Raw genomic sequence first — 57,671 nt, forward strand, 5'->3', positions numbered from 1 at the left:
ATCGTAGGATAAGCCATTTTTCAGCTGAAACAGGATGAAAAACAGGCAGTCCGGGTAAGTAGCTAGCTTGAGTTCTACCTCAATATTATCGGCTAACTCGTTGATGGAGAGTCCATGAATAAACTCATAGGATTCGCCAAAATGGTAAGCCAGCAAGTGAAACTGCTGACTGGTCAAGCCGGTAGTCGCTTTCCACTGGCGGTCATTACAAATATGTTGGTAGCTAAGCATGAATGAGTAACTTAGGTTCAAATCGGCGGGNTCCCTAAAAGACCCTAACTGACTGAAAGTCAACTTACACCAACTCTATTGTATTATTTCAATAGAGAGAATTTTTTGGACTATAAAGAGGTGGTTGGCATGAGGAGCACTTTTCTTACTAAAAGTGAGTGGATTTTTATCGTTTAAACGAAATTTGTTTAAACAAATATTGGTTTTACCTTTGCCAGCCAACAACGACATGGAACAGCCACTCATCAATGAATATCATCGGTTGATTAAGAATATCCATAGGACGGATGGGTACATCTTCAACTATTTTGGACAAAAGCTAGCCCCGTTCGATTTGTCGGTGCAGCAGTATATACTGCTGCGTCGTCTGTCTGAAGCGTATCCGGGCAGCCTTACTGCCGGGGAGTTGAAAGAGAAAATGACCGATATAAACTCCGATATAACCCGGCTGACCGACCGGCTGGTAGCCAAAAATCTATTGGTCCGGGAAGTAGATCCGCAGAATCGCCGGAAGGTCAACCTGCGACTGACGGAGGAGTCCTATACGTTCGTGGAAACGGTGGCGGCTGACTTCAAAAATTTTGAATCCATCGTCAGTCATCTGACCGACGATGAAGTAAGCATCCTGAATACACTCCTTGAAAAAATTAGAAATCAGTGAAAATGAAAAAGTATGTGATAGGAGCCAGCGTATGGCTGTTGGGTCTGGCGGTTGGAATCGCTCAGCCCGCTCCAGCCCCGCTACCGCTGAACCAGGCCATTCAACTGGCTTTGCAGAATAATAAGGGAATTAAACTGGCCGACTCCCGTACGCAGGCGGCTGAATCGCGTTTGCAGGAAACCAAAGACCGGAGTCTTCCGCAGGCCAGTGCCTCGCTTGCCTATTCCCGCTATAGCCTGACCGGCCCGTTTTCCCTGGGCCAGAATAGTGATGGTAAACCACTGCTCTCGATTTCGGCGGGTGCCTTTAATGCCACCATCGGAGGAGCTACCATCAGCAAAGAAATATTTGGTGGGTTTGCCGAAAAGTCGGCGGAATTATCGGCTGATTTACTGGCTAAAGCGAGCCATCTGGACGCCCAGCGGAACCGGTCGGAGTTGGTCTATACGGTTACTGACGCCTACTACAACATCGTTAAACTGCTGCGTTCTACCCGTGTTATCGACCAGAGTATTACTCAGTTCGACGAGAAAGAACGGGAAGCGCAGAATCTGCTGAAAGAAGGCGTTGTGACCGCGAACGAAGTACTGAAGATTCAGTTGCAGAAAAATAACCTTAAACTGAGTCGTCTCCAGGTGGAGAAAGCGCGTCAGACAGCGCTGTATAACTTTAACCTGCTGATTGGTCTTCCGGAAGGGCAGGAAGTAGCGGTTGATACCGTGCTGGCGAATCCGGTTACCGTGGCCGAACCGCTCAGCAGCTTTATGACGCAGGCCATTCAAGGTCGCCCCGAAGTGCAGGCGAACGCCCTGCGCGAGCAATCGGCGGTGGCTATGTTGCGGAATACCAAAAGTGTGATGTATCCGCACCTGGGGGTAACACTGGGCTACAACTACATCAATCCATCCGCCCACCTGATTCCCGAAGCTAATTCGTTCGTGAGTGCCTGGAATCTGGGTGCCGGACTGTCCTACAATATCGGCTCGCTCTACAACATGAAGGGAAAGTTGCACAGTGCCCAGAACGCTATCGATCAGGCAAGTTTGCAAAGCCAGCAACAAACCGACCAGATTCGGAGCGAGGTGGTAACGGCTTACAACAATTACCAACTGGCCCTGGAGCAGCAAAATGTGATTGGTACCGCTGTGGGGCAGGCACAGGAAAACTACCGCCTGACAGAATCCCGCTTTCGGAATGGCCTGGTTGGATCGACCGATCTGCTGGAAGCCAACAGCTTTCTGCTACAGGCGCAACTCAATGTAATCAACGCAACCGTCAATGCGCAACTGGCCTACCAGCGCCTGTTGAAAGCGACTGGAAATAACCTGTAATTCATTGTCATTTCTGGTCATTAGTTGTCACTTGGTTGTCATTTACTGGCTCTACCAGTGGTAATAAATAACAACTCAATGACCGCGAAGCAATGACTAAAAATGACTAGCAATAACTTCTTTTAAAAAATGGATAAGAAAATAGTATTTCGGGTAGGGGGCGTCGTTGTGCTGGCTATGGCGCTCTTTTTTGGCTACAGCGAGTTTCGTTACCTGCAACGGCACGAAACCACCGACGATGCACAGATTGACGGCGATGTGAACCCGGTTATTCCAAAAGCCGGTGGGTATGTGAAGGCGATTCGCTTCAAAGACAATCAGTTCGTGAAGGCGGGTGATACGCTAGTAGTGCTGGATGATGCGGATTACCGCATTCGGGTAGCGCAGGCCGAAGCCGCTCTGCAAAGTGCCATGGCTGCTGCCGGGGTATCCCGGTCGCAGGTGAACGTGGCCGATGCTACCATTCAAAGTTCACAGGCCAGCGTACAAACGGCTCGTAACCAGGTGGCTACGGCGCAGGCGAACGTAGCCGCTGCCCAGGCCCGCGCCCGCAAGGCTACGCAGGATTTTGAACGCTATGGTCGGTTACTGGCCGAAAAAACTGTTCCTCAGCAGCAGTTCGATGCCGCACAGGCCGAGCGTGATGCAGCTCAGGCGCAGCTACAGGCCGCCCAGGCGCAACTGCAAACGGCGCAGTCGCAGGTGAGTGCCGCCGGTACGCAAACGGGGGTGACCAGTTCGCAACGCCGGGCAACCGAAGGCCAGATTTCCGTAGCGCAGGCCGCCATCAAACAGCGTCAGGCCGACCTGGATATGGCCGAACTGCAACTGTCCTACACGGTGGTGAAGGCACCGATTTCTGGTGTTGTTTCCAAGCGGGCCGTGCAGATTGGTCAACTGGTTCAGCCGGGTCAGGCACTGTGCTCGGTAGTGGGCAACTCAACCCTGTGGGTGACGGCTAACTTTAAAGAAACGCAGTTGCAGCAGATGAAACCCGGCCAGATGGTTGATGTGGATGTAGACGCGTTTGAAGGCGAGAAACTGGTTGGACACGTGGGGTCATTTGCCGGTGCAACGGGTGCCAAATTCACCCTGTTGCCCCCCGATAACGCCACGGGTAACTACGTGAAAGTAGTGCAGCGGATTCCGGTTCGGATTGACCTGGACAAAAGCAGTCCGCTCTACGCCAGACTTCGCCCCGGCATGAGCGCGACGGTAGCAGTAGATTTGCAGAAAAATTAAAGAGTCATTAGTCGTCATTAGCTTGTCATTTACCAGCCATTGGTCGCTCCTGTGCACAATGACCAGAAATGACAACGAGTGACTATAAATGACAACGAATGACTATAAATGACTAGTTAGTTATGAAGTTAGGTTTTGATAAGTGGGTCGTCGTGATAACCGTCACGACGGCCGCTCTGCTGCAAACCATCGACTCGTCCATCGTGAACGTGACGCTGAACCAGATGATGGGAAATCTGGGAGCATCGCTGGGCGATATTAGCTGGGTCGTTACGGGCTACGCAGCCGCCAGTGCCGTAATGATTACGATGTCGGGCTGGCTGACGGCCAAACTGGGTCGCCGGAATTATTTTGCCGCATCCATCATCCTGTTCACCATCTCGTCGATATTCTGCGGTACATCTACCAATGTGTGGGAACTGGTATTTTTCAGGGTGGTGCAGGGTATTGGTGGGGGAGGGTTGTTAACCACAGCCCAATCCATTCTTATTCAGACGTTTCCGAAGGAAGATCTGGGTATTGCCAATGCTATTTTCGGGATGGGTGTTATCATCGGGCCTTCCATCGGACCTACCCTCGGCGGGTACATCACCGATAATCTGTCGTGGAATTGGGTGTTTTATATCAACATTCCCTTCGGCATTCTGGCTACGTTCCTGACGTATACGTACATTAAGGAGCCTGCCGAAAAAGTGATGGCCGGTAAGATGGACTGGCTCGCGCTGATACTCCTGATCATGGGTATTGGGGGGTTGCAGATTATTCTGGAGAAAGGGCACGAAGAGGACTGGTTCGATTCTACCTTCATCGTCGGCATGTCTATTGCGGCCGTTGTTGGTCTGATCGGTTTTATCTGGCGACAACTGGCTGTCAAAATGCCCATTCTGGATTTGCGTTTATTGAAACAACGTCGGTTTTCGGTTGGTACGCTGTTCAATTTTATTCTGGGCTTTGGGCTGTTTGCATCTGTTTTCATTATCCCCGTTTTCTGTCAGACAATTCTGGGCTTTACGGCCAGCCAGACGGGCTTGCTGCTGATGCCCGGTTCCCTCGCTACGGGCATGATGATGCCCATTGTGGGGGGGCTGCTCAGTAAGAATTATATTTCGCCCATCTGGTATGCCGCCATTGGGTTTCTGATGTTCTTCGGCTTCTGTTTCGATCTGTCGGCCATTAGTCTCGTGGCTGGGCCAGACTATTTCTTCTGGCCACTCATCATCCGGGGCATTGGTATGGGATTGATTTTTATTCCGTTGACAACCATTACGTTATCGGATTTGAAGACCGTCGAGATTCCGCAGGGTTCGGCGCTTACCAACATGATCCGTCAGTTAGGCGGTACGTTCGGAACGGCTATTATGACGACGTATATCTCCACCCGTACCATGTTTCATGCTTCTCGGTTGGGAGACAACATCTCACTATACAACCCGCTCTCGGCCGAACGGATTCGCCAGTATACCAGTCTGTTTTTGTCGAAAGGGGATGCCCTGGTGACGGCTACCAGCAAAGCGTACGGCGTGATGCAGGGAGCCGTTATCAAACAGGCACTGGTCATGACCTATGCCGATGCGTTCCTGGTTATTGGAGCGTTTTTCCTGGTCTGTGTACCGCTTCTATTACTATTTATCGGTAAGAAGATTGAAGCGCCAGCTCATACCGAAATGGTAATGGAATAAATGAGCACCAGCCAGCAGTGCCTGAAAAAGCTGATCCGAACAAGATCAGCTTTTTTTGTGCCGTTTTGATTAAGATTACGCCTTCGTCAGCTTTACCAGTTACTATGCAATCCATTTACCTGTCTGTCTATCTTGTTTTATCATTTATCTCCCTGTCAGCCTTCGGGGCTAAAGTCGACACGATTGACGTACCGAGCACCCGTATGAACCGCACGCTGCGGGTGGCTGTCGTGCTGCCGGAAACTTACCGAAAAGTACGAAAAAGGTCGTTTCCCGTGCTTTACCTGCTGCACGGCGGTTCTGGTAGTTTCCGGGACTGGCTGACCAAAACACCCGATAAAACCCTATTGCAGGGGCTGGCCGACCAGTATAATATCATTATCGTGACACCCGACGGCGACCCGACCAGCTACTACTTCGACAGTCCCCAGAGTAAAACCAGCCAGTTTGAAACGTTCATCGCTAAGGAACTCATCGATAAAATCGATAACGTATATCGGACCGTCCGCGACCGTAAAGGCCGAATCATTGCGGGTCTATCAATGGGTGGGCATGGGGCGATGTTTATCTCCTCCCGCCACCCCGACCTGTACGCGGCTGCTGGCAGCATGAGCGGGGTCATGAACATTAACACCGCCACCTGGAAAGTGCCTGCCGATTTTGCCAAATCACGCGCGGAGAATTTTGCTAAATTGCTGGGGCCAGCCGCTCCCGGCAATGCACCCTATCCCGGCTATACGATGGTTACCCTTGCTGATAAACTCAAGGCCAATGGCCTGCCGTTGATTTTTGATATTGGTGTGGATGACTTTCTGATTGACGGAAACCGGGATTTGCACCGGCAACTGGTGGAAAACAAAACCCCGCACGACTACACCGAACGGCCCGGTGCCCACACCTGGGAGTACTGGCAAAACGCATTGCCGTATCAGATGCTGTTTTTCAGCAAAATCCTGAAAGCAAACGGCATAACGATTCCTTAATCAGTCTATCTATGAAAAAAGCAAGGGTATTTGTGGGCCTCGTGGCCATTGGGTTGACTGGCTTTATGGCCTTTGTCCCCGTTAGTGACGAGCCGACTGTGGTTACCGTGACCGGCGGGCAAATAGCGGGTACTGTCAGCAAAGACGGTGCTGTACGGAGTTTTAAGGGTATTCCTTTCGCGGCACCGCCCGTTGGTACTTTACGCTGGAAAGCACCACAGCCGGTCAAACCCTGGCAGGGCGTTCGGAAAGGCGACCAGTTTGGGCCAAGTCCCATGCAGGGCACCCCCGCTCCGTTCGGGCCATGGAGTGCCGAGTATCTGATTCCTAAAGAGCCAATTAGCGAAGACTGCCTGTACCTGAACGTGTGGACCGGGGCAAAATCGGCTAATGAAAAACGGCCGCAGGAGCGCCTGCCACAGGAGCGCCTGCCGGTACTCGTCTGGATATACGGCGGAGGGTTCAACAGCGGGGGCAGTGGTGTCCCGCTGTACGACGGCGAAGCCACGGCAAAAAAGGGAGTTGTGTTTGTCAGTGCGAACTACCGCGTGGGGCCATTCGGCTTCCTGGCACTCCCGGAACTGACGAAGGAATCGGGTCACAACGCATCGGGAAATTATGGCCTCATGGACCAGATAGCCGCCCTGCAATGGGTGAAGCAAAATATTGCCCAGTTCGGTGGCGACCCCAACAACGTAACTATTGCCGGGCAGTCGGCGGGGTCGATGGCGGTGAACTGCCTGGTGGCATCGCCATTAGCTAAAAACCTGTTCGGAAAAGCCATTGCCGAAAGCGGAGCCGGTTTTGCCCGTCCGTACCCAACCTTACAGCAGGCGGAGGAAGCCGGTCTGAAAACCATGCAGTCGATAGGGGCCTCATCGCTGGCGGACTTACGCGCCCTGCCTGCCGACGAAATTCTGAAAAAAGGGCAGGGGGGGCGGGGCCCTATCATTGATGGCTACGTGCTGCCGCAGTCCATTGCCGCTATTTTTGCCGCTGACAAACAGAACGATGTAGCCTTACTGACCGGCTGGAACGAAGACGAAGGCATGTCGTTTGGTCCGGCGAAAAAGGCGGACGAGTACCGCAAACAGATGGAGCAGCAGTACGGAGCCAATGCGCCGGATTTCCTGACCCATTACCCCGGCACGACGGATACCGAAGCGGCCCGGTCGCAGCTAAACCTGTCGCGGGACATGATTTTTGGGGTTCAGAACTACGCCTGGGCTAACGTCCAGAGTAAGCAGGGCAAGCCGGTGTACGTGTACCGCTTTACCCGCAAGTTACCCGCTACCGGCGAATACGCCCGCTACGGGGCTTTCCACACGGGCGAGGTGGCCTACGCCTACGACAACCTGACGTTTATTGACCGCAAGCTCCGGCCACTGGAACCGAAAGACGACCAGCTGGCTAAAACCATTTCGACATATTGGGTTAACTTTATGAAAGGCGGTAACCCCAACGGCAAAGGCTTACCCCCGTGGCCTGCCTATTCCACCAAAGACAAACGGGTGATGATGCTGGGCGATGACGTGCAGGCCCAATCCCTCCCCGATGCCGCTTCGCTTGATTTTCTTTATGGACAGATGAGCAGAAGCCAGTCCGCCCGAACGAACTAAGACGCTGTTTGAGTTAATCGCTTTGGCCTGAAAACTCGTCTTTTTCCTTTTGATTTGACCGAAACGGAGTAATTTCTATAAGTCAAGCAAGCACATTGATCTATTTTTCGTCATAATTCCGGTATTCCCGAGCACAAATGAAAATGCGTAAGACCAGTTTGTTGCGACGTATTCCCGAATAGGCTAGCAAAGAGTTGAAGGTTACCCGGTAAACATTTATATTACACACCCTAGTCTAAACGCTTACATTCATGAACCGCAAAATAGTAATCGTCACCGGTGATGGTGGCGAAAGTTACGAAACCCTCTATGCCGTTCACCGCTTTCAGGAAGAAGGTGATACGGCTGTGATTGCTGCCCCCAGCAAACGCCGGCTCAATCTGGTGATGCATGATTTTGAGCCTGGCTGGGATACATACATAGAACGCCCCGGTTACTGTCTGACCTCGGACCTGACGATACAGGACGTGGTGGCAGACGAGTACGATGCTATTCTGTTGCTGGGCGGTCGTGCCCCCGAGTACCTGCGAAACCACGCTGCCTTGCTGGAGGTAGTCCGCGAGTTCGACCGGCAGGGTAAGTGGGTTTTTGCCATTTGCCACGGCATCCAGATTCTGGTCACTGCTGGTTTGGCCAACGGTCGCAACCTGACGGCCTACGAACACGTGCGCACTGAAATTGAAATGGGCGGTGGCACGTATTCTACCCAGGAAGCTATCCGAGATCGGAATATAGTGACGGGCCAGACCTGGCAATCGCATCCCGAATTTTATCGGGAAGTGTTTGCCTGCCTCAGAGAAGCGGAACTGGTGGAGAACAGGTAAATAGTAGAAGCAGCCCTACGGGTTCATGCGGGCTTTACATGGTCCGGATGAACTCTTCCAGGGCACTCAGATGGTCGGTGAAGGCCTGCTGACCCGGTTGGGTGGCCGAGTAGGTCGTGTTGGGTTTTCGCCCGATAAACTGCTTCTGCACCGCTACATAGCCCGACTCTTCCAATGCCCGCAGGTGCGTGGCCAGGTTACCGTCGGTCAGGCCAAGCAGTTCTTTCAGGGCGTTGAAACTCATAGAGTCGTTGACCACCAGAACCGACATGATACCGAGCCGTGCCTTACTCTCAAAGGCTTTGTTGAACTGCGCCAGCAAATCGTTCTTCATGCCGTAGTCCGTTCGTATTTGTAGTACATGGTTAGCCCATAAACGATGTGTAGCACACCAAATCCAATAGCCCAGGTGAGAAGGTTATAACCCGGCCAGAATAAAGAAATCAGCCCCAGCACAATTTCGCAATAGGCCAGTGACTCCACGTCGCGCAGGGTATATTTACTCCCGTTGAGCAGGGCCAGTCCATAAAAAATAAGCGTGGCCGGAAAGGCGAGCCAAATCAGGTTGTAATGTAGCAGCGCTAGGCAAAATACGCCCCCCGTGGCCAGCGGAACGGTCATAGCCCACAGGAGCCGTCTGGATGATTGGTTCCAGACGCCAAGTCCTTGCCGCCGGGCTTTACGTACCGTGAAATAGGTGCCGGCCAGCAGGGCCAGAACGAGTACAATTACGGCCACAGTGACCAGAAACGGCTGTATGTCCTGCTGATTTGTTCCTCTGTAAATAGCTTCTGGATCAGCATGCAGAATCGTAAACAAACCGGTTCGGAGTCGCGTGTACACAACGGCAGCTCCGCCCAGCGCAATCAGGCCCGCCGATACGCCGGATAAGCCACTCAGTGACAGGAATTTTGAAGAGCGCTCCATCAGGCTGCGGATTTCCGTCAGCGTTTGCAGGTGTTCGCGGGATTCGTACATAATCTACTGGGGAATGAGCGAATGAGTGAATGAGTGAATAAAGGGAAAATCGAGCAGGTGTCCGCCGAGGATAATCAGGCCGACCATGACCGCAACGATAGCCAGTATCAATACGGCCCCCGATGCCATATCCTTGATGGCTTTAATTTGCGGGTGAATGCCCGGCGAAACAAAATCGCATAGTTTTTCCAGGGCGGTATTGAACGCTTCGGCGGCCCAGACCAGCCCAACCTGCGTTAGAATAATGGCCCATTCCAACCGACTGATCTGTAAATAGAAACCAGCTACTAGTACCAGAACTGCTATTAGCAGATGGACTCTGGCGTTATTCTCGAAACGGAACAAATCCAGAATACCCTGCCCGGCAAACCGGAAACTACGCCCTACTTTTCGGAAATCAATCATCTGGCAAACATACTATGGACCTGCTTATGGTTTATTTTTGAAACCTTATTTTGTATCCCGGACGTGGACGTCCAGGATAGAGGCAACTGATTTACAGGGGCGATTTTGTATCGGGCGTGCGTTCATTTTCGACGTACCAGTAAAATGCCACATACAGTACCAGCAGCACAAAGCCGTAGGCCAGGGTTAGTTTTATGCTCAAATGGTCGTGGTAAGTACGCGCAATGGCCGATGCCAGCGCGGAAGGACTGGTAATGATATCCCAGCTGTTCCAGCGGCCCATGCGCCCCAGATAAATTCCAAACCCTGACAAAAACTGACTGATAACCAGCAAACCCCAGGTACGCCACCGGCCAACCAGTGGTCGAATCATCCGGTGTACAATCAGAATAGAATACAGGCCGGTTAGCAGCCCCGTCAGCGCAAACAGGAAGATGGTCATGGTATCAAACCACAGCAACGGACTGTCAACGTGCCTGATGTGATATAAATCGGTGATGATATAAGGGGCGTTGGGCAGAAATACGAGCCAGAGGAGCAGCCCGGCACCCAGCAGCCATCGGTTCTGTAAACCGGCCGGTGCATTGCTGGCTGCCCGTAAGTCGCGGAGTACCAGCACAACACCCAAAGGGAACCACGCCAGCGTCAGGTTCCAGGTCAACATAATGAAAAACCACCAGTTTCCCGTCAACAGCCCCCGCGTGGTTACTAACGTTAATCCGGCAACGGTCAACAGAATCAGCGCGTGTAGCCCTCGGCCAGACTGACCACCACGGGGTACTGTATAAGCGGGCTTTATAAATAATTCCATGATTAAAAGTACTTTGTTTTGCAAAGTAAGCACACGAATAGGATACCAGTCAATAGACAGGCAAAACTATTTTTTTCCGACTTCGGTATTGGTCGGTTAGCCGGGTTTCAGTTCAACACGGGTTTCGTCATTACCGGCTGATGGTCGGAGGGGTACCGCTGGTCTTTGGCGTCGGTCAGTATACCGTATTTCAGCATGTTGAATGGCTTGCTGAGAAAAATGTAGTCGATGCGCTTATCCATCGGGGCATCAAATTTAAACGAATTGAACGTGCCTTGCGGGCCGTGGGGTGGTGTTTTGGTGACGGTGTGGGCATCCCGAAACAGCGTTTGGATGGGCTGGATTTGCCCGGTTTCGGGGGTAGAGTTGAAACCGCCGGTGAGAATGGCAGGCGCATCGTCGGCGATTTCCTTACTCTTTGCCACCATCACCCTTATTTAGCGAAGATTGTCGCTACCGACAATCATGGGGGTGGCAGTTTGGGCAATGCTGGTTTGGGTTATGAGCAGGTTGCCCGGCAAAGGAGTCAGCAGAAAGCGCAAAGGATCGGGTGGTATAAGGTCAGGATACGGTCATCTAGCCAAAACAGACGATGGCAGCACCGTTGGGCATTCTTACCGTTTTGGCAATTGCCTGGGGCTATTTTCTCATACGCTGCAACTATAATGAATGCAATAAAATAGATGACTTATTGAACTTGATAAAGTTCAAATAATTAGAGTTCGTGCCTTTTTTAGTAGGAAAAAATTATAAAAAGTTCCTAAAAATAGTACTTTTTATATAAGATGCTTGAATGATTAGTTGAAATTTACTTAGTTTAGTTATATTTCTGTAGCTCGCTCAAACTAATTGATTGCTTCGGCCGTTTTCTTATCAAACAGCCAATGACCGGGCAACGGAATCAACCGATAGCGCGTAGTTGGCAGAGACTGTTTCAGCGTTATCCTGCTCTTTATGAAGGAATGCGCTGAAGCACGGATAACAAACAACTTGAAAGCAATGAAACGTACAAACACATATATAAACCAGTTCACTTCATTGAATCAGCGGACCTCACTCCGCGAACGGGTTTCTTCATTTGTCGAACAGCACGCCGGGGTATTTCACGCCCTAACTCGTCATGGACTTCCTTATGGCGGCAACTGGATGCCTGCCGCTCAGCCGGATTCGTTCCAACCAGTGGAACTAACCGCCGAAACAATGATTAAGGTCGAACAGGAACTGGATGACATTATCCTGCGACTCTCCCAGCTAAGCAACAACCTTGGCCAGTCTGCGGGCTCAACGCAAAGTCAGGCCGGTAACCGGTTGGCCGGTCGAACCAACGAAATCGGTATCGACCGGTTTCGTGCGCTACAGTTTGAGGCATAACGCTTCACTTAACGTACATCAGTACAGGCCAGCTTTTAGCGGACGAACGCTTTGTTCCGCTGGTCGCACACACCCGAAAAAAAGAGAGCACAGTCATACTCACTTACTCATTATCACCATGAATCGTTTTTCAGTTTTATACCTGCTCAAAGAGCGGCATCAGCATATTAGTTGTCAAACCCTTGCTGAGGCCCAGTCTGTTTTGCAAACTATTTCAACCAGTAAAGGGCGGATTTCCGTTGGTATTTACGATGCCAAAACGGAGTTGTTTGACTGGGAGCCAGACCGTAAACAGGGACATTATACGGAAACTGGCATCAGTGAGCCGGGCAATGTCGATGAGCAGATCATTACCATTGCTCAGGCTCTTCGTCGGCGGGATGCCAGTTGGCAAGCGCAGAAGAGTTTACCCAGGCCCAGTTTTTTTGCCTGATGTAAGGCCTTGATTAACCGGTTTTGTATTTGCCCTGTCAATTCGACCAAAGGAGAAATTCGCAATGAGGCCCTATCAAGCTTGACAAATGCGCATTATTGGGATTTTTCCTTTGGTCAAAAGGACAGAAATTTGGGAATTTTCACTGGAGTAACGTGAATACGGAGTTAGTTTTTGCCCTATGTGGGGCTAAACAGCTTACGTAACCACTGGCCGATCCCGGCGTGTCAGGCTGTGTATGAGTAGCCAGGCCGTTAGGTAGGTGCAGCCGCAGATGGTGAACAGCACGTTGTAGCCACCGGTCAGATTGCCGACAGCCTTGTAGTTATCGAGTAATGTTCCAACCAACAAGGGAAAGAAAATACCGCCAACAGAGCCCGCCATGCCGGCAATTCCTACTACCGAACTGACCGTTTGCCGGGGAAACAAATCGGAGGCTAGGGTGAAAATATTCGTGGCCCACGCCTGGTGCAGGGCTACGGCCAGGCTAATCAGGCCCACGGCTACCCATACGTCCGTGACAAATTGAATGCTGATGACCGAAATTTCCAGCAGGGCAATGCCGAGCAATACCGTTTTGCGGGCTCGCAGCACCCGCCAGCCCCGCCGGATCAATTGCGAGGATAGGTAACCCCCGCCAATACTGCCTACGGTGGTGGCCAGGTAGATCAGCATTAGTTCCAGACTCGGCTTTTTCAGGTCAAGGTTAAAGGTCGACGAAAAATACGAGGGTAACCAGAACAGAAAAAACCAGTAAATGGGGTCGATAAGGCCCTTGCCCACGATTAACGCCCAGGTTTGCGGGTACCGAAAGAGATGGGTCCAGCGAACGGTGGCCCCCGATTCAACCAGATCACGACCAGCGGTAATGTACGCGCGTTCGGCGGCACTAAGCCGCTTTTGGCGGGCCGGGACATCGTAAAAGATGATCCAGAAAATAAGCCATACGAAGCCGAGCGCCCCCGTAATCCAGAACACTTCCTGCCACCCGTAATGGCTTAAAATCCAGGGCACAATGAGCAGAGCGACCACCACGCCCACACTGGTACCGGCGTTGAACAGCCCCGTTGCCAGCGCCCGCTCTTTTTGCGGAAACCATTCGGCCACGGTTTTTACCGCTGCCGGGTAGTTACCGGCCTCCCCCAAACCCAGCCCCACGCGGGCTACGGCAAACCCAAAAGCCGACCGGGCCAGCGCGTGCAGCATACCCGCCACACTCCACCAGACAATCGTGACGGCGTACCCAATCTTGGTGCCTACTTTATCCACAAACCAGCCCATGGCCAGCAAGCCCACGGCGTAAGCCGCCGTAAAGGCAATAACGATCCGGGCAAAGTCGCTTTCCGTCCAGCTAAACTCAATTTCCAGCAGGGGTTTGAGCAACCCGATAATCTGCCGGTCGAGGTAGTTGATGGTGGTGGCGGTAAACAAGAGCACCACAATACCCCAGCGGTAGATGCCGGTGGTGGTGGTTTTAGGGGGCCGTGAGGTGGTCATGCAGCGGTTAGGGTTTAGGGTCGTTTTGTCTGTTTTTCTATCATCCCAGGCCGTCCGGCCCGGAAGGAAAAGAGTACTGCATGGTAAATGAATTACCTGGCAGGTATTTTTTTTACAAAGGCTGAAAAATGATGTGTCAATGCATCCCAGTTTTTTTCATCAATCAACGTTTTATTAAACAGATGGCTTCCTATCCCGAAACCACTGGCACCAGCTTCTAAAAAATCGCCCATGTTTTGTAGCGTAATACCACCAGTTGGGAGTAGTTTAATCTGATTCAGGGGCGCTTTTATATCCCGAATATAGCCGGGACCGAGCTGAGTAGTTGGGAATACTTTTACCATACTCGCTCCCAGCGACCAGGCTTTGTAAATTTCGGAAGGAGTAAAGGCACCGGGGAAAATAGGGATGCCTTTTTTTACGCAGGTTTTTAGTACTTTTTTGTTGATAACCGGCGTAACAATAAACTGCGCCCCGGCAGTTAAGGCCAGTTCTAAATCGGCTTCGGAGCAGACGGTGCCCGCGCCAACGTTCAGCGTGTCGGGGTACTGCTTGCGGGCCTCCCTGATCATGGTTTCGGCATCGGGAGTGTTCATGGTTATCTCAACGGTGGTTAGCCCCGCTGCCTGATAAACTGGTAGTATCTGGCTAACAGCTACTACCGAAATATGCCGGATTATGCCCACAATGGGGATTTTGTTAAATAAAGGCCATGAGAAGGCAGAATCACTCATTCTGTAGGTTGTTTGATAAGTTGGTACTGAAACAGGAGTAGTTGCCCCATACTGGCCGCCCGGTCAACCAGGTCGGCGGGGGCGGTGTAGGTACGGTGCGCAAGCTGCAATTCGCTAATGGCGAGTTCGTACAGGGATGACAAATTACTGCCCCCGCACAAAATGAGCGGGGCTTCGCTGGTCGATTGAAGCTGGTTTAGCTCAGTGCCAATCAACAGGCCACTCAGGTAAAAGGAATTTTCTTCCTTGCTGATTTTATCAAATAACTGATTGGTTCTGACGCTGAACAACGTATTCAGGATATTCGATGATATTGATTGATGAACTCCTTTTTGAAATGCTTTAATAGCTGTATCCGGTAAATCAGCATAAGCGAAATAATCAACTGAATCTTTCAAAATACTATGCCGACGCATTACATCGAAAATCTCACCAGTCATGTACGTGTCAAAATGGATTAACTTTTCATGCTGAATGTATAAATGTTTGGAGTGCGTTCCCGGAAAAATGCAGAGCGCATCCTGACTAGTATGACCCGATAACGCAAGCAATTTCATCAGACCGATAAGCTGCGTCTCCTCGCCCCGCATCACGTCCTGTTCACTGCGAACGCCCGAAATAAGAAATAAATCGTGTCGAAAATCGGGGTTGCTTTCGAATCGTTGAATACTGGCATGACTTCCGTCGGTGGGGAACGGCAGGGTGGCATACGGCACTTCGGCCATGCCGATAGACGACGAAGCCATGCCCGATACCATCACCGGCACATCCGTCAGGGTGACCGATAACTGCGTTTCCAGGCGGCTGATATGCTTTTGCAATACCTGCCTGAAAAAATCTTCCCGTGAAAGACCCTGCTCCCGGGCCGCACTTTTCCAGTCATCGAACATAGCCGATATACCCGTATCTGCCCGTACTTCGCCCGTGCAGACGTGCGTGGTTATGTTCATAAGCTGCAACCGGAACGATGACGTTCCCCAGTCGCAGCACAGCAGGTGGTTTTTCATCCGGTTTTCAGGGGATTGCATTGTTTTAACTGTCAGTTGATGGATGATGAAGGAAGCGCGAACGCTACATACGAGCCCCCGGATTTTAGCCCGTATCGGGTGCCTCCGCAGGCAATAGCTACATACTGTTTTCCGGCAACGCTGTATGTAATGGGCGTAGCAAAGCCTCCGGCAGGCAGTTTTTGTTCCCAGATTACTTTACCCGTTTTCCGGTCGAACGCGCGCAGTTTCTGATCGTAAGTAGCAGCAATGAACAGAAGCCCGCCCGCCGTAACAAGCGGCCCGCCGTGATTTTCGGTACCGGTCTGGGTTAAGCCTTGTTTCACCAATTCCGGGTATTCACCCAGGGGTACTTGCCAGCGGTACTCGCCCGTATTGAGGTCGATGGCGTTGAGCGTGCCCCAGGGCGGTTTTATGGCTGGATAGCCGTCCTGATCCCGAAACTGGATATTGCCGTTGTTCAGGTATGGCGAAACATACGGAAAATCGGCGTTTGGTGCGGTGGCAAGGGCATTTGTTGCCTGGTGCATATCGGCAGATGATGGGGTGGCAGGTTCAGTATGCAACAGGAAATTGACGATGGCTTCGCGGTCATCTTTAGGAAGATGGCTAAAGGAAGGCATCCGTCCCCGTCCCGTCGTCAGCAGGGCGTTAATCTGGCTTCGGTCCAGGCGGTTGCCCACATTGGCCAGATTCGGATACGCCTGATTGGTGCTGGCAACGGTAGTCTCTTTCGTGTTGATGGCGTGGCAGGCTGCACAGTTTGTGTTGAACAGTGCAGCGCCCCGGGTGAGGGTTACGCCACCGGGCGATGCCTGCGTGTTCCGCATTTTGAGCCACCACAGCATGTTGTTGCCGTTGACGTAGAAAACCCCCTCCGGGTCGGCAGCGGTGCCACCCCATTCGGCTCCGCCCCCTACGCCAAAAATAAGGGAGCCTTCTTCGCTGGGCGGCAGCCATTTATTGCCCTGTTTACTGTTTTTAAACCGTTCCAGCACATACGCCCGTGCTTCGGGCGTGCGGTTGGTGATGGTTCCCTCGTCGAGGTGCTGCAAGGCGAACGGGGCCGGTTTGGTCGGTACGGGTTGCGTGGGCCAGGGCTTTTCGCCGGGCAGGGCAGGGGAGGTGGGCGCAGCCATTTCGCGAATTGGAAACAGCGGTTTGCCCGTCTCGCGCTCGAAGACAAACACGTATCCATCTTTGGTGGCCTGGGCTACGGCATCGACTTTACGGGGCCGACCGTCGGGACCCTGATGCGTTACGGTCAGCAGGTTGGGCGGGCAGGGAATATCCCGGTCCCAGAGGTCGTGGTGAACGGTCTGAAAATGCCAGATGCGTTTGCCCGTTTTGGCATCGAGGGCTAAAATACAGTTGGCAAACAGGTTTTTGCCCGCCCGGTCTCCGCCATAAAAATCGACCGAAGGCGAGCCGGTTCCGGTAAAGACGATACCCCGTTTTTCGTCGACCACCATACCGGCCCAGCAGTTGGCTCCGCCAATTTTTTTGTAGGAGTCTTTCATCCAGGTTTCGTAACCGTACTCGCCCGGTAGTGGAATGGTGTGAAAGGTCCAGGCCAGTTTGCCCGTGCGCACGCTGAACGCCCGAATGTTGCCCGGTGGCGCGTCGCCCCCTTCGCTCATGCTGGAACCAACGATAATCAGGTCCTTGTAAATGACGCCCGGTGTCGTATTGCGGATGGATAGGTTACTCACGTCATGACCGAGGGTTTTTGCATCGCCCAGTCCTTCGTGCAAATCCACTTCGCCGTTTTGACCAAAGCTGTTTATCAATTTACCCGTTTGGGCATTCACGGCGTAGAGCGAAGCCCCGGACGAGTACAGAATACGTTTATCCGTGCCGCTGCTCCGGGAGCCGCTGCTCCAGTACGTTACCCCCCGTAGTGGGTGAAAACGGGGTTGTTTGTCCGGATTGGCATACGGGTCAAATGTCCAGCGTTGCCTGCCCGTAGCGGCATCAACGGCAAAGAGTTTATGGCGGGGCGTAGTGCCATATAGTACGCCATCGACCACAATGGGCTGGCACTGAATATCCATACCCCGTTTGGTGGAATCGTTATTCTCGCCCGTGTCAAACGTCCAGGCCAATTGTAAATTTTTAACGGTTTGGGTATTAACCTGCGTTAGGGGTGAATAACGGTTTCCAGCCGCATTACCGCCATAGGTTGGCCAGTCCTGCCGGGCCGGGTCCGGTTTGTGACTTGAAACCAGACCCAAACCACCAATCAATAGGGTAATAGCAACGGAAAATTGGTAAGCAGTACGGTTCATGGAGCAGTAGTCTGGTAAAATTCGTATTTGATTGTCCAGGTCACTTCTTCACCGGGTTTGGCTCTCAGGTGAATGTATGGCTCCGGGCAGGAGGTAGTAGCGCAGGCCCAATACACTAATTTCTCCAGGGGACGGTTGCTGGTGGCGTGTACCCCGGCTCCGGTTTTCAGGTTTTCGATGCGCATGTCATACGAGTCGGCCGTTAGGCCGAAGCCCTGTAATCCCGCGCTGTACACCTGCTCCCGTTCATTCAGGTTGCGGGTGTAGATCAGGGTTTTATCCTGGGTAACAATGGTCGTGCCAAAGCCTTTACCCTGGCCCGTTACGGCAAACGGAAACCGGATGGCTACGGTGGGCCCGGTGGGTTGCTGGTCGATTATCCAGAAGTTATGGTTATAAACACTGGTTTCGATTAGCTTCTGCCCCGTGTTTTTTAGTCGGTGTTCCAGCACGAGTTCGGGCTTGCCCTTCACCAATTTTACGGTTTTGCTGTAGCGGTACCCGTAGCCGCTGGCATCGGTCAGCTCATGCGTAAATGTTACCGCGTCGGTGAACCGTGCCTGCTTCTGCGTTTTCACTGTTCGTTTCCCATAGTCGGCCACGGTATGCACGGTAGCAAAAGCATACGGCTTCTCATCGACTCTCCGCAAAGCCCCCACGCCGATTTTTACGAACGTATCACCGGGTTTGGCTTCGGTAAAGCCCAGCGGGGTAAACTCTTCGGCGGGGCCGTTGATCGCGTCGTGGAAATAAGGGTCGTAGTGTTGAAACCATTGCTCAATGTAACTATGCCCGTTCCAGTCAAGGTTTTTAAACGCCCCGGCCCAGTCGAAGCGGGTACCCCGGTAATACCCCTGCGCGGTATCGGGCAGGTACAGCGTGGTGGTAATCAGGCCGTTGGAAAGCGTGATCTGGGGCGGTTCGGCGGTCGGTTTTTGGCTGGTTAGCAAAAGCAGCCAGATAAGAAGCATTGGAGCCATAACAGTTGTTTTTTCCTTCCAGCGCAGGCCCGGGCCTGCGCTGGAAGGCTGCAGAAATTAATTCAAATTCGGGTTGATCGATGTATCTGTGTAGGGCAGCGGGAACCAGTAATTAGCCTTGGTGATGGGTTTGATGGGCTGTAAATCGTCGGGACTTTTGGCGGCATTGGCGGCTTCAACGCGCTCCAGCCGGATCAAATCGAACCAGCGGGTGCGCTCGCAGGCAAACTCCCAGGCCCGCTCCTGTACCACCGCATCGGCAAACTGCGTGGCTGTCAAGCCGTCGCCCGGCGTTAGTGCCTTCGTTCCGGCGGGCAAGCCCCGCAGCCGGATCTGATTCAGCGCGTCGTAAGCGGCCTGGTCGGGGCCGCCCGTTCCCCGTGCTTTGGCTTCGGCATAAACAGTCAGCACGTGGGCGTAGCGCATCATGACCGACGGTAGCGAACTACTGGAGGTCACTACGTTTCCTTTGATGTACCATTTCTTGTAGTATGGGTGCCGGGTAAGGCTTTGCTGCCAGGGAATCTTAGTAGCTCCCAGCCCAAACTCCGTGCGGAACGTGGCGTCTTTGCGGGGGCCTTCGGGGAAATTTTTAAAGAAATTCAGTTCCGAGAACATATCGTCCCAGCCGCCTTCTTCGCCGGGCATGGCTGTATTGCCATAGGTGGCGTTGGCCGTACCGCTACCGCCCGCAAACCCACTAATCTGAAAAACGGCTTCGGGCGTGCCCAATACGGTTGGGTCATTTTCGAAAACAGCCGCAAAGGTGGGTAGCAACTGAAACCCGTATCTGGCACTGTTCTCAATGACCTCTTTGGCTTTGGCCGCTGCCAGGTCGTACTTGTCGGTTTGTTTGAGGGGCCAGCCCGCCATTGTCAGGTAAACATCAGCCAGAAACGCTTTAGCGGCTCCGGCGTTGGGACGGCCTGGGTCGCGCTTGGTATTGGGCAGCATGGTTTCGGCCTTTTTCAGATCAGCCACGATCAGGTTATAGACCTGTTCGGGTGATGATTTTTTGATGGTCAGCAAACTGTCCGAATACTCGCCCGACATCACTAACGGAATATTCCCGTAAAAACGGGTCAGCCAGTAGTACGAAAAGCCCCGGATAAAATAGGCTTCGCCCGCAATGATGTCGATGGTAGCTTTGGTGCCAACGGTTTTTGAATAGTTGTTGATCACGTTATTGGCCCCCTGAATAGCTTTGTAGCAGCCATTATACACCGCCCCCGACCGCTGATTGGTGGTCGATACGTTGAACTGGTCGAACTCGCGCCAGTCGGCTTTGTTGCTGGCGGGGTGTGTCGTTACATCGTCGGCACCCAGTACGGCACCATTGGCCGAGGGGTGAATGAATCCCATCGACCACTGCGAGGCCAGCCCTTTATAGGAGCCCGTCAGGGCCGATTCCAGCCCGGCCTGCGTGGACAGGACGTTGGGGCCGTATAGCAGCCCGGTGGTGTCTTCTTCGAGGTATCCTTTGCAGCCTGCTACCAGCATAACAGCCAGGAAAATGATCGCTATCTTTTTCATGTCTTTGATGTTTTGAGAGTTAGAAGCCTAGGTTCAGGCCAAGGGTATAGTTTTTGGCGTTTGGATACGAGCCGTAGTCGATGCCAATAGCCGTATCCAGGTTTGAACCAACGTTGCTCGACTCCGGATCGGGACCTTTATAGGTGGTAAACGTCAGCAGGTTGGTCGCGCTGAAAAACACCCGGATGGTGCCCTTGTTTTTGGTAAACGCCGTTGGAAGATTATACGACAGGCTCACGTTTTTCAGCCGGACAAAACTACCGTCTTCGATGAAGCGGCTGGATTGGGTAAAGGGCTGGTAGGTTCTGGTAAACGCGGGTATATCCGACGTTTCGTTGCCGGGCCGGTAATAATCCCGGATTTCGGACAGGATAAACTGCCGCGCATCGCCCGAACCCGACAAGGCAGCCGCCCGCGTGTAGTTTAGCTTGTCGACCCCAAATACGGCGTTGAAGAATACATTCAGCGTCAGCCCTTTATACGTAAACGTGTTGTTCCAGCCCCCGGTTAGTTTAGGAAATGCCCGGCCAATAATCTGGAAATCGTCGGTTGTAATCGAGTTGTCGCCGTTGCGGTCCTCGTAGCGCGGGTCGCCCGGTACGCGGCCAAATTTGGCGGCCAGGTCGGCTTCGTTGGGTTTAAACGTACCGAGATAATTCAGGCCCCAGTACGAGCCGAGTGGTTCGCCGGGCATGAGCATGAACTCGTTGGTCGTTGACATACCCGCCCCCACGCCCGTACCCGTACCTAACCGGGCCAGACCGCCCAGACTGATGACCCTGTTTTTCAGCGTGGACAGGTTCAGATTGGTTTCCCACTGGAAATCAGTACTACGAACCGGCGTGCCGCCCAGGGTAAACTCGAATCCTTTGTTTTCAACCTCGCCGATGTTTCGGGTTTGCGTGCCGCCACCGGCATAACTCGGCAGGGCCGCATTAAGCAGCAGGTCGGTGGTGTTTTTGTGGAAGTAATCGGCTTCAATGTGAATCCGGCCGTTCATGAATTCCATTTCTACCCCCACGTCCGTTTGGCGGGTGGTTTCCCATTTCAGGTTTTGGTTGCCCTGGTTGCCCTGATTCACACCGGCCACAGCCGCCGTATTGTTAAAGGCGACGAACACCGTGTTGTAGGGCGACAGCGTGGCGTACGGGTTGATGGCCTGACTGCCGGTCATACCCCAGCTACCCCGAAGCTTGAGGTTGCTGAATACGTTTAGGTCTTTAATGAACTTCTCCTCCGAAAGCCGCCAGCCCAGGGCCACCGACGGGAACACGCTGTACTTGTTATCCGGTCCGAACTTGGACGACCCATCCCGCCGGACGGCAGCCGTAACCAGGTATCGGTCTTTGTAGGCGTAATTGACCCGGCCCAGCAGTGAGAATAGCGTCCATTTCTGATAGCCCGATGCGACCGAAGCCGCCGAGTTTCCGCCGATATTGTCGAACCCCAACTGCGGAAACCGCAGGCCGGTGGCTGTAGCGGTGAAGTTTCGGTTGGTGAATTGCTGCGTTTCCAGCACGCCCACCGCCGTAATGGAATGATTGCCGACGTTCAGATTGTAGGTCAGGTTGTTAGTGTTTTGTAGCGTTACTAAATCTGCCGAATAGCGGTTGGCGTTGGGGTTATTGTTCGAGAGCCGCTGGCCGGTAAAGTTCAGGTTCTGGGCGTTCAGGTAATTGACGGCATACTGGACATCAAAAGACAACCCTTTTATGGGCAGCCTGTAATTCAGTCCCCCAATCACGTTAAACGTAGCCCGGTCGGCATTGATGGACTGGTCGTAGAGGTGATCCAGCGGATTACGGGCTACTGAACCAATGGGGTCCGTAAAGGTGGGCTGTCCGTCGGTTCCGTAGGCGGGGGTAGTGGGGGCCCAGGCCAGTACCTGAATCAGGGCACCGCCCCCGTTGGTGTTATGATTCTGGGTTTTTGTGCCCGACAGATTCAGTCTCAGGCTCAGTTTGTCGTTGAGCTGCGTTGTCAGATTGGTCCGGAGAATATACCGTTTGAAGTCGCTGTTCTCCACGATGCCTTTCTGCCCCACGTAGTTCCCCGAAATCAGGAATGTCGATTTATCACTACCGCCCGAAACCGTTACCTGATGCTGCTGTCCGCTTCCTCTCCGAAAAATTAAACTCTGCCAGTCGGTGCCGCCGTTCTGCTTGTAATCCGCTACCTGAGCCGCCGAAAAGGGTGGGGTGGAGCCGGTAGCCGTAGCGCGGGTGTTTACTATCTCCGCAAACTCCCCAGCGGGCAGCACATCGTAGCGTTTGATCACGTTCGATACGCTCGCCTGTCCTTCATACATCACTTTGATGCCTTTTGCGCCCCGTTTGGTCGTGATAATGACCACGCCATTGGCACCCCGACTGCCGTAAATAGAGGTCGAGGCCGCATCTTTCAGCACCTGAATCGTGGCAATGTCACTGGGGTTTATGAAGTTGAAATCGGCGCCCACGTAGCCATCAATCACGTAAAGTGGGTTGTTGTCGCCTAAAACGGAGTTGGCGCCCCGAACCCGGATGCGGGCATCGCCCCCCGGTGCGCCGTTGGCCTGGGTTACCTGCACACCAGCCGCCCGACCCTGTAGTACCTGATCCAGGCGCGTGATGGGCTGCTGGGCAAATTCTTTCGTAGAAATGGCCGTCAGCGCGCCCGTCACGTCGGTTTTTTTCTGGGTTCCGTAACCGACTACGACTACTTCATTGAGCGTTTTCAGGTCCTCCGACAGTTGCACATTCACATCCGTTCGTCCATTGACCGGCACGGTTTGACTGGTATAGCCAATATTCGAGAAGATAAGCGAAGCCGTACCCGGAGCATTCAGTACGAAGTTTCCGGCGGCATCGGTGGCGGTTCCGGTGGTGGTGCCTGCCACCTGCACATTTACGCCGGGTAGCCCTTCGTTGTCAGGGCCGGTTACCTTTCCGGTAATGCGACTGGTTTGCGCAAAAGCGTAGCTCTGGCCGAGCAGCAGCAGCAGAACAACGAGTTTTACAGGGTTTTTCATTAGAGTTGGGGGTTTTCTGGTTTAGTAAGGAATAGAGATTGGGATGCGTTATCGGGGGTTGGTCATAGAATGCCGGGAATACCGGTGATGCTTAACCGCTGGCAGGGGTTCATTTACCAGTCCACCACCGAGCCATCCAGTTCGTTGTACGACTCCGGGTTTTTCCAGTCGTGGCCGATTTTGTCTTTCATCAGGGCCTCGTCCAGTTCAACGCCCAGTCCGGGTCCCTTCGGAATCATAACGGTGCCGTCTTTCTGGAGCTGGAACGGCTTTTTCAGGTAGCCTTCGCCCAGCGTCACCTGCTCCTGCACCAGGAAGTTAGGAATGCTGGCGGCCAGATTCAGGCCCACGGCCAGCGAGATTGGTCCCATCGGGTTGTGCGGAGCGATGGGCACATAATAGGCTTCGGCCATGCCTGCTATCAGGCGCCCTTCGGTGATGCCGCCCGCGTGGCACAGGTCGGGCTGGATGATGCTGGCGGCTCCTTTTTCGAGGATTTCGCGGAAGCCCCATTTGGTAAAAATACGTTCGCCGGTGGCAATGGGAAGGTGGGTGCCCCGGGCAATGTCCACCATCGTGTCTACGTTCTGCGCCTGGCAGGGCTCCTCCACAAACATGGGCTTGTACGGCTCCAGCTCTTTAATCAGCACCTTTGCCAACTGGGGCGAAACAGCCCCGTGAAAGTCAATGGCGATGTCCATATCGTCGCCCCCGGCATCGCGCAGGGACGCGAAATTGTCCACCGCGTATTTAATGAATTTCGGATTCTCGACAATATTGGCCGGGTGCTGTTTGGCTATGCCGGTTTTGATAACGGTGAATCCGAGCGCTTTTTGCTGCTTGATCTGTTCCGCATTACTGGCCCGGCCGTACACGCGTACCCGGTCGCGGGTGGGGCCGCCGAGGAGTTCATAGACGGGTACGTTGAGTAGTTTGCCTTTGATGTCCCAGAGGGCGTGGTCGATGCCGCTGAGAGCCGAGGTCAGGATGGGGCCACCCCGGTAAAAGGCGTGGCGGTAAATGGCCTGCCAGTGATGTACTACCGCCCGCGGGTCTTTGCCAATCAAATACGGCTCCACTTCTTTAATGGCCGCCTGAATAGTCAGCGCGCGGCCTTCGAGCAGCGGTTCGCCCAAGCCGTACACACCCGCGTCGGTGTGGATTTTGAGGAAAATCCAGCGGGGTTTCACCAGAAACGTTTCGAGCTTCGTGATTTTCACCTTGCCATACTCCCGAAACGGTTCGGGTTTGGCGGCATAGACTGATTCGGGCAAAACGGTGGCGATGCCAGCCACCCCCAGGACAGATTGAATGGCATTACGCCGGGAAATTCGGGTTGATTTCATGAGGAAGTTGGGTTTGTAAGTGCATGGTTTATCGCTTATGGCGGTGCGGCTGGAGCCAGCAAGTGCGTCAGCGTTAAGACCGAACCACCATAAACCATAAATCAGAAACCATTCTAAGGCCTTATCAGCGTGCCATCCATTTTTCGCACCTGCCAGTTGGATTTGGTGCCGATGGGGTACTTGGCGGCTTCTTTTTCATTGATGTCCACACCCAGGCCCGGTACTTCGTTTACCGACATATAGCCTTTGTTCATGGTGGGGCAACCGCTGAAAACTTCCTGCATTTTGTCGGAAAAACTGACTGCTTCCTGAATGCCGAAGTTCCAGATGGCCAGGTCGATGTGGGCGTGGGCCGAGTGCCCCACCGGCGATACGTCGCCGGGGCCATGCCAGGCGGTGCGGACGTTGAAGAACTCACCCAGCCGGGCTATTTTCATGGCGGGAGTAATGCCGCCAATCTGCGAGACGTGGCACCGGATGAAATCGAACAGTCGGTTCACCATTGGTTCTTTAAACTCGTTGATGTTGTTGAACAGCTCACCCATGGCAATGGGCACCGTGGTCGACTGGCGCAACTGTTGGAACCACTCCATGTTTTCGGGCGAGAAGGGGTCTTCGATGAAGAAAGGCCGGTAGTCTTCCAGTTTCTTGATCATGTTGATGGCTTCCATTGGCTGCACCCGCTCGTGGATGTCGTGGAGCAGTTCAATTTCGTCGCCACACGCTTTCCTGACCACCTCGAACATCTTCGGTACCGATTTCAGGTAGAGCGGTACGTTCATGTAGTTGTCGGTTTCGCCCCCGAAGTTGGCTGCTTTGAAGTCGGGTTTATCGGCGGTGGCGCCAACGGCTCCGTAGCCGCCCTGCTGAATGCGGATGTGCCGGAAACCGCGCTCCATAATCTTCTTCACATCCTCGGCCACGGCTTCGGGTGTGTTGCCGTTGGCATGGGTGTAGCACGGAATGGCAAAGCGGGATTTCCCCCCCAGCAGCTGATAAACTGGCATGTTGGCCCGTTTGCCTTTAATGTCCCACAAGGCCTGGTCCAGTCCGCTGAGGGCATTGTTGAGCACGGGGCCGTTGCGCCAGTAGGAACTGACGTACACGCCATTCCACATGTCTTCGATATTATCCACGTCTTTTCCGACGCAGAAGTCGTTGAGGTATGCGTTGATGGCCGTAACAACGGCCACTGCCCGCTGGGTAAACGTAGCGCAGCCTAAGCCGTACAGGCCCGGCTCTGTGGTTTCCACTTTCACCACAATCAGGTTGGAGCCCTGCGGGGCGGTGGCAATGGCTTTCACGCTCTTGATTTTGACAGGCGCCAGCCCTTTGGCGTATTGGGGCGTACTTCGCTGTTCGCGCGCTTCGGCGGTAGAGAGGCCGCCAAACAGGTTCAACGCTCCGGCTGAGGAGCCCAGGCCAAGCAGTTTGAGGGTATTACGACGGGAGAGTTCGGGGTTATTCATGGTTTGTTTAGGGTTTATACTGTACGGTTTATGGGTGCGTGGTGCGGCTTTACAGCCGATGAACTTGTATACACTGACCGCACCACGCACCCACAAACTTTTTACTTATTTATCCCACCACACGCGGGTATCCAGATCATTGGGTCCCTGCCGCTTGACGGCCTCGTTTAGCTGGGCTGAGTTGACCACAATCTCACTATCGGGATAGGGCAGCCGACGGATGAAATCACCTTTGATCTCGGAGCCGGGGTAGGGGTTTTTCGTCAACGCCGGGAAGCCACTGCGCCGGAAGTTAGCCCAGGCTTCGGAGCCATCCAGGAAGGACGCTACCCAGTACTGCGTGTTGATTTGCTCCAGCGCTTTGCCCATATCCAGCGGATGGGTGTCCAGGTAAGCTTTGATGGCGGCTTCCGGAACCGGGCTTTTGTACGACGCCATCTGCTCCATATTGGCCCGAATGCCCTTCGCAAAATAGTCGGCTGCCATACCGGTTACCCAGCCGCGCACGGCAGCTTCGGCCAGCAGCAACTGCACCTGGGCGTAGGTGATGTGAAATTCGGGCGCGTCCAGGGCCAGTACCGTGGCCAGGTTGACCTGCGAGTAATCCCATAAACTCGCCACGCCGTTTGCTGCGAAGGTGGACGTTATCGTTACGTCATTATAGCCCACGGGCATCCCTATCTGCACCGCAGGGTCCGACGATGCGCGTGCCGCTACCTGTTCGGGCCCGCCCTTGGCCCCCACATAGCGCACCGCAAACACGGGCAAGCGGGGGTCGTTGTTATTTTTCAGGTAATTCACAAACGGCGCCGTGAGGTAGAAATTGGTTTTCTCCCGGGCGGCCAGGTGGTTGGCAATGTAGTTGTTGTAAATGGCCGTGTGCCGGATAATGGAGTTGTCGGCGTTGGACTGGAACACCCCGCCCGCAACGGCTTTCTTGACATAGGCCTGCCCCGTTGTGCCATCCACTTTGGTCAGGCGCATGGCGGCCCGGAGCATGAACGAATAGCCGAGTTTTTTCCAGTTGGCCACATTCCCCCCGTACAGGATATCCGTCACAACCGCAGGCTGCTTCGGGTCGAGGGCGGCCGATGCTTCTTCCAGTTCCTTCAGGATGTCTTTATAAATGTCCTGCTGCGGGTCGTATTTGGGCGTGATAATCTCCGTAGTGTACCCCTGCCCGGCCTCTGTATACGGAATGTCCCCGTAGGTATCGGTCAGAATCATGAAGGCGTATGCTTTCCAGATACGGGCCGCGTTGTAGGTGTTTACCTGGAGCGGGTCGCCTTTGGTCTGGTCCAGCACGGCAATCAACTGCTTCACGACGTTGCGGTAGAAATTAGTCCAGACCAGGGGCGTGTTGCCGTTGTTATTCTGGTTGTAATTTCCGCCCGACAGCGAACTGCCGTAGGGCGTAATAATCTGCTGCACAATGGGAAGCGTGTAGGTCAGCATGCCCAGCGTAGAACCACCGTCGAGGTAGGTAGTGCTCACGATCGCTTTGTTCAACACTAATGATGGAGCCAGGGAAGTAGGGTCCACTTTGTTCGTATTGAGTTCGGTAAAGCCGTCGTCGCAGGCTGTCAGCAGACTCAGCGACAGGACGAGACCAAACAGGTATTTGAGGTTTGTTTTCATGATTTTTACTGGCTGGGTCAGTAGGTAGTGACTGGTTGTCATGCCTGGTCTACGGCTGGTAATGTCCACAAATGACGATTTATGACAAGCAATAACTACCTACTGACGATTTTTTAAAACTTCACATTCAGATTAAATCCGATACTCCGCGTGGGCGGCAGACCCGGCCAGAAATCCAGGCCGACGCCGTTGTCCGACGATACCAGGGCTTCTTCGGGGTCCATGTTCTCGGTCCATTTCTTGATGATCAGGACGTTGTTGGCTACGGCGTTCAGGCGTAATCCCTTCACGAAGAAACCGCCGGGTAGTAGTTTGGTGAAATCGTAGCCGAGCGAAATCTGCCGCAGTTTCCAGAAGCCGGCGCTGGTCACAAAATCTTCGTGAATACCCAGCGGGTTGATGGATTCGTAGAAGGGCTGCACCGCCGTCTGGGTTTTGTTGACTTCCCCGTTCGCGTTTACCCCGTCGCCAATCACAAAGCCCACATCGCGGCCCGGCAGAGTTCGCTTCGAAAGACCGTGCCGCATGTAGTTGATATTTCGACCCGCAATCATGTTGAAGCCCAGTTTGAAGTCGATCAGAACTGACAACGACAGGCCCTTGTAGGCGAACGTGTTGGTGATACCGCCGAAATATTTGGGCAGGGCATTCCCCACGTTCTGGAGGGTGTTGTTCCGCAGGGGTAACCCACTCCGGGCATCGAATACCTGACGGCCCTGGGCATCGCGCAGGTATTTAAACGTATATAACTGGCCGAGTGGTTTGCCCACCACCATGTTCAGCGTCCGGCCCCCGCCCCCGCCAACAGTAATGACCGAATCGCCCGGCGACAGCCCCAACTGCAGTACTTTAGAAGTGTTATAGGAGGCATTGGCACTCACATCCCAGCGGAACGAACCGGTGGTAACGGGCGAAAACGTCAGCAACACCTCCAGCCCCTGGTTCATGCTCCGGCCCACATTGATGAGTTTGCTGGTGTAGGACGAGGCATCCGAAATCTGGGCCGCCAGAATCTGGTCGTCCGTGGTTTTGTGGTAATAGGTAAAATCAAAACCTACCTTGTTCTGGAACAGCTTCAGCTCAAGGCCCACTTCGGCTTCCTGAATGCGGAGCGGACGCAGGTTTTTGTTGGGCACCACGCTGGCATTGATTCCCCCCAGCGGCACAAGCGCACCCGACGGGTTAGGAAACGGGTTGTTGTCAACGGCATAATACAGAGCATTGGAATAGGGGTTCACGTTGTCTGAACCCACCTGCGCGTAAGCCGCCCGCAACTTTCCGAATGTCAGCCACGATGGCATGTTGTCGAAGGCCTGTGAGAACACAAAACTACCCGTAACGGATGGGTACAGAATGCTGCGATTTTCGGGAGCCAGCGTCGAAAACCAATCGTTTCGGGCCGTGGCGCTCAGGTACAGAAACTCTTTGTAGGAGATGGTAGCGGCCCCAAAGAGCGAGTTAATTTTCTTCTCGGCCAACTGGTAGATGGGATTTTTAATCCGCCCATTGGCTACCGTATACAAGCCCGGCTGCACAAAATCCTGCACCGTCACGCTGTTGTAATCATTGCGGGCGTAGCGGGCATTGCCACCTAGGGTCACATCCACGCCAATCTTTCCGAACGTTTTGTTGAAGCCCAGAATAAAGTCGAGGTTTCGCTCCAGATTCTGGCGCACATCCTGCGTATAAGACCCGTTCACGTAGCCAACGGGGGCTCTCGGGATGGGGGCGTAGCCGTTGGGGATGTTGTAGTCCTGATTCCGTATGTAGGAGTCTTGGGCCAGGCGTCCCTGCAGGTAAAGCCAGTCGGTAAACTGGTATTTTAGGGCAATATTGCCAAAAAGCCGGTCGCGGTTGATGGTCTCGAAGTGCCGGTTCATGGAATAGTACGGATTGTTGCGCACCAGAAAGCGGGAAAATACAAACTCATCGCCGTTGGCTTCGGTCTGATTGTCGCGCAGGGCCTCGAAGGGCATGGAGTTGGCCAGCGTGAAGACGACGGTCGAGACCGAAAAATCCTGGGTGTTCAGCTGGGGCGGGTTAATGTTATTCTCCTTCGAGTAATTGATGTTGCCCGACGCGGTCAGCCGGCTGGTGATGTTCTGGGTGAAGCCGAGGTTAATCACCTTCCGGTTAAAGGTGTTGTTCTCCATGATTCCCTTGCTGTCGGTATTGCCGAAGGAAAGGCTAAACCCGCCGTTTTGCCCGTTATTGGACACCGTAACGGTATTGGTGAAGTTGGTGCCCACGCGGTAAAACTTTTTCACGCGGTTGTAAACCGGCTCATAAGGGTACGTCTTGTTATCGAACAGCACCTGCGTCATGCCCGGCTGAAACTTCTCGCCAAAACTCCAGACCCCCGATGTGGGTCTGGTCGTTGTGGGTCGTTTGCCCCCTTCGCCCTGCCCGTATTCGTACTGAAAATCGGTGAAATCCAAAGGCGTGTCGGTGGTGAAGTTTGCGTTGTAGGTAACACCAAACCCTTTGCCGCTTCCCCGGTTTTTGGTCGTAATCATCACCACGCCGTCTTTGGCGCGGGAGCCATACAGAGCGGCAGCCGTGGCTCCTTTCAGCACGGTCATGGTTTCGATATCGTCGGGGTTGATGCTGCTCAGGCCATCGCCCCCGTCGGAACTGTTGGCAGCCCGCGAGCCGAAATCCCCGCCCAGGGCGTAGTTGGAGTTATCGATCGGTACGCCGTTTACCACAATCAGCGGGGAGTTGTTGCCGCTAAACGACGACTGCCCCCGAATACGAATTTTAGCCGTTCCGGCGGGGCCGGTTCCCATTGTGGTAATGTTCACGCCCGCCATTTTACCCTGCAACCCGCTCACAAAGTTAGGCGTGCGGTTCACGTTGATCTGTTCGGCGTTGACCGTTGCCGTGGCGTAGCCCAGCGTTTTGGATTCGCGTTTGATACCCAGGGCGGTAACGATTACCTCGTCGATCGCCTGGGCATCTTCCACTAATTTTACGTCGATAATGGAGCGGTTGTTGACCGGCACCGTTTGACTGAGGTAGCTGATGTACGAAAAAACCAGCGACGCATTGCCGGGCGCGTTGATGGTGTACTTCCCATCGGCATCGGTCGTGGTACCGGTGGTGGTGCCTCCCACCAGTACGTTTACGCCCGGCAATCCCTGGTTATCGGCTCCGGTAACCATGCCGGTAACGCGGTTTGTCTGGGCGTATCCAAAGCCCACACATAGCAGCAACAAGACTAGTAATCCAGTAAACTTTTTCATGGGTACAGGGTATTTGGTTTAACGGTTAAACGTGTTTGGTTTACGGTGGCGCGGGGCGCTTCCTGCCTGATGCGTACCTTCAGCCCGCTCTGTGATACCGAAGTTTACCAGTTATGAATGGCTCCGTCGGGGCTCTTCAGAATGGGGTGCGGGTACTTTGTATTCTCGCTTACTTCCAGTACGAGCGTGGCTTTCTTCGGGTCGAATTTTACGCCCAGGCCCGGTTCGGGATTAAGGTAGAGTTTGCCGTTTTTGAACTGGATAAAATCTTCATTGAAGTAAGCCGGGCGTTCGGGTTCGCCCCCGCCCAGTTCCATCAGGCAACGCATGGGGCTGCTGGATCCCAACGTGTGCACCAGGGCAGCCGTTGACAGCGGGCCGGTAAAGTGCGGAATCATACCTACATAGTGCGTTTCGCACAGAGAAGCCAGCTTCTTGAACTCCGAGATGCCGCCCGTGTTGGGCAGCGTAAAGCGGGTGTAGTCAATAAGCCGGTTCTCGATCAGCTCATTCGAGTCCCACCGGTCACCGAATTGCTCACCCACGGCGATTGGGACGGTGGTCATACTGCGCACGGTTTTGTAAACCGCCGGGTTCTCCGAACGGATAATGTCTTCCACGAAATACGGCTCCAGGTTTTCGAGGGCGCGGCATATTTTTACCCCTTCGGTGGTATCAAAGCGGGTGTGGAGGTCAACGGCCCAGTTGCCGCCCCCGCCCACAGCCGCGTCGATGCGTTTGCATAAGTCGATGGTCTTTTTGGCATTTTCGTAGTAATCAAAGGGTTCGGTACCGTTGCCACCGGTGGGGCCAATGCGGTAGGCCCGCAGGCCGGCTTTGATGCAGTCCTGCGCCCGACCTTCTTCGGTGGTGGCTTTCGAAGCCCGGAACCCGGTGGCGTAGCACTCGATGTAATCCCGCGTGGCTCCGCCGAGGAGTTCATAGACTGGCACACCGAGGGCTTTTCCTTTCAAATCCCACAGCGCCATATCGATAGCTCCCTGGGCGTGAATTTTCTCGCGGCCCGGCGGGTAAAACATGCCCCGGTAGAGCCGCTGCCAGATGTCTTCGATGCGAAATGGATTCTCGCCGATAATCATCTGCGCCAGTTGTTCCACCATGTCTCTGGAGCCGCCCTCGCCAATGCCCACAATGCCCCCATCGGTCTGAATCTCGACAATGCCACGCGCCTGGTTGAAAAGCGGCTTGTTGTAACCGGGGGCAGCATAGTACCGGATTTTAGTGATTTTAAGTTTGGGCGGTGCAGTCGCGGCCGATAGTAGCGGAAGACCGGTTAGAGCCGCCGTTGAGCCAAGCAGGGCTGATTGTAAAAAACGTCTTCGTTGCATAGATGTTAGGGTAAGGAATAGTCAGCTTAATCGTTTAAGCAAATAGGTAAAATCTAGATTTGACGGATAAGTTTTGGTTTCGACGAGTTTCGGGCCACCAATTCGGCGTTCATCAGTATCTGTGCGGGTTCTTTGGGAGACTCTTTCAGCTTTTTTACCAGCAGGCTAACAGATGTTTGGCCCAGCAGGTCAATGGGTTGTTTCAGATAGGTAATAGGGCAGTAATAGAGATCAAAAGCTTCAGCCTGCCCAAAACTGACAATGGCTACATCATCGGGTACGTTCAACTTTTGTTCGTTCAGGTAAATCAGTCCATTTATAGCTAAACCGTAGGTGGCAAAAATCAGGGCATCAACGGGTTTATCGGTCTTCGTTAATTCATCAATAGCCACCTTTGCTTCCTGTTCGATGTGAGTAAATCTGATTTTTTTCAGATACCCTTTCTGAAACGGCAGCCCTCCATCCTTCAGCGCGTCCTGATACCCCCGTATCCGCTCCTGCATGTGAAACATGGCCGATTTGTAGGCAATCATACCAATGCGCCGGTAGCCGTTGGTAATCAGGTGACTGGCTCCATCGTAAGCAGCCCGGTAATGATCGGTCGAAACAAAATCAGTTTGCATATCCGGAAAATACCGATCCAGCAGTACAAACGGAATGTTCTTTTCTTTCAGTAACTGCACCTGTTCTGCCGAGTCTTCGGCCGATACAATAATAAATCCATCCACCTGCCTGTTTATCAATACATTCAGCAAATCCCGCGACTTGTCGGCGTTCTCGTCCGAACTGCCAATAATAACCGTATAGCCGTTTCGTTTGGCTTCGTCTTCTACAATCCGGGCAATATTAGCGAAAAAGGGATTCGATATATCGGCGATAATCAGGCCGATGGTCTGCGTTTTTCCGCTTCGTAAACTCTTCGCTACGTGATTGGGCTGGTAATTCAGGGCAATGGCTATCGCCCTGATTTTAGCGGCAATTTCCGGCCCTACCCGACTCTCTTTCTCTTTGCCGTTCAGCACATACGATACCAGAGCCGTAGAAACGCCCGCTTCCTGAGCTATATCCTTTAACGACGTCCTTTTTGCACTCATCACATATTAATTATGGACAAACTTATGCTTAATCGGTTAAACAAAAAAAACTTTTTACATTTTTTTACAGGTTATTAAAAGAAAGACAGGTATTCCTTACCCGTAGCCCGACAAATTCTCCCTGGCCGGGCGGGGCAACTACTTATTTAACGCAAACCGTGAATTCAACTTTTGATTGTCAGATGATTACCCTACTGTAGGTGCGTACTGTTCGTAGAAATAGCAGTCATCATACGAATTCATCACATCATAAGTATGTGAATTTTTTGGCAACTGGGCAGTAATCTCTAAGCCCGTGTTAGCTTATAAAAGACATTTAGTTCAGCATTAACTTCACCAATACCGGCTGATGGTCGGAGGGGTATCGCTGCTCTTTGGCATCGGTCAATACGCCGTATTTGAGCACATCGAACTGCTTGCTGACAAAAATGTAGTCGATGCGTTTGTCCATCGGGGCATCAAATTTAAACGAATTGAAGGTGCCTTCCGGGCCATAGGGGGGCGTGGCTGTTGCGGCATGGGTATCCCGCAACAGCGTTTGGATGGTTAAGATTTGTTCCGTTTCGGGGGTTGAGTTAAAATCACCCGTCAGAATAACCGGCTCATTCTTCGCAATCTCTTTTATTTTTTCGACCATCAGTTTTCCCGATTGCCGACGGGCTTCAATTCCCTGGTGGTCGAAGTGAACACTGAAAAAGAAAAAATCTTTTTGGGTTTTTGTATCCCTGAATTTCGCCCAGGAGCAAATTCGGTTGCAGCAGGTAGCGTCCCAGCCTTTGCCCGGTTTGTCAGGCGTTTCGCTGAGCCAGAAATTCCCTGATGTCAATACCCTGAATCGATCTTTTCGGTAGAAAATGGCCGAGTGTTCACCCGCTTCTTTGCCGTCATCGCGCCCGGCCCCCAAAAAAGAGTATTCTTTTAATTCAGCAATATCATTCAACTGATCCCGCAAACCTTCCTGCGTACCAAACAGGTCAAATTCGTGAAAGGCAATCAGGGCCTTTACATTCTCTTTCCGGTTCGGCCAGGCATTGATACCATCCCCTTTGTTGTTGTAGCGCAGATTATAGGTAGCTACCGTAAGTGAAGCCGATGACTGGGCAAATGTGGGCTGACCAATAAGCACAGTACCCAGCAAGAAAAGAATCAGACGTGGCATTTGTAGTGGGTTTAAGCGTGTATCAGAAACTTACTTCGGACGAATAATTAAAAAACGAACTATTCCGGTCACTGCCTTGCCGAGACTTAAATTGTCCTGCCAGGCAGTGATCGGAATAGGGTAAAGGTAAAATTTAATATTCTACTTACGGAGAACGTTCGCCAGTTAGGTCAATTCGCCAGACGTATCTTTTTTCAACCGTTTCGATACCATTCAACCTGGCTACCCCAGGCAGGTAACTTTTGCGAATCAAACAGCACGCAGTTGGTAGCGTACCTAATCTACAATGGCATAAGGAACAGATAGGTTGTTCAGGAAAGATTTTCTGCCCGAAAGCCAATGCCCGGTTTACCAGCCCGGGTTTTGACCGAGCTTGGGATTGGTAATAACATCCGCTGCCGGAATGGGGTAATAATAGTTCTTATCTTCCCACTTTCTGGGGATATTATTCAGCAAGGTCAGTTCTCCGGAAGTATCGCCGGTCAACAGCTGCGAATTGGGTTTACCCGCTATCAGGGGGGATACTTCCACGTACGTAACGCCGGCAACCTTGGCTGGTAATTTTTTGTAAAACGCTACGTCCAGAATACCGTCCTCGTTTAAATCCAGTGGCGTATCCAGTGCGGGAACATACATACCGTTCCACTCCATTTGCATGAGCTCACCCCGTTTCCATCGAACGATGTCGTCAAAGCGGAACCCTTCGAGGCATAGTTCGATGCCGCGTTCCCGGCGAACTTCCAGCAGGGAAGGGTCAGTGATACCCGGAAAATAGTTTGCCTGTAAATAGGGGTCGGCAACCGTTGGTTTGGCCGTTGTCCCTCCCGTTATACCGGCTCTTTTTCGTAACGCTCCCACACTCAGGGCCCAGTCCGCATCCGTAAGCGTACCCAGTTCAGCTTTGGCTTCGGCATAGGCCAACAGTACTTCGGCATAGCGAATTATAGTAACGGAGTTGATATTCAAATCACGGGTATCCTAGTACATGTCATCCAAGGCCCATTTTATGGGCATATAACCCGTATACGTATAGGAAAATAAAGGGGGAGCCGGTACTAAAACGCCCGAATTTATGCGTTTATAATCGCCGGTACGAATGGTTTGCTGGAGCCGTTTGTCGCGCCCCTTTACTTCGTCTTTAAACAGCGTTGTTTTATAAGCCGGGTCGTTGGTAAAGGGTGTACCATCAATTTTTAGGTACGTGTTGATGAAGGTTCTGATAAAGCTCGCTTTGTCGCCGTAGGTGCCGCTGGTCCAGTACCAGTTGCCATCGTTGAGGTTGTTCAGCGCCAGGTCGCAAACGGCAGACAGCATAATTTCTGTGCCAATTGGGGCAGGGTTGATGAACACCTGACGGTATGATCTATCGATACCGGCTCCGTCATACAGTTTATATCCCCCTTCGTCAATCACTTTCTTTGCGGCTACGGCCGCCTGATTCAGCAAACCCGCTGACGAATTACCAAGATTCAATTTCGTATGGTATTTCCTGAAGGTTCCTTCATCAGGCTTACCCGTGCCTTGAAGGCATAAGCCACGTATTTGGTAATTAAGCTGCGGGTTGGTTCACTTGGTGTTGTAATATTCTGGCAGGCATAATCCAGGTCGGCCAGTACTGAATCCATCACCATAACCCGCGAATCGCGCTCTTTATACAGTATTTCGGTATCCGATACATCGAGTGGTTTGTTAATCCAGGGCACATCTCCAAATCGTTTTACTTTATCGAAGTAAAACCAGGCTCTAAAAAACCGGGCAATGCCCAGATAGTTCTTTCTGACCGTTACCGGAACGTTGGGGCTATTGCAGTTGTGAATGAAATAGTTGATGTTTCTCAAATCAGACCACGACCAGCCCGTGCTTACCTGCGCGCTGTAGTTTCCGGGTGTAATAAAAGCCGGACTATCTTTCCGCGCCAGGTAGTCGGACATGGCATCGGCCCGGTGCAGGTTTTTCCCGTTCAGGATGTTATAGAATGAGTTGGTGTAGAGCACCAGGCCATTTTCGCTGCTGAAAATGGGGCCTTTGGTCGTGGTCGCTTCCGGGAGTTCCTCCAGGCTGCACCCCGTAAGCAAAAGGGTAAACAGAAGGATGAGGGTATATTTTGCGTTCATGATTGTACGTTGTTTGGACGGTTAGAATGTGATGGACAAACCGCAGGTTACACTTTTCAAAATGGGGTAGTTGTAGCCATCGCCGGAGTTGCCGCCCGGATTGAACACCTGGTCAGACGCTACCGCGCTCTCTACGTCTATATCGCGGGTGATCTTATAGAGGGGTGAGAAGGACAGTATGTTCTCCGCCGACAGGTAGACCCGGGCCGCCGAAGAGCTAATTTTTGACACCAGGGCTCGGGGTAAGTTGTAGCCGAACTGAATGTTTTTCAGGCGCATGTACGCTACGTTTTGCAGGTATTTTGTTTGTGGGGCTGCCAGCGTTCCGTTGGCGTTGCTGGCAATACGGGACACGTACCGGGGGAAATAGGCGTTCACGTTGTCTTCGGTCCAGATGTTACCAAGCTGGCTTTTGGGAATGTCGCCGTACGGTCTGTTATACTGCCCCCAGAACAGGCTGGCTTCCCGGCTGGGGTACCAGTCCTGTTTGCCAACGCCCTGCACAAAGGCCGAAAAGAAAAAGTTGTTCCAGTCCGCCCCCAGCATAACCCCGTAGGTATAGCGGGGCGTTGAGTTGCCGATAATGGAGCGGTCGCCGGGGTACAAGCAGGAAATCGCCCTCATCCCGCACACGTTCCGGACTCCTGTAATCGAAATTGCCACCGGTAAAGGAAGGAACCATCGCCTGCGTCACAGGTTGCCCGTTAAGCATTGATTTGGCCACTCTGATTTCTACCTCGATCACACCCTTTTTGCTGCCATAACCTAATGAACGGGGTTCATTCCAGGCAAACCAGGCTCCTGCCAGACTCTATCCGGCCAGCATCAGTCCAGTCACCGTCTGGACGGGCCTTAGATACCCTTGCCCTGCCAGAAACCAGGCGACTCCACCCACCAGTAAACTCTCCGACAGGCCGGGGCTTTGTCCGGGATTGGCACTGTTAAGATGGTCGATGACGATCAGGGTCATGATAAAGACCAATGGGGCGGTGCAAAGGCCCAGAACGAAGGCAGTTAAAAAACGCTCCATAAATAATGGGGGTATTGATTGGAGAATGACGTCTCCGCGCTATTCTGACTCTTTTTTTTTGTTCGTACGGCGACCGTATTGGTAGGAATGTCGCTTATCCGCAGCATCCCGGTCGAGATCATTTTCGATCATCGCAAACGAAGCCAGATCAGCCTCGCGCAAGGCTTTGCCTTTATAGTAAATCTGGTGGCTATCTTTTGCATAGCCCGATGCAAGGACACTGAATGACGCGGGATCGCATCCTTTTATGCGTTTGTCCTCGTAAAAAATGGCCTTGTTATCCCGGCTATATTCATCATTCAGGTAAGCGAAAGAGGCTTTATCGGCGTTAAGAATCAGGTTTTTCTGGAAGTACACATGCGTACTGTCGACCGTGTAATTCAGGTTATAGGCCTGGAGCAATGAAAAGGTCACCGGATCGGCATCCGTTAACGGGCTATCCTTATAAAAAGCGTGGGTTTTGTCCTTCGCGTACAGCCCATCGACCACGGTAAAAGATGCCGGGTCTGCTTCTTTAACGACGATTGCCTGAGGGATTTGTTGCCCACTCGAATCGGCGTGAGTAATCCAGCAATAATACACCTGCCTGTCATCTTTTGCGAACGCCTGACTTAATACTACAAACGAATCACCATCACTGCTCGAAATGGGTTTTAAACCAAAATAACCTGCTTTACTATCTTTCGCGAAGCGATACTGAAGGGGTACAAACGACACCACATCGTTCACCGTAAAGCCTATCCCCTGATAATATGCCCGAAATTTATCTTTGGCATATTGGTCGGTCATCGCCCGAAAGGAACCCGCATCGGCATCCGGTACCCGTTTGGTCTTATTCTTCCGAACGGTGAAATAGGTCTGGCCATCCAGAAAATTATCGCAATAAAAAACGATCGATTTGTCCTTCGCGTACTGATCGTCGAGGGCTGTAAAACTGGAGCCGTCTATCCCGGTAAGGGCCACCCCCCGGTAATACCCCTGATGATCATCGCGGGCAAAAACGTCGTTCAGGGCCTTAAATGAGGTATAATCGGCTTCCTGGATAGGGATATCCCTGAAATACACCGCGCCATTCTTTTTCTCGTAGTTGTTTTTGCAGGACGCCAGAAGTCCCCAACTGAGAACGGACAGCAGGATGCGAAATAGTTTCATTATCAAATGTATAACCGAGTGGACATTGTATCAATAGTCGCTATTCTTCGGTGATATTCAGGGTTTTATTGAGTGTGCGGTGATTATCCCGTTAAATAGACTAATAACCCTGGCGGTGGAAGGCATGACGACGCCCAAACGAACGAAATCGGTAGGCTTTCGGCAAAGATTATTCCACGACTCGTGCGATTAGACCAGCCAATGGCAGTCTGCCAGTAATGAACTGATAAGGAGCACAGAAAAATAGTCAATAGCGCAGCATTGAGTAAATTTTAGTCAAAATGACCTTAGGGTAAGAGCATTCGCTCAGCCTAATTATCCCCTTATGAAAACACAACGCCGGACATTTATCAAACAGGCAACGGGTTTACTGGCCGCTTCCTGTTTGCTTAACCCAGTAGAATCCCTGGCCAGTCGGGTAAAACCGGTCGTAGGGAAAGCTAAAAAACCTCTGGTCGTGTTCGTGACTGGCGACCATGAGTACAGTGGCGAACTGACGCTGCCATTTATAGCGGCTGAACTGGAAAAAAACTACGGGATGCGGACGAAAGTCCTCAAAGCCTACCCCGATTATAACGGAGAGAAAGATATTCCCGGCCTGGAAAGTCTGCGCGATGCCGACCTCGCCGTGTTTTACCTGCGCTGGCGGCAACTCCCCCAGGAGCAGCTAAACTACATTGATGAGTACCTGAAATCGGGGAAACCCGTCATGGGGTTTCGCACTACTACCCATGCCTTCAATTTTCCCGAGGGCGACCCCCGGCAGCGGTGGAACGCGTTTGGGGAATTTGCCTTTGGCGCCCCTCCGGGCTGGGGTGGTAAGGCGCAGCATACCCACTACGGGCACAAGAGTACAACGGATGTGACCATCGTACCGGCAGCGGCCAGTAACCCGATTCTGACGGGCGTGGCTCCGTCATTCCACGCGGCTTCGTGGTTGTATCGTACCCTGCCCGACTACCCCGCCAAGGGGTCTGTGCCCCTGCTGATGGGCAAATCCGTTAACCCCGATAAAGCGGCCATCGACAACCCGGTGGCCTGGACGTGGCAGAATCAGTGGGGCGGTAAAGCATTTATGACCACGCTGGGACATCCGGAGGACTTTAAAGAGGAGCCGTTCCAGCGGTTAGTGATCAATGCCATCCATTGGGAACTGGGTTTGCCCGTGCCGAAACGGTGGAAGGGCAAAATCGATATCAACGTGCCTTACGGCCATCCTTCAAAATCATAAACGTATGAAATGGCTCATTGCCCGGAAAAACAGCCTTGTTGCGCAGCTCATTGTTATCGGTCTGCTGCTGAGTTTTTTTACTGCCCTAAAGTTTAACACCACCGCGTTTGTTCCCGTCAAAAAAAAGGAGCACATCGTTTTGCTGGGGGGTAATCTGGGGTCGAGGATGGTCAATTTCGATCATTTTGAGACCGACATGCAGGTTCGATACCCCGATAGCTCGCTGTTCATCCGCAACATGTGCGACCCCGGCGATACGCCCGGTTTCCGGCCTCGTTCGGCCCGTTTCTCGCCCTGGGCTTTCCCTGGTGCCGAGAAATTTCAGACCGAATACGCCAATCCGTCCGACAGTCAGGGAGCGTTTCCATCACCCGATGAATGGCTGACTCAACTCAGGGCGGATGTCATCATCGCGTTCTTCGGTAACAGCGAGTCGTTTCAGGGACCGGCTGGTCTGGAAAACTACCGCGCCGAACTGGATGCGTTTATCAAACATACCCTCGCTCAGAAGTACAATGGAGCTGGTGCGCCCAAACTGGTGATCGTGTCGCCCATTGCGTACGAAGATTTGTCGGATTCGCTGGATGTACCTGGTGGACAAACCGAAAATGCAAACCTGGCCCTGTACACGAAAGCCATGCAGGACGTGGTCGAAAAAAATAACCAGAATACGGGATCAGTCTACTTCGTTGATGCCTTTACGCCCTCACAAAGCTGGTACAACGCCAGCACGGCCCCGCTGACCATTGACGGTTCGCAGTTGAACAATGCGGGTTACCGGAAACTAGGTGCCTTGCTGGCCGATCAGGTATTCGGGAAGGCAGAACCCAAAGCCGGGACCAACCGGGATCTGGTGTACCAGGCCGTGCTGGAAAAAAACTGGATGTGGCTCAACGACTACAAAATCCCCAATGGTGTACACGTATACGGTCGTCGGTTCAAGCCGTTTGGTCCCGATAATTACCCCGCCGAGATCGAGAAAATCCGGCAGATGACCATCATCCGGGATTCGGCGGTCTGGATAGCGGCCACGCAGGGCAAAAAAATAGATCTGGCAGCGGCCGATAAGAACACCCTTACCCTGCCGCCTGTCAATACTAATTTCAATCCCGAAGCTAACGGCAGCCTGACCTATCTATACGGCAAGGATGCTCTTAACGAACTCAAAGCGGCTCCCGGCTACCAGATTGAGTTGTTTGCGTCGGAAGTGGAGTTTCCTGACTTGGCGAACCCCGTTCAGATGACGTTCGATAACAAAGGGCGATTGTGGGTAGTAACCATGCCATCGTACCCGCATTATAAGCCCGGTGATGCCAAGCCCAACGACAAAATCCTGATCCTGGAAGACACCGACAACGATGGCAAGGCGGATAAGCAAACCATTTTTCTGGATGGGCTGCACGTGCCGGTAGGCTTTGAGCTTACCCCCGAAGGCGTGTACCTGTCGCAGGGCACAAACCTGAAACTCTATACCGACACCAATGGGGATGACAAGGCCGATAAGGTCGAAATTATCCTGAGTGGCTTCGACGACCATGATACCCACCACGAAATAAGCGCTTACGTGGCTGACCCCTCGGGGGCCATTTACATGGGCGAAGGCGTTTTCCTGCATACCAATGTCGAAACCGCCTATGGTACCGTCCGGGCTACCAACGGTGGTTTTTACCGCTACGCGCCCCAACTGCACAAACTGGAACGCACGGCTCAGCTAGCCATTCCAAATCCGTGGGGCATCGCCTTCGATACATGGGGACAACCCATCTTTGCCGAAACCTCCAGCCCCGATGTACGGTGGATGCTGCCAGGAACCGTACTGCCCCGCTACGGCGAGTCGACGGATAAGTCGTTTCAGTTGATCGAGGATTCGCAGCGGGTGCGCCCCACTTCGGGTCTGGAGTTTGTATCCAGTCGCCACTTTCCGGACGATGTGCAGGGTAACTTCCTGATCAACAATACTATCGGGTTTCTGGGTATGAAAATGCACACCCTGAAAGACCAGGGAACGGGCTTCAAAAGTAATTTCGTGATGGACCTGATAAAAGGCAATGACCGGAATTTCCGCCCCGTCGATATGGAGTTTGCACCGGATGGTTCGCTTTACTTCATCGACTGGCATAACATCCTGATCGGGCACATGCAGCACAACGCCCGCGACCCGTTGCGGGACCACGTACACGGTCGGGTGTACCGGGTTACGTACCCATCACGCCCACTGGTAACACCCGCAAAGGTGTACGGAGCCAGCATTGACGAGTTACTGGATAACCTGAAATTACCCGAATACCGCACCCGTTACCGCACCCAGCGCGAACTGAGGGGCCGGAAGGCATCGGAGGTGCTACCCAAAATTACGCAGTGGGTAGCCGCACTGAATAAAAACGACCCTAATTATGAACACAACCGGCTGGAAGCGCTCTGGGCCACCTGGGGGCTGGATAAGGTTGACCAGACGCTGTTGCGGCAGGTGTTGAAGTCGCCCGATTTTCACGCCCGGGCCGCAGCTGTGCGGGTGGTTCGGTATACCGGCCACCAGGTGAAGGATCAGGCCGATTTACTGATGCAGGCTGCCCGCGACGACAACGGTCGGGTTCGGCTGGAAGCCATTGTAGCCGCTTCCTGGATCGGAAAAGAGAAAGGATTACCCATTCTGGTCGAAGCCAAAAAGAAACCACTGGACGAATGGATGCTACCCGCCTACGAAACGGCGGTAGCGCACCTCAACGGTGAATCGGTTCGGAAAAAGACCGAAGCGGTGGTGAAATCGAATCTGAAAGGGAAAGAACTGGCACTTTACACACAGGGGAAAGAGATTTATGGTCGGGATGGCTACTGCGCCACCTGTCACCAGCCCGATGGGAAGGGACTGTCGGCCTCCCAGTTCCCGCCCATTGCCAATAGCCCCTGGGTGCAGGGAAATGAAGACCGCCTGATAAAAATCGTGTTGAAAGGGTTGATGGGGCCGATGGAGATTGAGGGTAAGAAATACTCCGGTCAGGTACCCATGACGCCCTTTGGGGGCCTGCTGAAAGATGATGAAGTGGCCGCCGTGCTGACCTATGTTCGGAAGTCGTTCGGCAACGATGCGTCGGCCATTACGCCCGAACAGGTGAAAAAAGTACGGGCCGCCACCGAGCGTAAAAAGGATTTTTACTCCCCCAGCCAGTTGCTGAAAGAGTACCCGATGGGGAAATGAGTTTGTTGTTTGTCGTTTGCGGTTTGTCGTTGTGTTTCCCCGCCGGGACTGACGCAGATAACGAAGATGCGTCGACAAACAACAAACGATAAACGATAGATAACAAACTCAACACATGCCTTCTCCTATTGGTTTTAACCTGTTAGTCTGGACAGCCGCTATATCCGAAAAAATGAATCCCATTGCCGACCGGCTCAAAACGATTGGCTACGATGGGGTCGAATGTTTTATCGATACGCAGGATGTGGCTGTGTACCGCCAGTTCGGCGATCACCTGAAGCAACTGGGTCTGCTTAGTACCTGCGTGACGGTAGTTGGCCCCGATACCAACCCCGCCAGCGATTCCGCCAGTGTTCGGGCGCAGGCCGTTGCCCATTTGAAGGGGGCCATCGACCGGGCTCATGCGCTGGGTGCATCCGTTCTGTGCGGTCCGTTTCACTCCGCCTTTGCCACCTTTACGCGCCGGGAGCCGCAACCGGACGAATATATGCATAGTGCCGAAGTCCTGCATAAAGTGGGCGATTATGCCCGGCAGGCGGGTATCATGCTGGCACCCGAAGCCCTTAACCGGTTTGAGTGTTACCTCTGCAATACCATGACTCAATTGCTGGAACTGGTGCACCAGACCGATCACCCCAACGTGCGGGCTATGTTCGACACGCACCACGCCAACATGGAGGAGAAGCATTTTCCGGATGCCCTCCGAACCATTGCGCCGGTGCTGGCCCACGTGCATATCAGCGAGAACGACCGGGGTACGCCCGGCTCCGGCCATATTCCCTGGGACGATACTTTCCGGACGTTGGCCGAACTGGACTACAACGGCTGGATGACCATTGAAGCCTTTACCCGAAACGATGTTGATTTCGCTAACTCTATCAACGTCTGGCGGGAGTTCAGCAAGCCTTGGGACATCGCCGAGAATGGCCTCAAATTCATCAAAATGATGCAGGAAAAGTACGCCGTTTAGAGTTGCGCCAGTCGGCCACCGTCAGCCACCAGCGTAGTGCCGTTTATAAAGGCCGCTTCGGATGAGGCCAGAAAGCAAATGGCTGCCGCAATGTTTTCGGGTGTGCCGACCTGCCCCGTAATTGTTTCGGCACCACTTTTAACGTTGGGATTATCCCAAAGCATGGGGGTATCGACCGCACCCGGTGCCACGGCATTGATGCGGGCCTGCTCATAGGGGATTTCGAGACTCAAACCGCGAACGAAGGCTTCCATGGCCCCTTTGCTGGCCGCGTAGGGCACCACATTGGGCGTGGTCTGGTGGGCGTGTACGGAACTGACCGCTACGACGGCCCCGCCCTTCATGTGAGGCAGGCAAAGCTGGCAAAGGCGAAACAAAGCCCGCAGGTTTACGTGCATCACGCGGTCCCAGTCGGCAGGGTCAAGCGTTAGGATTGGCTCGAAGGTCATAACCCCCGCGTCGCTGATGAGTACGTCTACCCGCTGCCAGGTAGCCAGCGTCTGCTCAACGGCCGATACCAGTTGGGCGTCGTCGGCAAGGTCCGTTTTAATGAAAATAGCGGCACTACCCATCGCCTTGATCTCGGCTACCACTTCGTCGCCATCGGCTTCGTCGCGGCCTATACAGGCTACGTTAGCCCCTTCCCGGCCTAATTGTACGGCAGTGGCCCGACCAATGCCGGACGTGGCTCCGGTCACGATGGCTACTTTGTTGTCAAATCTCATGCTTAAATAGTTAAATAAGGTTGCATGGGTAGTAACGCCCCGTAAATGCGTAAGGTTTGGTACCGGTTGGCAACCAAAGGGTGAGAAGTAGCAACAGAGTTGCCTGATTGTCGATGATTTACTCCGACCTGCCAGCAGGTGCTTATCAGAACGGGTAGCCGATACCGAAGTTGATAACCAGCGGATTGGAGCCGCTGAAAAGCTGTTTGAAGGAGAACTGGGGCAGAATAAAACGCTCGTCTACCTGTCGGTTTTTTATCGTGCTAAAATACTGCCGGGCAGGGTCCCACACTTTGACTCCCCCATCGAAACGGATAACGAAAAAGGAGAAATCAAACCGCAAACCAACGCCTGTACCTACTGCAATCTGCGGAATAAATGTGTCCAGCGCGAAAGCAGTACCTGGCCGGTTGACGTTATTCCTGATTGTCCAGACATTGCCTGCATCCACAAAAATGGCCCCATTTACATCGGCTCCGAGGTGAAACAGTCGTCCGCGTAGTTCAGCCGAACCCTCGATAATCATATCACCCGGTTTTTCTACGATGTACTGAAATTGTTCATTTCCTGGATATTCGGGATTGAACGCGGGCTTTCCATCAACTGTTTGCGGCCATTCGGAGCCGGGGCCAAGACGACGTGGAAACCAGGCCCGGATGCCGCTGCTACCGCCAGCAAAAAATAGTTTTTCGTAAGGAGCCGTCTTATTGGACCCATACCCATAAACTAAACCGGTATTGATTCGAAACGCCAGCGTTGTACGCGTTCGTAAAGGAATATAATGGCGGTAATCTACGTTAAAGCGCAGGTACTTGTAAAACTGCAGACCCGTTGAATCAGTGGTGTTGAAAATACGGCGCAGCTGCGAATCCGTAAAAAAATTCAAGGTCGTACCCCCCGATTCGATTACCGTACGCAGGAAATTAGCGCGTCGGTTTTGCCCTGGTGTAACGGTATTATAGGTATACGCAAAGCTGAAACTCGAACTCAGCGACCGTCTAAAACTAAGATAAACGGTACTACCCTGCTCTTTTAGCATTGCAAGCTGATCCTGAAATGCGTTGCTTATCGCCTGACTGTTACCATCGCCAGCGTTGATTAGATTGATATCCGCAATCAGAAAACTAAACTGTTTGGCAGGAGTAGTTTGCCAGTTATAGGCCATCGTGGCCCGCAGTAATGACCGTCTAAAGTCGGGTCGGAACGTGTTATTGAAACTCAGGCTAATCTGGGTGCGGGGTGCATACCGATTGAACTGAAAGCGGAATCGTCCCGGTAACAGAATCTGGGGAAAAATCAATGAACTACTAACGCCCAGTTCCTGAGACCGATAAACTGCTTGGCTCGGATTATTCGGGTCGTTAACGAAGCCTGTTTGTGCTTCCAGTCCGTACCGTACAGATGTTTCGAAGGTTTCCAGCCCGCCAAACAGGTTGCGTACCCGAAAGATCAGGCTCCCAAATCCACCTGGGTATCCCTGCCCCTGATACAGCAGACTTGTTGCTCCACCCTCGGCGGTGGCTTCGTATTTATCCAGCGGGGTGGCCGTAATGAGCGTTCGCAACCGGCGGTTGGTGGTGTCGGTGAAATTGAGGTTAACGAACTTGAACTGGTTGAGTAGAAACAACTGTCGCTGGGTATCGCGGTAGTCGCTCTGGCTGTACAACTGGCCCGGCCGGAGCAGAATTTTCGACTCCAGCAGCCGCGTCGAGATATCCCGGCCACCCAGCAGATAGGTAACGCCATTTCGCCTGACTGTATCCAGCGGAGTGGTCAACACCACCGGTGCGGTCGGATCGGGCGAATCAACGGGACTGATGCGTACTTCCACCTCACCGATGTGATAAATCGGGTGGGCCGACAGACCCGGTGGATTGACAATCTGCAGGGCTACGTCCACATTCCGTCGGGTCGAATCGCCGGGTTCGAGTTTATCGTAGAACCGACGGTCATTGCCCCGGCGTATGGTATCTACGTTGGTGGCCCGGATGTACTGGCGCGAGAACGCGTAGTAGCCCTGGTCACGCAGTTGCGATTCTATCCGTACCCGCTCGCCGGTCATGTTCTCGAAATCGAACCGGTCGCCGGTTTTCAGCAGCGATTTATCGAATGATTTCCGAACCAGGGAATCGACGCGTGGGTCGTCAATCTGGTAGGTGATGTTTCGCAGGTAAAAACCTTCGTTCTCCGTTATCAGGTAGTTTATCCGAATTTGCCGTCGGCGGAGGGTATCCAGTGCATACGCTGTCTGGGCGTTGAAAAAGCCCTTGTCGAACAGGTATTTCTGCATTTTGGCGGTATTGGCTTTCGCATCGCTTTCGGCAAAATAGGAGGGAGGCTCGCCCAGACTCCGCATCAGCCAGTTTCCTTCTTCGGCTTTCAGGCGCAGGTGTTTCAGTTGACGCCCATACCGTCGGTTGAGCTTCTTCAATGCCTGCGGTTGGTCTGATAGACGCTGGCTTTCCTGCTCAAATTCGTTAGTTTTGGCCTCCAGCTCCTGCACCGCTTTCTGGTGGTCGTACCGGCTCAGTCCCAGTTCATAAAGCCAGAGCGGGGGCGTGATGGGCAGGCCCAGAATCCGGCGGTTCGGCTTTTGGGGGATCAGGCTTTCGAGGGATTCACTGGAAATAGTGCGGTTGCCACGCACGGTTTGAGCGGTCAGTATATAGGCGTTGGGACGTAACTTTTTAATACTCAGGCAACCGGATAAACTGAAAATCAATGTACAATGAATAATGTACACGGTATAATGACGAAAGCCACGACGCTGCTTTTTATTGTTCATTATCCATTCCGGACCGCCGGACCGCTCATCATTCATTACTAAACGCATGCTTTCTAAAAATAAGCTTAAATATATCCAGTCGCTGCACCAGAAAAAATACCGGCAGCAGCAGGGAGCCTTTCTGGTAGAAGGGGCCAAGAGCGTGCAGGAGGTGTTGCGGTCCGGCTTCGAAGTTGAACTCGTGGTTGCCACCGACCTATTCTACAAAGAAAACGCACACCTGACAGACCACCAACGAACACCCGTCGAAATCGCGTCAGTGGCCGACCTCGAACGGGCCGGCACGCTGGAAAGCAACAACGCAGCCCTCGCTGTGGTCAGAACGAAAGAAAACCGCCCGCTATTGGCTGAACCGGGTGAGATTGCGTTAATACTGGACGATGTACGCGACCCCGGCAACCTGGGCACCATTCTGCGCATTGCCGACTGGTACGGCATTCAGAAGATTCTCTGCTCCGAAACCACGGCGGATGTGTATAATCCCAAAGTTATTTCGGCCAGCAAAGGCTCGTTTACCCGCGTTAACTGGTGGTATGGGGATATCGTATCCGTGTTGAGTCAACTGACAGGAACGCCCGAACCCCGTCTGGCGGTGTACGGGGCGTTTCTGGACGGCGAGGATGTACACAAACTAACGGCCAGCCCGGCAGGTGGTTATCTGATTATGGGCAATGAATCGAATGGCATCCGGCCCGCCGTGGCGCAGTACGTGACCAAACGGATCACCATTCCCCGCTACGGTGAGGCCGAATCGCTGAATGTGGGTATCGCTACAGCCGTGCTGCTGGATAACCTCCGGCGGGGTGCGTCGTGATGTCATATGCTTACATCTGATAAAGCCAGGTTTCTTAAAATCCTGGGTAAGTGGTTATTGAGGTTCCAGGAAACTTCACTTTGTCGGTTTTTTAAAACCGATATTACCACACAACCGATAGACACAACGCGCCCAGAATGACGATAAACGTGAACTGCTTAAAAATTGATGCGAAAGTCCTATCTTTTGGATGCTGATAAATTCATCAGCGAAATGAGCTGTCTATGAAACCACTTTTGTTTCGTATCCCAACGGTGGATGACCGCTCGATTCGGGTGCAGGAAGATAATGATGTCAGCTTTTACGACCGGCTTCATTATCATCCCGAAATCCAGTTGACCCTTATCAAACAGGGCGAAGGTACGCTGCTGGTCGGTAACCGGATTGATCGTTTTGGTCCGTACGATTTGTTGCTGATAGGCGATAACCTGACCCACGTGCTGCGCAATCATTCGGACAATTATCAGCCCGGTACAAAACGGCGTTCGGTGGCGTACTCCATTTTTTTTCGGAAGGAAACTCTACAGCATACGCTCTTTTCGCTGCCTGAGCTAGGGCCCGTCAATCAGTTGCTCCAGGAAGCAAAACACGGTGTTCGGATTCGGCTTCAGGAGGGTAATGCCATCACCGGGCAGATGGAATCACTCCCACAGCTGCGTCCGTTTGAGCAGTTGATGGTATTACTGACGACCCTGGATTTTCTGGCGACCCATCCCCAGCGCGAAATTTTATCGACGATGACGTACGAGCGGCCCCGCCGGCCCGATGACCACCAGCGGCTCGATCAGGTGTTTGGTTATCTGCTGGAACAGTATGCATCGCCCATCACCCTCGAAGCCGTTGCCGATGTTGCCAACCTGACTCCCGGTGCTTTCTGCCGGTTCTTCAAGATTCATACCCGCAAAACGTTCTCCGGGGTGCTCAACGAAATACGCATCGAGAATGCCTGCCGGTTACTGCATCAATCGAATCAGAGTATCAGCCAGATTGCCCTCGTTTGCGGGTACACGAGCCTGTCCAACTTCAATCGTCAGTTCAAGGCGATTACCAGCCTTACACCCGGCCAATACCTGAAAACGGTTGAGGGGTAGAAATGCGTGGAGTATACTATCGGCTGGCTACTTATCCCGCACCCTCTTTGCTTCGCTCGCAGGCATGCCTGGAACCGTTACTTCTGCGCTGTTTTTTCAACGGTTGCTTCTGCCTTTGCTGCTTCTCTCTCCTGCTTCCGGTTTTCCCGTTCGAATACGTGGATTAATACGATGAAGTAGGAAACCAGCAACGGGCCAACGACTAACCCCAGGATACCGAAAATGGGCACGCCCAGCACAATACCGGCCAGCGTGACAAGGGGGTGAATATTGCCCATGCGTTTGGCCAGCATAATGCGGAGCAGGTTGTCGATGTTGATGATAATGATGACGCCTACCACCAGAATCCCAACGCCCTGCGCCGTGTTACCCTGCGAAAGCTGAATCAGTCCGGCAGGCCCCCATACCAGTGGCGTACCCAAAACCGGAATAAAAGCTACGAAGAAGGCAACTGTTCCCCAGAAAAAAGGATCGGGCACGCCAAAAATCCAGAGTGTCGTTCCGGTTAGAACCCCCTGTACGAAACTCACCAGAGCCTGTCCCAGTACGTTGGCATTCACGTTGTTACGGAGCGATTCGCCCAGTTCTTCCTGCGTTTCTTTTTTAAAGGGAAGGTATTTTCGTAACCCCTTCAAAAAATCTTCCTGCTGCACGAACATAAAGTACAGGGTAAACAGCATCAGACCAATAATAACAACAAAGTCCAGGGCACTACCGGCAATGGACGGTAGAATCCGAGTGGCATACGTACCTGCCTGTTTGGCAATGCTACTGATGTTCTGCTGGCTGGTAATCTGATACCCCGTGAGGTCTTCTACCTTTTTTACCAGACCCAGAATATCCTCCGTGTGCTGGCTATAGTACTGAATTCTGTCGACCAGCAACAGACTCAATGTGGCAAATGGCATGATGATGACAATGAAAGAGAAGGCAATAAGCAGCGCGGCCACGAGCGGGCGCTTCCAGTGCCGCCTGATGGCAAGGGCGCTAAACCAGGGCCTCAGAACTACGTATAGAATTCCCGCTCCCAGGAAGGCCGAGATGTAGCCATTCAGGCCAAACACGATGAAACCGGCAATAATGAACAGGCTGGCAATCAATAGAATGCGTTGCTGCTGGGGCGTATAGATATTGGTCATTGGGGAACGTTATTTACCAGTCATTTTCCGGACGTTATTCACTGTTAACTAGTAAGCACTTTGTCATTCATAGTCATGTATTGTCATTAATAGCCACTTGTTGTTAAAACGGTATCTATCCGTATTTTACAATAAATGACTGCTGAATGACACTACCTGGCAACGTATGACTACTTACTTAACAGGATATAAATGACGCGCCGTAGATGACTACTTAATGGCTGTACAGGACAAATTGTTTTCTCAGCACTCCGTTGCGCTTAGAGCCAGGCCGGCCTGTGAGGTTTCCTTGTATCGTTTGGACATATCCCTGCCCGTTGCCTTCATTACCCTGATAACGGCATCGAGCGAGATTTTCTGGAATGATGCTGCCCCCGATGTGGCCAGCAGATAGGCGTTATACGATTTCACGGCACCCATCGCGTTGCGCTCGATACACGGTATCTGGACGTAGCCGCCAATGGGGTCACAGGTCATTCCCAGATGATGTTCAATGGCAATTTCGGCGGCTGCTTCAATCGCGCCAATGGTACCGCTGGGTTGGGCGCAGTGGGTCAGGAAGGCGGCTCCCATCGCCGAAGCCGTACCAATTTCGCCCATGCAGCCCATCTCGGCTCCCGAAATACTGGCGTTATGTTTCACCAGAAAACCAATAACCGCGGCCGCCAGCATCCCGCTTCGCATGGTAGCTTTTTTGTAATGAAAATGGTGCTGGACCAGGTATGTCAGTCCCGGAATAACCCCCGATGCGCCCGATGTGGGAGCCGTAACAACAATACCGCCTGCTGCATTCTCCTCCGACGCGGCCAGACAATACGCATTCAGGAAGATTAGAAAACTGTCGGAAGATTGGCTCATACCCTTCGCCTGCTGGAACAGAATCGGGGCTTTTCGGCTCAATTTGATGGTGCCCGGCAGGATACCTTTTTGCCGAAGTCCCCGCCGAACGGCTTTGTGCATAAAGTCCAGAAGCTGATCGATCCGCTGGTTAACCTCCGCGCGACTGCGGCCGGTCAGGGCCATCTCGTTGGCCATCAGCAATTCATCCAGCGAAAGGGCACTGGCAGTGAGTTGCGCTTTAAGCTCGGTCATGGTACTGTATGGATAGGGTACCTGCTGCGCATCAGCAGCGGTTTCGGCTTCCCCCTTTCGAAGGATAAACCCGCCCCCGATGGAATAATATTCTTCCTGAGCCAGTATTTCTTTGCCGTCATTTAGGGTCAGGACGAGCGTATTAGCATAGGGAGATTCGTACCGTTTCCGCTCGAAATGAATGTGTTGTGGTCCTACGGCTATTGGTTGGTTTCCTGCCTGGATTGGGTAGGTTAGGGTGGGATCGTGCAGCAGTTTCATCAGCGCATCCGGGTCGGTCGTTTCAGGTTGCCATCCCAGAAGTCCGGCTACTACCGCCCGGTCGGTACCGTGCCCCTTTCCCGTAGCACTCAATGAGCCGTAGAGATAAACATGAATTGTACTCGCCCGCGTCTGCACCGAGTTTGGTAGCTGGGCCAGTCGTTGCCGGAAATCGAAAGCGGCTTTCATCGGGCCAATCGTGTGCGAACTCGATGGACCCGGACCCACTTTGAACAGGTCAAAAATGGACGTAGTAATGGGGGAGGAAAGCATATTGATGCGCTCGTTTATGGTATTACGTTGAAGGTTGCCCGCCAATCAGGTGGCAAATTACCATAAACCGACTACTGCAAACCAAAACACGTTATTTATCTAACCCCTGAATCTGACCCAGATAGTCGGTTGGCAGCAGGATACGCTGTACCAGCGACCGAAGCCCGAGCTTATTCAAAATACCGTATACCCCAAGCGAATGAGGTAACAAACGGCTTTGGGGTAAATCCAGCAGCTGATTTACCTGATTGGGAACGAGCATTCCCTGCACCTGCCGCAGTAAATTATAGCGCCAGTTTCCTAATTGCTCCTGGTATCGCTGAAATAGCTTATCGGTAAATTCGCTGCGAACCAAATCCTGGTTGAGGTGTGCTTCCCGGTCAGTTCTCCAGTCAGCGTACGTGGTCGGTAAGTTTGGAACGTGCATCCCAATACCTACTTCCCGAAAGGTAGCAAACAGTTCTTCGCGTTCCGGGTTGGTGAGTGGCCGGTGCAGGGTCTCGTAGGCACGTTCGGAATAGCCGATCAGCATGTACAATACGTCACGGTAAGCCCAGTCGGGAATCTGATACCCTCTTTTCTGCTCGACACCCGAATGCAGGGCGCCCATCCGGGCAACTGTTTGACGAGCCTTATCGTCGGGAAGAAATACGATGTCCTGGGCGTAACGGACCGTTGAAAACAGACGGGCAATCGGATCGGCTGGGAGTTTACCCGTGTAAAACAGCCAGTCTACAGCCCGGTTCAGTGCAAACTCAGCCGCCGACCCGGCAAAAACCAGCAGAATTACGTCGGCATCACCCCATATTTGGCGGACAATAGAGCCGGGCTTAACGAAATAAGGGATTGATTGGTCATTCGTGGTCATTATTCGTCATTCAAAGTCATTAATTGTCATGGATAGCCATTTGCCAATCAGTGACTATATAATGACCACTCCATGACAACCAAAGACTATACCTTCTACATCGCTACTACAACGAATTCAACGCGCCGATTCTTTCGTTTGTTCATTTCGGTGTCATTGGGAGCCGCTGGCCGGGAGTCCCCATAGCCAGTATGGTGCAGGCGTTTCTCGGGTATGCCATTCCTGACCAGGTAGCTGGTTATGACTTTAGCCCGATTCTCGGACAGAGCCTGGTTCAGTCGCCGGTCGCCGACATTATCGGTATGACCGGCAATTTCGATAACCAGTTTTGGGGTGTTCACCAGTGTTTTTACCAGCTTGTCCAGTTGCGGATAGGATTCGGGGCGCAGGACGTAACTGCTCTGGTCGAAGTACACATTATCCAGCCGGAAAGCCTGATTGACCTGTAAATTCCGGAACACACTGTCTTTGGGTTCTTCTTTTTCGAGCCGGATAATATAGTCGTAGTTGGCACAGGTATCGCACGAAACCACCATCAGTTCTTCGGCTTCATAGTACCCTGGCGAACGGGCTATCACGTTCAGGGTATCGGTACGGGTCAGCATGAACGAAAAAGAGTTACCGCCCTGCTCACTTTTACCTTCCCATCTCTTGTTGGCCTGCAAGGCCCGAATCGTATACGTAGCGGGTAGTGCTGCCGATGTTTTATCATCTGCCGCCGAGATGGTAAACAACGTTTTCTGTGTTTTAACGGCGTCCGACTGCTGAGCGCCTGCGTTCGACAGCAGTAGCAGGCTAAAGAACAGGGTTAGTACAACGCGCATGTTGGGTTAATAGGATGGCGAATACCGACTCTGTTGCAAATAAAATGCCAGCCTCGCAATGGGCTGGCATTCAGGGTTAGGCAGCTTTCAACTGGATATCTGCCTGAATATTCAAGACCTTTAACAGCTCCTCCAACTGTTTAATATACTGACCTCGTAATCGTTCATAGCCTTCAACAGCTAAAAAGTCGGGTACGGATTGTTGCTGATGTAACTGGCTTAACTCATTAAGCCGCTCAATCCGGCTCAAAACATCAGTGATTTCGCTATACAGATTGGAAGAGTGATTCATTGTTCCAGTCAATTTGAATAAAACCTTTCGGGAATTTTTGTCGGGTAAGCCGTCCCGGTTTAGTCATTGTAAACTGGAAGAACCACTCCATCTGGTCTGAACTATATAGAAAGTGGTCAGGCTCATCCTGACTAATAAACCGCACCATATACAAATCTAACCCATCAAACTGATCTCTCAATGCTCGTAAAGCATTTTCAAACTGACGGTGTGCCTGTGCCGGCAGAACAACTACTACGTCGAGGTCTTTCGGTTGTTCTTTCTGCGTAACAAAACTTCCATCGATCCATAAGGTATATCTTATGATAGAAAGATTGTTGAGCTCAGCAGCAAAGGCATGTAACTGATTGATTAAAAAACGTCGGGAATTGTTCCATCCAAATATATCAACAAACAGTTGCTAGTCTGTTTCGATCAAGTCATAAGGAACCAGATGGCCTCTATCGTCGAAGTTAAGCTTGCTCACAAACGTTTAATTGATTTTCAAAACGGCCATGAAGGCTTCCTGCGGGATTTCGACATTGCCGACCTGGCGCATTCGTTTCTTACCCTTCTTCTGCTTGTCGAGCAGCTTGCGTTTCCGCGAAATATCACCCCCGTAACATTTGGCCAATACGTCTTTACGAAGTGCCTTTACCGTTTCGCGGGCAATGATTTTCTGACCGATAGCTGCTTGAATAGCAATTTCGAATTGCTGACGGGGTAGTAATTCCCTAAGTTTTTCACAAAGCTTTTTACCCCATTCGTACGCTTTGTCGCGGTGAACGATGGCCGACAGCGCGTCTACGGGTTCACTATTGAGCATGACATCTAACTTCACCATATTCGACTCGCGGTTGCCAATGAACTCGTAATCGAGGGAGGCATACCCGCGCGAAATGGTTTTGAGCTTATCGAAGAAGTCAAAGACAACTTCGGCCAGGGGCATCTCAAACTGTAACTCCACGCGGTCCTGGGTCAGGTATACCTGATTTTTGAGCAGACTGCGCTTATCCATACACAGGCCAATGATAGCCCCTACATAATCGGCCTTACTGATAATCTGCGCCCTGATAAAGGGTTCTTCGATCCAGCGAATGGTGCTGGGGTCAGGCATTTCGGCCGGAGCTGATACGTGTAGTATTTCGTCTTTCGTCGTAACCACTTCAAACCGTACGGATGGTACGGTGGTGATAACGGTCATGTCAAATTCACGCTCCAGTCGCTCCTGCACGATTTCCATGTGCAACATACCCAGGAAGCCACACCGGAAACCAAAGCCCAGCGCTGCCGATGTTTCAGGCTCCCAGATGAGGGCTGCGTCGTTGAGTTGAAGTTTCTCCATGGCATCGCGCAAATCCTCGAACTCGCTGGTTTCTACCGGGTAGATACCGGCAAATACCATCGGCTTCACTTCCGAAAACCCCTGAATAGCCTCTTTCGCCGGACGGTCGAGCTGGGTGATGGTGTCTCCTACTTTCACTTCTTTGGCTACTTTGATACCCGAAATCAGGTAACCTACATCGCCACATTCAATTACGTTGCGGGGAACCTGAACCAGGCCCAGGGTACCTACCTCGTCGGCAATGTACTCTTTGCCGGTATTCATGAACTTGACCCGATCTCCTTTACGAATCCGGCCGTTCTTAACCCGGAAAATAACTTCGATGCCCCGGTATGAATTGAAATGCGAATCGAAAATAAGCGCTTTCAATTCACCTTCAGGGTCGCCTTTAGGGGCCGGAATCCGCTCCACAATGGCGGCCAGAATTTCGGGGACACCAATGCCTTCTTTTCCGCTGGCCGGAATAATATCATCCCGATCGCAACCGAGCAGATCGACCATTTCATCTTTTACTTCTTCGGGCATGGCACCCGGCAGGTCAATTTTATTCAGTACCGGTATAATGACCAGGTCGTTATTCATGGCCAGGTACAGGTTCGATATGGTCTGAGCCTCAATACCCTGCGCGGCATCAACGAGCAGCAACGCTCCTTCACAAGCGGCAATGGACCGCGACACTTCGTATGAAAAGTCAACGTGACCGGGCGTGTCGATGAGGTTGAGCGTATATACTTCGCCGTTGTGCGTATAGTTCATCTGGATGGCGTGGCTCTTGATGGTGATGCCGCGCTCGCGTTCCAGGTCCATGTTATCGAGCAGTTGGGCCTGCATGTCGCGGGCACCCACTGTGTTGGTAAATTCTAATAAACGGTCGGCCAGGGTGCTCTTCCCGTGGTCGATGTGAGCAATAATGCAAAAATTACGGATATGTTTCACGTTGGACTATCGAATCGTCGCTACGACGGAGGAATCTGCGAATTAAAAGGCAAAAATACGCAAAAAAGTCGGGCCGGTTCGCCAAAGCGGTTGCGGTTGGACTGTAAAGCAGAAAAAAAACAAACGCCGGCCTCATATGGGACCGGCGTGTCTAATTACACTTCATCAACAAACTAAACTTGTTCTGACCGCCAGGGCGATCAGTAGCTGTAGGAGGGGGACTCGAACCGCCCACGGTGCAGTTAGCTACAGTACAAATCCTGGTGGTCAACCCCAGTCGCCCTTACAGGCGGCATTATGCTGCGTTTATCCTTTATCACCACCCCCGAGACAGGAGGGCACGTCTGCCAATTTCGACATCCTACAGTGTGAGGAAAAAAGTCAAGAAGACCGGCGTGTGACCCCGCTCGATCAACTTGACAATACAAAGATAGTATAGCGCATACATTTATTGCAAATTTTGCATAAAAATTTCTAAAAATTTACAATGTTATCATAATACGCGTATTTTTGTTGCCATTCATCAAAAAACAAACTAAAATGAGCGAAAAAAATTTAGAAATTGATAATACAGACCTGAAAATCCTGAATTTATTGATGCAGGATGCCAATATGGCTTATACTGAAATTGGGAAAC

The 57,671-nt window shown here is 52.5% G+C and carries 49 protein-coding genes and 1 pseudogene (1 of these 50 running past the window's edge); 15 read left to right on the top strand and 35 right to left on the bottom strand.

Annotation, left to right across the window (positions count from 1 at the left end):
- Positions 1-231, bottom strand: a 231-nt coding sequence (locus tag B157_RS35240) for a hypothetical protein (protein WP_026308703.1), incomplete at its 3' end; no start/stop codon positions are given.
- 229 nt (positions 232-460) lie between these two features.
- Between B157_RS35240 and B157_RS0112755 the strand changes: the two genes are divergently transcribed.
- The 7 genes from B157_RS0112755 to B157_RS0112785 all read left to right on the top strand — a co-directional run bounded on the left by B157_RS0112755 (position 461) and on the right by B157_RS0112785 (position 8,570).
- Positions 461-892 (top strand): MarR family winged helix-turn-helix transcriptional regulator, encoded by a 432-nt coding sequence (locus B157_RS0112755; RefSeq protein WP_020603712.1) that lies wholly within the window; start codon positions 461-463, stop codon positions 890-892.
- Positions 893-894: 2 nt separating this feature from the next.
- Positions 895-2,223 carry a TolC family protein gene (locus tag B157_RS0112760; RefSeq protein ID WP_020603713.1) on the top strand — a complete coding sequence of 443 codons (1,329 nt, stop codon included), beginning with the start codon at positions 895-897 and terminating at the stop codon, positions 2,221-2,223.
- A gap of 129 nt (positions 2,224-2,352) precedes the next feature.
- Positions 2,353-3,465 carry an HlyD family secretion protein gene (locus B157_RS0112765; RefSeq protein ID WP_020603714.1) on the top strand — a complete coding sequence of 371 codons (1,113 nt, stop codon included), beginning with the start codon at positions 2,353-2,355 and terminating at the stop codon, positions 3,463-3,465.
- Between the two features lie 122 nt (positions 3,466-3,587).
- Positions 3,588-5,144: a DHA2 family efflux MFS transporter permease subunit gene (locus B157_RS0112770; protein ID WP_020603715.1), complete on the top strand. Its 1,557-nt coding sequence runs from the start codon at positions 3,588-3,590 to the stop codon at positions 5,142-5,144.
- A 104-nt stretch (positions 5,145-5,248) separates the two neighbouring features.
- A complete protein-coding gene (locus B157_RS0112775; RefSeq protein ID WP_020603716.1) occupies positions 5,249-6,127 on the top strand; it encodes an alpha/beta hydrolase in 879 nt (292 codons plus the stop codon).
- An 11-nt stretch (positions 6,128-6,138) separates the two neighbouring features.
- Complete coding sequence (locus B157_RS0112780; RefSeq protein ID WP_020603717.1) at positions 6,139-7,746, top strand: carboxylesterase/lipase family protein; 1,608 nt, start codon at positions 6,139-6,141, stop codon at positions 7,744-7,746.
- 251 nt (positions 7,747-7,997) lie between these two features.
- Positions 7,998-8,570, top strand: coding sequence for a DJ-1/PfpI family protein (locus B157_RS0112785; RefSeq protein ID WP_020603718.1), 573 nt, complete (start codon positions 7,998-8,000; stop codon positions 8,568-8,570).
- Positions 8,571-8,604: 34 nt separating this feature from the next.
- On the opposite strand, the gene B157_RS0112790 is transcribed toward B157_RS0112785, so the two are convergent.
- The 5 genes and pseudogenes from B157_RS0112790 to B157_RS0112810 form a co-directional block, all read right to left on the bottom strand.
- On the bottom strand, positions 8,605-8,904 hold the full coding sequence (locus tag B157_RS0112790; protein WP_020603719.1) for a winged helix-turn-helix domain-containing protein: 300 nt from the start codon (positions 8,902-8,904) through the stop codon (positions 8,605-8,607).
- Positions 8,901-9,548, bottom strand: coding sequence for a hypothetical protein (locus B157_RS0112795; RefSeq protein ID WP_020603720.1), 648 nt, complete (start codon positions 9,546-9,548; stop codon positions 8,901-8,903). Before B157_RS0112795 ends, B157_RS0112790 begins: the two co-directional genes overlap by 4 nt.
- Positions 9,549-9,551: 3 nt before the next feature.
- Positions 9,552-9,953, bottom strand: a complete 402-nt coding sequence (locus tag B157_RS0112800) for a diacylglycerol kinase family protein (protein WP_020603721.1) — start codon at positions 9,951-9,953, stop codon at positions 9,552-9,554.
- A gap of 91 nt (positions 9,954-10,044) precedes the next feature.
- A complete protein-coding gene (locus B157_RS0112805) occupies positions 10,045-10,764 on the bottom strand; it encodes a DUF1361 domain-containing protein (protein WP_020603722.1) in 720 nt (239 codons plus the stop codon).
- 107 nt (positions 10,765-10,871) lie between these two features.
- Positions 10,872-11,198: pseudogene (locus B157_RS0112810) on the bottom strand (endonuclease/exonuclease/phosphatase family protein); the annotation flags it as partial.
- Between the two features lie 565 nt (positions 11,199-11,763).
- Between B157_RS0112810 and B157_RS0112815 the strand changes: the two are divergent.
- On the top strand, positions 11,764-12,135 hold the full coding sequence (locus B157_RS0112815) for a hypothetical protein (RefSeq protein ID WP_020603724.1): 372 nt from the start codon (positions 11,764-11,766) through the stop codon (positions 12,133-12,135).
- A 118-nt stretch (positions 12,136-12,253) separates the two neighbouring features.
- Complete coding sequence (locus tag B157_RS0112820) at positions 12,254-12,568, top strand: hypothetical protein (RefSeq protein WP_020603725.1); 315 nt, start codon at positions 12,254-12,256, stop codon at positions 12,566-12,568.
- A gap of 198 nt (positions 12,569-12,766) precedes the next feature.
- Here B157_RS0112820 and B157_RS0112825 read toward each other — a convergent pair whose 3' ends face one another.
- From B157_RS0112825 to B157_RS0112920, 20 genes are all read right to left on the bottom strand, one after another.
- Positions 12,767-14,065, bottom strand: coding sequence for an MFS transporter (locus tag B157_RS0112825; protein WP_020603726.1), 1,299 nt, complete (start codon positions 14,063-14,065; stop codon positions 12,767-12,769).
- 92 nt (positions 14,066-14,157) lie between these two features.
- A complete protein-coding gene (locus B157_RS0112830; protein ID WP_020603727.1) occupies positions 14,158-14,799 on the bottom strand; it encodes a bifunctional 4-hydroxy-2-oxoglutarate aldolase/2-dehydro-3-deoxy-phosphogluconate aldolase in 642 nt (213 codons plus the stop codon).
- The gene (locus tag B157_RS0112835) at positions 14,796-15,827 is read right to left on the bottom strand and encodes a 2-dehydro-3-deoxygalactonokinase (protein WP_020603728.1); all 1,032 of its coding nucleotides are present in this window, start codon (positions 15,825-15,827) and stop codon (positions 14,796-14,798) included. Before B157_RS0112835 ends, B157_RS0112830 begins: the two co-directional genes overlap by 4 nt.
- 11 nt (positions 15,828-15,838) lie before the next feature.
- Positions 15,839-18,094, bottom strand: a complete 2,256-nt coding sequence (locus B157_RS0112840) for an outer membrane protein assembly factor BamB family protein (RefSeq protein WP_020603729.1) — start codon at positions 18,092-18,094, stop codon at positions 15,839-15,841.
- Positions 18,091-19,065, bottom strand: a complete 975-nt coding sequence (locus B157_RS0112845) for a hypothetical protein (RefSeq protein WP_020603730.1) — start codon at positions 19,063-19,065, stop codon at positions 18,091-18,093. Before B157_RS0112845 ends, B157_RS0112840 begins: the two co-directional genes overlap by 4 nt.
- A gap of 66 nt (positions 19,066-19,131) precedes the next feature.
- On the bottom strand, positions 19,132-20,607 hold the full coding sequence (locus B157_RS0112850; protein ID WP_020603731.1) for a RagB/SusD family nutrient uptake outer membrane protein: 1,476 nt from the start codon (positions 20,605-20,607) through the stop codon (positions 19,132-19,134).
- Positions 20,608-20,626: 19 nt separating this feature from the next.
- A complete protein-coding gene (locus B157_RS0112855; protein ID WP_020603732.1) occupies positions 20,627-23,617 on the bottom strand; it encodes a SusC/RagA family TonB-linked outer membrane protein in 2,991 nt (996 codons plus the stop codon).
- Between the two features lie 113 nt (positions 23,618-23,730).
- Positions 23,731-24,963, bottom strand: a complete 1,233-nt coding sequence (dgoD, locus tag B157_RS0112860; protein WP_020603733.1) for a galactonate dehydratase — start codon at positions 24,961-24,963, stop codon at positions 23,731-23,733.
- A gap of 113 nt (positions 24,964-25,076) precedes the next feature.
- Positions 25,077-26,432 (bottom strand): enolase C-terminal domain-like protein, encoded by a 1,356-nt coding sequence (locus tag B157_RS0112865; protein WP_020603734.1) that lies wholly within the window; start codon positions 26,430-26,432, stop codon positions 25,077-25,079.
- 105 nt (positions 26,433-26,537) lie between these two features.
- A complete protein-coding gene (locus B157_RS0112870; RefSeq protein WP_026308667.1) occupies positions 26,538-28,070 on the bottom strand; it encodes a SusD/RagB family nutrient-binding outer membrane lipoprotein in 1,533 nt (510 codons plus the stop codon).
- 113 nt (positions 28,071-28,183) lie between these two features.
- The gene (locus B157_RS0112875) at positions 28,184-31,315 is read right to left on the bottom strand and encodes a SusC/RagA family TonB-linked outer membrane protein (RefSeq protein WP_020603736.1); all 3,132 of its coding nucleotides are present in this window, start codon (positions 31,313-31,315) and stop codon (positions 28,184-28,186) included.
- 104 nt (positions 31,316-31,419) lie between these two features.
- On the bottom strand, positions 31,420-32,664 hold the full coding sequence (locus B157_RS0112880) for a mandelate racemase/muconate lactonizing enzyme family protein (RefSeq protein WP_020603737.1): 1,245 nt from the start codon (positions 32,662-32,664) through the stop codon (positions 31,420-31,422).
- 53 nt (positions 32,665-32,717) lie between these two features.
- Positions 32,718-33,758 carry a LacI family DNA-binding transcriptional regulator gene (locus tag B157_RS0112885; RefSeq protein WP_020603738.1) on the bottom strand — a complete coding sequence of 347 codons (1,041 nt, stop codon included), beginning with the start codon at positions 33,756-33,758 and terminating at the stop codon, positions 32,718-32,720.
- Positions 33,759-34,074: 316 nt separating this feature from the next.
- Entirely contained in the window at positions 34,075-34,917 is an 843-nt protein-coding gene (locus B157_RS0112890; RefSeq protein ID WP_020603739.1) for an endonuclease/exonuclease/phosphatase family protein, read from the bottom strand.
- 348 nt (positions 34,918-35,265) lie between these two features.
- Positions 35,266-35,883 (bottom strand): RagB/SusD family nutrient uptake outer membrane protein, encoded by a 618-nt coding sequence (locus tag B157_RS40255; protein WP_026308668.1) that lies wholly within the window; start codon positions 35,881-35,883, stop codon positions 35,266-35,268.
- A 12-nt stretch (positions 35,884-35,895) separates the two neighbouring features.
- Positions 35,896-36,390: a hypothetical protein gene (locus tag B157_RS40260; protein ID WP_026308669.1), complete on the bottom strand. Its 495-nt coding sequence runs from the start codon at positions 36,388-36,390 to the stop codon at positions 35,896-35,898.
- Entirely contained in the window at positions 36,387-37,031 is a 645-nt protein-coding gene (locus tag B157_RS40265; RefSeq protein ID WP_026308670.1) for a SusD/RagB family nutrient-binding outer membrane lipoprotein, read from the bottom strand. Before B157_RS40265 ends, B157_RS40260 begins: the two co-directional genes overlap by 4 nt.
- 21 nt (positions 37,032-37,052) lie before the next feature.
- Positions 37,053-37,694 (bottom strand): hypothetical protein, encoded by a 642-nt coding sequence (locus B157_RS0112910; protein ID WP_245565075.1) that lies wholly within the window; start codon positions 37,692-37,694, stop codon positions 37,053-37,055.
- Positions 37,695-37,842: 148 nt separating this feature from the next.
- Positions 37,843-38,061: a hypothetical protein gene (locus B157_RS0112915; protein ID WP_020603741.1), complete on the bottom strand. Its 219-nt coding sequence runs from the start codon at positions 38,059-38,061 to the stop codon at positions 37,843-37,845.
- A 39-nt stretch (positions 38,062-38,100) separates the two neighbouring features.
- Positions 38,101-39,213, bottom strand: coding sequence for a DKNYY domain-containing protein (locus B157_RS0112920; RefSeq protein WP_020603742.1), 1,113 nt, complete (start codon positions 39,211-39,213; stop codon positions 38,101-38,103).
- Positions 39,214-39,538: 325 nt separating this feature from the next.
- On the opposite strand from B157_RS0112920, the gene B157_RS0112925 reads away from it, so the two are divergent.
- The 3 genes from B157_RS0112925 to B157_RS0112935 all read left to right on the top strand — a co-directional run bounded on the left by B157_RS0112925 (position 39,539) and on the right by B157_RS0112935 (position 44,610).
- The gene (locus B157_RS0112925; RefSeq protein ID WP_020603743.1) at positions 39,539-40,444 is read left to right on the top strand and encodes a ThuA domain-containing protein; all 906 of its coding nucleotides are present in this window, start codon (positions 39,539-39,541) and stop codon (positions 40,442-40,444) included.
- 4 nt (positions 40,445-40,448) lie between these two features.
- Complete coding sequence (locus B157_RS0112930; RefSeq protein ID WP_020603744.1) at positions 40,449-43,640, top strand: PVC-type heme-binding CxxCH protein; 3,192 nt, start codon at positions 40,449-40,451, stop codon at positions 43,638-43,640.
- 115 nt (positions 43,641-43,755) lie between these two features.
- Complete coding sequence (locus B157_RS0112935; protein ID WP_020603745.1) at positions 43,756-44,610, top strand: sugar phosphate isomerase/epimerase family protein; 855 nt, start codon at positions 43,756-43,758, stop codon at positions 44,608-44,610.
- Here the strand turns inward: B157_RS0112935 and B157_RS0112940 are convergent.
- On the bottom strand, positions 44,607-45,335 hold the full coding sequence (locus B157_RS0112940; protein WP_020603746.1) for an SDR family NAD(P)-dependent oxidoreductase: 729 nt from the start codon (positions 45,333-45,335) through the stop codon (positions 44,607-44,609). The two genes, B157_RS0112935 and B157_RS0112940, sit on opposite strands and share 4 nt — an antisense overlap.
- 145 nt (positions 45,336-45,480) lie before the next feature.
- A complete protein-coding gene (gene tamL / locus B157_RS0112945) occupies positions 45,481-48,120 on the bottom strand; it encodes a translocation and assembly module lipoprotein TamL (protein WP_020603747.1) in 2,640 nt (879 codons plus the stop codon).
- Between the two features lie 46 nt (positions 48,121-48,166).
- Between tamL and B157_RS0112950 the strand changes: the two genes are divergently transcribed.
- On the top strand, positions 48,167-48,934 hold the full coding sequence (locus tag B157_RS0112950; protein WP_020603748.1) for a TrmH family RNA methyltransferase: 768 nt from the start codon (positions 48,167-48,169) through the stop codon (positions 48,932-48,934).
- Between the two features lie 224 nt (positions 48,935-49,158).
- A complete protein-coding gene (locus B157_RS0112955) occupies positions 49,159-50,025 on the top strand; it encodes a helix-turn-helix domain-containing protein (RefSeq protein WP_020603749.1) in 867 nt (288 codons plus the stop codon).
- A 77-nt stretch (positions 50,026-50,102) separates the two neighbouring features.
- Here B157_RS0112955 and B157_RS0112960 read toward each other — a convergent pair whose 3' ends face one another.
- From B157_RS0112960 to lepA, 7 genes are all read right to left on the bottom strand, one after another.
- On the bottom strand, positions 50,103-51,164 hold the full coding sequence (locus B157_RS0112960) for an AI-2E family transporter (RefSeq protein WP_020603750.1): 1,062 nt from the start codon (positions 51,162-51,164) through the stop codon (positions 50,103-50,105).
- A 243-nt stretch (positions 51,165-51,407) separates the two neighbouring features.
- Entirely contained in the window at positions 51,408-52,790 is a 1,383-nt protein-coding gene (locus B157_RS0112965; RefSeq protein ID WP_020603751.1) for an L-serine ammonia-lyase, read from the bottom strand.
- 91 nt (positions 52,791-52,881) lie between these two features.
- Complete coding sequence (locus B157_RS0112970; RefSeq protein ID WP_020603752.1) at positions 52,882-53,658, bottom strand: oxygenase MpaB family protein; 777 nt, start codon at positions 53,656-53,658, stop codon at positions 52,882-52,884.
- A gap of 95 nt (positions 53,659-53,753) precedes the next feature.
- A complete protein-coding gene (locus tag B157_RS0112975; protein ID WP_020603753.1) occupies positions 53,754-54,482 on the bottom strand; it encodes an OmpA family protein in 729 nt (242 codons plus the stop codon).
- Positions 54,483-54,558: 76 nt separating this feature from the next.
- A complete protein-coding gene (locus B157_RS0112980) occupies positions 54,559-54,774 on the bottom strand; it encodes a hypothetical protein (protein WP_020603754.1) in 216 nt (71 codons plus the stop codon).
- Positions 54,749-55,171, bottom strand: coding sequence for a DUF6932 family protein (locus B157_RS40500; protein ID WP_425423202.1), 423 nt, complete (start codon positions 55,169-55,171; stop codon positions 54,749-54,751). The genes B157_RS0112980 and B157_RS40500 overlap by 26 nt, the downstream gene beginning before the upstream one ends.
- 75 nt (positions 55,172-55,246) lie before the next feature.
- Positions 55,247-57,034: a translation elongation factor 4 gene (gene lepA / locus B157_RS0112985; RefSeq protein ID WP_020603755.1), complete on the bottom strand. Its 1,788-nt coding sequence runs from the start codon at positions 57,032-57,034 to the stop codon at positions 55,247-55,249.
- Positions 57,035-57,574: 540 nt separating this feature from the next.
- On the opposite strand from lepA, the gene B157_RS0112995 reads away from it, so the two are divergent.
- Positions 57,575-57,671, top strand: partial view of an Lrp/AsnC ligand binding domain-containing protein gene (locus tag B157_RS0112995; protein WP_020603757.1) — the 5' portion only. 377 nt of this gene lie beyond the right edge of the window; the window shows 97 of its 474 coding nt (coding positions 1-97); its start codon is at positions 57,575-57,577; the stop codon falls past the right edge of the window.

Origin of the sequence: Spirosoma spitsbergense DSM 19989 (genome assembly GCF_000374085.1) — a bacterium.
GTDB classification, from domain to species: domain Bacteria; phylum Bacteroidota; class Bacteroidia; order Cytophagales; family Spirosomataceae; genus Spirosoma; species Spirosoma spitsbergense.

Excerpts from the sequence above, each read along its gene's own strand:
- B157_RS0112755 (WP_020603712.1), top strand. The coding sequence starts at position 461 with ATGGAACAGCCACTCATCAATGAATATCATCGGTTGATTAAGAATATC.
- B157_RS0112760 (WP_020603713.1), top strand. The coding sequence starts at position 895 with ATGAAAAAGTATGTGATAGGAGCCAGCGTATGGCTGTTGGGTCTGGCG.
- B157_RS0112765 (WP_020603714.1), top strand. The coding sequence starts at position 2,353 with ATGGATAAGAAAATAGTATTTCGGGTAGGGGGCGTCGTTGTGCTGGCT.
- B157_RS0112770 (WP_020603715.1), top strand. The coding sequence starts at position 3,588 with ATGAAGTTAGGTTTTGATAAGTGGGTCGTCGTGATAACCGTCACGACG.
- B157_RS0112775 (WP_020603716.1), top strand. The coding sequence starts at position 5,249 with ATGCAATCCATTTACCTGTCTGTCTATCTTGTTTTATCATTTATCTCC.
- B157_RS0112780 (WP_020603717.1), top strand. The coding sequence starts at position 6,139 with ATGAAAAAAGCAAGGGTATTTGTGGGCCTCGTGGCCATTGGGTTGACT.
- B157_RS0112785 (WP_020603718.1), top strand. The coding sequence starts at position 7,998 with ATGAACCGCAAAATAGTAATCGTCACCGGTGATGGTGGCGAAAGTTAC.
- B157_RS0112790 (WP_020603719.1), bottom strand. The coding sequence starts at position 8,904 with ATGAAGAACGATTTGCTGGCGCAGTTCAACAAAGCCTTTGAGAGTAAG.
- B157_RS0112795 (WP_020603720.1), bottom strand. The coding sequence starts at position 9,548 with ATGTACGAATCCCGCGAACACCTGCAAACGCTGACGGAAATCCGCAGC.
- B157_RS0112800 (WP_020603721.1), bottom strand. The coding sequence starts at position 9,953 with ATGATTGATTTCCGAAAAGTAGGGCGTAGTTTCCGGTTTGCCGGGCAG.
- B157_RS0112805 (WP_020603722.1), bottom strand. The coding sequence starts at position 10,764 with ATGGAATTATTTATAAAGCCCGCTTATACAGTACCCCGTGGTGGTCAG.
- B157_RS0112815 (WP_020603724.1), top strand. The coding sequence starts at position 11,764 with ATGAAACGTACAAACACATATATAAACCAGTTCACTTCATTGAATCAG.
- B157_RS0112820 (WP_020603725.1), top strand. The coding sequence starts at position 12,254 with ATGAATCGTTTTTCAGTTTTATACCTGCTCAAAGAGCGGCATCAGCAT.
- B157_RS0112825 (WP_020603726.1), bottom strand. The coding sequence starts at position 14,065 with ATGACCACCTCACGGCCCCCTAAAACCACCACCACCGGCATCTACCGC.
- B157_RS0112830 (WP_020603727.1), bottom strand. The coding sequence starts at position 14,799 with ATGAGTGATTCTGCCTTCTCATGGCCTTTATTTAACAAAATCCCCATT.
- B157_RS0112835 (WP_020603728.1), bottom strand. The coding sequence starts at position 15,827 with ATGCAATCCCCTGAAAACCGGATGAAAAACCACCTGCTGTGCTGCGAC.
- B157_RS0112840 (WP_020603729.1), bottom strand. The coding sequence starts at position 18,094 with ATGAACCGTACTGCTTACCAATTTTCCGTTGCTATTACCCTATTGATT.
- B157_RS0112845 (WP_020603730.1), bottom strand. The coding sequence starts at position 19,065 with ATGCTTCTTATCTGGCTGCTTTTGCTAACCAGCCAAAAACCGACCGCC.
- B157_RS0112850 (WP_020603731.1), bottom strand. The coding sequence starts at position 20,607 with ATGAAAAAGATAGCGATCATTTTCCTGGCTGTTATGCTGGTAGCAGGC.
- B157_RS0112855 (WP_020603732.1), bottom strand. The coding sequence starts at position 23,617 with ATGAAAAACCCTGTAAAACTCGTTGTTCTGCTGCTGCTGCTCGGCCAG.
- dgoD (WP_020603733.1), bottom strand. The coding sequence starts at position 24,963 with ATGAAATCAACCCGAATTTCCCGGCGTAATGCCATTCAATCTGTCCTG.
- B157_RS0112865 (WP_020603734.1), bottom strand. The coding sequence starts at position 26,432 with ATGAATAACCCCGAACTCTCCCGTCGTAATACCCTCAAACTGCTTGGC.
- B157_RS0112870 (WP_026308667.1), bottom strand. The coding sequence starts at position 28,070 with ATGAAAACAAACCTCAAATACCTGTTTGGTCTCGTCCTGTCGCTGAGT.
- B157_RS0112875 (WP_020603736.1), bottom strand. The coding sequence starts at position 31,315 with ATGAAAAAGTTTACTGGATTACTAGTCTTGTTGCTGCTATGTGTGGGC.
- B157_RS0112880 (WP_020603737.1), bottom strand. The coding sequence starts at position 32,664 with ATGCAACGAAGACGTTTTTTACAATCAGCCCTGCTTGGCTCAACGGCG.
- B157_RS0112885 (WP_020603738.1), bottom strand. The coding sequence starts at position 33,758 with ATGAGTGCAAAAAGGACGTCGTTAAAGGATATAGCTCAGGAAGCGGGC.
- B157_RS0112890 (WP_020603739.1), bottom strand. The coding sequence starts at position 34,917 with ATGCCACGTCTGATTCTTTTCTTGCTGGGTACTGTGCTTATTGGTCAG.
- B157_RS40265 (WP_026308670.1), bottom strand. The coding sequence starts at position 37,031 with ATGAACGCAAAATATACCCTCATCCTTCTGTTTACCCTTTTGCTTACG.
- B157_RS0112915 (WP_020603741.1), bottom strand. The coding sequence starts at position 38,061 with ATGGAGCGTTTTTTAACTGCCTTCGTTCTGGGCCTTTGCACCGCCCCA.
- B157_RS0112920 (WP_020603742.1), bottom strand. The coding sequence starts at position 39,213 with ATGAAACTATTTCGCATCCTGCTGTCCGTTCTCAGTTGGGGACTTCTG.
- B157_RS0112925 (WP_020603743.1), top strand. The coding sequence starts at position 39,539 with ATGAAAACACAACGCCGGACATTTATCAAACAGGCAACGGGTTTACTG.
- B157_RS0112930 (WP_020603744.1), top strand. The coding sequence starts at position 40,449 with ATGAAATGGCTCATTGCCCGGAAAAACAGCCTTGTTGCGCAGCTCATT.
- B157_RS0112935 (WP_020603745.1), top strand. The coding sequence starts at position 43,756 with ATGCCTTCTCCTATTGGTTTTAACCTGTTAGTCTGGACAGCCGCTATA.
- B157_RS0112940 (WP_020603746.1), bottom strand. The coding sequence starts at position 45,335 with ATGAGATTTGACAACAAAGTAGCCATCGTGACCGGAGCCACGTCCGGC.
- tamL (WP_020603747.1), bottom strand. The coding sequence starts at position 48,120 with ATGAACAATAAAAAGCAGCGTCGTGGCTTTCGTCATTATACCGTGTAC.
- B157_RS0112950 (WP_020603748.1), top strand. The coding sequence starts at position 48,167 with ATGCTTTCTAAAAATAAGCTTAAATATATCCAGTCGCTGCACCAGAAA.
- B157_RS0112955 (WP_020603749.1), top strand. The coding sequence starts at position 49,159 with ATGAAACCACTTTTGTTTCGTATCCCAACGGTGGATGACCGCTCGATT.
- B157_RS0112960 (WP_020603750.1), bottom strand. The coding sequence starts at position 51,164 with ATGACCAATATCTATACGCCCCAGCAGCAACGCATTCTATTGATTGCC.
- B157_RS0112965 (WP_020603751.1), bottom strand. The coding sequence starts at position 52,790 with ATGCTTTCCTCCCCCATTACTACGTCCATTTTTGACCTGTTCAAAGTG.
- B157_RS0112970 (WP_020603752.1), bottom strand. The coding sequence starts at position 53,658 with ATGACCACGAATGACCAATCAATCCCTTATTTCGTTAAGCCCGGCTCT.
- B157_RS0112975 (WP_020603753.1), bottom strand. The coding sequence starts at position 54,482 with ATGCGCGTTGTACTAACCCTGTTCTTTAGCCTGCTACTGCTGTCGAAC.
- B157_RS0112980 (WP_020603754.1), bottom strand. The coding sequence starts at position 54,774 with ATGAATCACTCTTCCAATCTGTATAGCGAAATCACTGATGTTTTGAGC.